A 57,671-nucleotide genomic window follows, 5' to 3' on the forward strand; every position below is an offset into this window, starting at 1 on the left:
CTTCTATAGATTTATATAAAATTTTATTCAAATTAATAGAAAAACCCTGTTTTAAAATTTATCCACAAGTTTGCTAGAAAAACCCTCTGTTTTTTAAACAGGGGGTTTTTCAGCAAACTGAAGCCATCAGGATAATTTTATCCTGATGGCTTTTATGTATGAAAATTTTAATTCTGAAACTCTGTTCGTTTATTGATAATTATGGAGCATAATACACTTATTGCAAGTATTGAAACGATAATAAAAATTGATGTTGCTACAGGTATATGATATTTAAATGAAATTCCAAGTTTTATACCAGTAAATAGAAGTATTACGCCAACTCCGTATTTAACATATTCAAAGCTGCTATGAAGTTTTTCAAGAAGAAAATATAGATTTCTAAGACCTAATATTGCAAAAATGTTAGATATATATATAATAAATGGGTCTGTTGTTATTGCAAAAATTGCTGGAATTGAATCTATTGCGAATATTACATCTGACCCCTCTATTAAAAATAATATTGCGAATAATGGTGTTGCATAGAGTACATTATGTATTCTTACAAAGAATTTTTCATTATGAAGTTCTTCGGTAACAGGTATAAATTTTTTCAGAAGTTTAAGTAGTTTACTATCCTCAAAGGAGACATCTTCCTCTTTATTTGCCAATATTTTAATACCACTTAAAATAAGAAGTATTCCAAATACATATATTATCCATTTGAATTTATTTACAACAGCAACACCTAATAGGACAAATATTAGTCTTAAAAAAATTGCACCTATTATTCCATATTTTAAAACCCTTTTTTGATATTTAGGTTCAATTTTAAAGCTTGAAAAAATTAATAGAAATAGGAAGAGATTGTCTACACTAAGACTAAGCTCAATAATATATCCTCCAAGGAATTGTAAAGCCTTTTCAGATCCCATGTAGTACCATATACCACCATTTACAATAATAGCCATAAAAACTATTAATAAGAATTTTGATAAAACTTTTTTAGTCGTCATTTGCTAACCTCCTTAAGTAAAAAATAAACTCTAAAACTAGTATATGCATGCATATACTAGTTTCAGAGTCTCACAATTTAAGAGCAAAACCGGGATTATCTCCGTGTTGTCGGTTTACCACTGAATTTCAGCCTGCTACTCCCTCTGAGTAAAATTTCTTAAAATCATTCTATAATAGATAGATGATTCATGTCAAGTTCGAATGTGTACAGGGCTGCTATTAGATCATTCATAACACAACGACATATTAAGCTTGAAATGTATTAAGACAAAATTAAAGTTTAAATAATAATAAAAATATTTTTGGGGGGGAAAATAGCAATAAATGATATAAAAATATTTTTGCTTTGGTAATAAATATTAAGATAATATAGCAGTTGTAGGTTTGTAGTAATTTTAATCATATATACGTGAGAGGAGATTATATGAAAAAGATACCAATTAGTGAATTACTAATATTCATTTTAATTGTTTCTCTTATTAGTTGTTTTGGTGAAACTAAAGGTAGAGTTAATAAAATAGATTTAGAGAAAGTTAATAATGCAGAGATAGTAAGAATTACTCCGAATGGTCGGAGTTCGGTAACAACTACCAAGAAAGAATCATTAGAAAGTATAGTTAGATTTATTAATTCACTAGAGCTTAAATCTACTAAAAAAATAATAGATGAACCTAAAGCAGACCATAAGTATGAGATTATAATGTTAGGTAAAGAAAGACATTATATAAATTTTTACGGAAAATTTATTAAGTATAATGGCACCTGGTATGAGATTAAAGAAAACATAGATGTTAAGTTGAATTCCCTAATAAATTCTCTGTGATAAGATATGTAATTCAAATTATAAATTTTCATCTTTTTATTTTTTTTGTTTTCATATGTTAAGAAAATGGTTTATTTTATAAGAAGTTTTTAAATAATAATAATAGTATATTGTATTTGTTTAATTAACGTTCTAAAGAATAATTGCATAGATAGGGAGTGGTATTATCAAACATAAGATGAGCAGTAATAAGATGAGCAATAAAATGAAATTTAAAATTCCTAATAAAGTTATCACACCTTTTAGAGATTTTTTTAAACACGAAGCCGCTAGTGGTATAATACTATTAATTTGTGCCATTGTTGCAATTGGTATTGCAAATTCTAGATTTGCTTTAGCCTACGACAAAATACTCCACCACTATATAACTATTGGATATGGAAGATTATCACTATCAATGTCAGTTCTTCATTGGATTAATGATGGATTAATGGGTATATTTTTCTTTGTTATTGGTATGGAGATAAAGCGAGAACTACTAGTTGGCGAGCTAAAATCTATAAAAAAAACTATACTACCTGTTGCTGCTGCTTTGGGTGGAATGGTTGTCCCGGCTATGATTTATATACTATTCAATTACAAAGAACCAACTATTACTGGCTGGGGTATTCCTATGGCTACTGATATTGCATTTGCTTTAGCAGTACTTTCTTTGGTAGGCAGTAAAAAAGCACCCAAAGGGATTGTGGTTTTCCTTACAGCTCTAGCGATAGTTGATGACTTAGGAGCTATTCTTGTAATTGCTATATTTTATACTAATCAAATTTTTTTCAGTGCCATTTTTATAGCAGTAATAGCTCTAATAATTCTTATACTAGGAAATAGATTTAAAATCAATTATATTCTTTTTTACGCTGTTTTAGGGATTATACTATGGATTAGTGTTTTGAAGTCAGGTATACATGCAACTATTGCCGGAGTATTGCTGGGAATGACAATACCTGCTTCCAAAGATAATGAAACATTTAAAGATTCAATGTTATATAAGCTTGAACATGCTTTAACACCATGGTCTGCTTTTGTTATTATGCCAATATTTGCTCTAGCAAATTCAGGAGTAACTATTGATTTTAAGAACTTTTTAACATTAATAGTAAGTCCTATTAATCTAGGAATTCTTTTAGGGCTTTTTTTAGGAAAGCAGATAGGGATATTTGGAGCATCATATTTATTGATAAGATTTAAAATTGCTAAACTTTCTTCTCGAGTGACAATAAAGCACATATATGCCGCAAGTTTGCTTGGTGGAATTGGATTCACAATGTCATTGTTTATTTCATCATTATCCTTTTCAGACAACACTTTTATATCTATAGCAAAAGTCAGTATAATATCTGCCTCAATCCTATCAGCAGTGTTAGGCAGTTTAATTTTTAAATCTATAAAACCGCAAACACAAAAATAGAAAAGTTTAGTAGTTCTATAGTTGATTTTCTATATGTAAACATAATATGAATTAATGTAGAAATTTTAAGAGAAAGGTACTAGAGCTAATCAATGTAATAATTACTACATAAATGTATGCTTATCCTGTGAAGATTATATATCTAAATAAAAATATCAATCTAAAGGACTCTAGACTCCATTCATATTATTAAAGTATAAAATGTTTGTTTTATTACGTATATATTTATGATATATTAATTATGGTAATAAGCTTTATAATAATTAAATTATGATAAACTTAATGCTAATTTAACATACAAAGAATAATATTATCTTTTTTGTAATTATAAATTGTGGAGGATAAAATGGAGCACAGGGTACAGATACCAACCTATGAGAGAATAGCTATTGATATTGCTAATAGAATATATGATGGTAAATTTAAGGTTGGAGAGAAAATACATGGAAGATCAACTTTAGCAAGTGAATACAATGTATCTCCAGAAACTGTAAGAAGATCAATAAAGATATTAGAAGATGTAGAGATTGTTCAATCAACTAAGGGCAGTGGAATAGTGGTTTTATCTAGGGAAAACGCCTTTAAATATATAAATAGATTTTCTAACTTGGAAAGCATAAAGGATTTAGAGAAGCAGATGGAATCTCTTATTAAAGAAAAGAATAGAATTGATGAAACGTTAGTAGATACTTTAAGGAAAGTTATAGATTATTCGGGAAGGCTAAGAAATATAAATCCATTAGCACCAATTGAGGTAGAAATACCACCTTTTTGTAGTCATATTGGAAAAACAGTATCTGAAGTTAAGTTTTGGCAGAACACAGGGGGAACCGTTATTGGTATAAAGAGAAATAGAGAACTTATAATCTCTCCAGGACCTTATGTACTTATTTTAGAAGGAGATGTGTTTCTTATAATTGGTGATGATAAGACATATGATAGAGTTATTAGTTTTTTAAATGATTAAAAGAAGAGAGAAATCTCTTCTTTTAATCTAATAATCCTTCTTTCTTCAGGAAATCCTTTGAAACTTCAGCTGGAGATTCCTTAAGGCTATCAACTCTGTAGTTTAGCTCTCTCATTTTTTCATCTGTAAGCTTATCTGCAAGTGTATTTATTACATCTTCTAGTTCAGGATGTTTTTTCAATGTATCCTCTCTTATAAGAGGTACAGCATAATATGGTGGAAAGAAACTTTTATCATCCTTTAAGACTTTAAGATTGAATGCTTTTAATAATCCATCAGTAGAAAAAGCATCAATGACATCGCTTTTATTGTTGTTTAAGGCTGTGTATCTTAATCCACCATCAACAGCATTTACTTCCTTAAAGTTCATATTATATGTTTTAGAAAGTCCTATTAATCCATCAGGTCTATTAGGAAACTCTATTGTTGGTCCTAAAGTTAATTCATTGCTTATCTTTGCAAGATCGGAGATGGTGTTTAGATTGTACTTATTAGCAGTGTCTTGTCTTACTGCTAGAGCATAAGTGTTATTAAATCCAAGTGGCTTGAGCCATTTTAAACTGTAATTTTCATTAAATTCTTTTTGTACTATATCATAAACTTTATCAGGATCATTAACAGCATCTTTTTTTAATATATTAACTAATCCAGTACCAGTATATTCAACATACATATCTAACTCCCCAGAATTCAGAGCACTGAAAGCAACCTGAGTTCCGCCAAGATTTAGCTTTCTTTCAACTTTGATATCAGTTTTATTCTCAATAAGATCTGCTAACATATTCCCTAAAATTAGTTATTCACTGAAGTTTTTTGATCCAATAACTATCTTATCATCTCTATTAACTAGAGCATGAATGGATGTTGTACCTATTATTAACAACGCTAAAACTGCTGTTGAAACAATTATTCTTTTAGATTTTTTGTTTAACGTTTTAGACTCTTTTCTTCTATTTGTATAAGATAGTATCTTCTCAAGTTTGCCTACAATTGAATCTATTAATAAAGCTAATATACATGCAGGTATGGCACCAGCTAAAATCATATTATTGTCAACAGTTTGAACTCCTGAGAATACTAGATATCCTAGACCACCTGCTCCTATAAATGCAGCAATTGTCATTAATCCTACAGCGGTTACTGCAGAAATTCTAATTCCAGCCATTATTACTGGAAGTGCTAAAGGTAATTGCACCTTTCTTAAAACTTGGCTTTTAGTAAGACCTATACCTCTTGCAGCTTCTAAAATATCATTATCAATATTAGTTAAGCCTGTATAAGTATTCTTAATTATTGGCAGAAGAGAATATAATACAACCATTATAACAGCAGGTTTACTTCCTATCCCTACAATAGGTATTAAAAATCCAAGTAAAGCTAAGCTTGGTATTGCTTGAACTAAATTAGCAAAACTGATTATTGGTTTTGAAAGTCTTTTTACTCTTGTAATAGCTATTCCCAAAGGGATTCCAATTACTACTGCTATAATAACTGCAACTATGCTCAAGTATAGATGCTGTGTCAATAGATTGAGGATTTGGTCATTTCTATTAATAATAAAGTTTAAAAATTCTTTCATTAGAAGTTCACCTCCAAGTCAATTAATTGGCTGCTTAACACTGAGAGAATACTGCTTCTAGTAATCAACCCAGATAATTGGTTGCTTTTGTTTACTACAGGTACATATCCAATATTATTTCCGTTCATAGTCTTTAGCACAGATAGTAGGTTGTAATCCTCATCAACCGTTACTAAATTATGCTCCATTATATCTTCTATGATGAAATTTCTATCGGTTAATTTTATTGATTTCAAGGTAACTAACCCTAAAAGAGTATTAGATTTATCTGTTATCATCAAACTATCAACCTTATGGTCTTTCATTATTTCTATTGCTTGTAGCACATTTCTCTTAGGTGTTATCATTACAGGGTCTTGAATCATGATATCTTTTGCTTTTAAGAATTCAGGGTTATTCCAAATTCTTTTTTTACCAATGAAGTTTTCAACAAAATCACCAGCAGGATTCTTTAATATTTTTTCAGGTGTATCAAATTGAAGTATATTACCATCTTTTAATAAACAGATTTTATCTCCAAGCTTAATAGCTTCATCCATGTCGTGTGTTACGAAAACAATAGTCTTATTTAGCTCTTTCTGCATTTGGAACAATTCTTCCTGTAGGCTATTTCTTGTAACAGGATCTAGAGCACTAAAGGGTTCATCCATTAAAATTATATCTGAATTTGTTGCAAAAGCTCTCGCAACACCAATTCTCTGTTGCTGCCCTCCACTTAGTTCCGTAGGTAATCTATGCATATATTCCTTAGAATCTAATCCAACAAGGTTTAGCAAATCCTCCGTTCTTTTTGATATTTCATTAGGATTTTCTTCTTTAAGTTTTGGAATAAGCTCTATATTTTCTTTTACTGACATATGAGGGAATAGCCCAGTATGCTGAATAACATACCCAATATTCCTTCTGAGTTCTATAGTATTAACCGTTGAAATATCTGTTCCGTTAACGAAGATTTTACCGGAGTTTGGTTGCACAAGTTTATTTATCATTTTAAGTAATGTTGTTTTACCACAACCACTTGGGCCAATGAAAACTATAAATTCTCCTTTATTAATATTAAGTGAGAAGTCATTGATTATTGTTTTACTTTGGTACTTTTTTTGAATATTTTTAAATTGTATCATTCTAAAACCCCCTTAAATACAACTTGTGTTAAAAAACAACTTGATTATAACAATAAAGTTGTTACTTCGTCAAATTAATGGGTTAGGTGTATATAAGCTAGAAATAAATGGACACTACGATGGTTTTAGCATGATTTCTTCATATACTTAAAAAGTAAATAAACTGTAAGTTATACAGTAAAAAGAGGGTGTTGTAGTTTAGCATCTAACTTATTATTTTATTAATAAATTTAATGAGAAATATTTTTTTGTATGAAAAAATACTTGCTACAAAACATAGCTAAAATGTATAATTCTATTTGTTATAGCGGAACCGACTTCCATAAGGTGGAAGTAATTTAAAATTTAATAGAAAGAGGTGTTGTTTTGAAACAAAGATTAAAACAAGAATGGTTTGCGAATATTCGTGGAGATGTATTATCAGGTATTGTAGTTGCATTAGCACTTATTCCAGAAGCTATCGGTTTTTCTATTATTGCAGGAGTTGATCCAATGATTGGATTGTATGCTTCCTTCTGTATGGCTATTATCATTGCTTTTGTAGGGGGACGCCCAGGAATGATTTCAGCAGCAACTGGGGCAATGGCACTTGTATTAACAGGTTTGGTTAAAGAACATGGTATACAGTATATGTTTGCAGCAACTATATTAACTGGAATTATCCAAGTTTTGTTATCAATCTTGAAGGTAGGGAACTTAGTAAAGTTTATTCCACGTTCTGTTATGATTGGTTTTGTTAACTCTTTGGCTATCTTAATTTTCATGGCACAATTACCTGCTTTTTCTGGTGAATCATGGCCAATGTATGCAATGGTAATTGGTGGACTAGCAATCATTTATCTTTTCCCACGTATTACTAAAGCTATTCCATCACCGTTGGTAGCTATTATTGTAATAAGTTCTATTGCTATTTTTACAGGAAGTGATGTAAAAACAGTAGGAGATATGGGACATATTTCAAGTACTCTTCCAAACTTTTTAATTCCTAATGTTCCATTTAATTTAGAAACATTACTTATTATATTGCCATATTCTGTTTCACTTGCGTTTGTAGGATTAATTGAGTCTTTACTAACAGCTCAAATTGTAGATGACATTACTGAAACAAACAGCAGTAAAAATGTTGAATGTTGTGGACAAGGTATAGGTAATATTCTAGTAGGATTTTTTGGTGGCATGGCTTCATGTGCAATGATCGGACAATCAGTTATTAATGTTAAATCAGGTGGAAGGGGCCGTCTTTCTACTTTTACCGCCGGATCATTTTTAATTGTGTTAATTATTACGTTAGACAAATTAGTAGTTAAAATTCCACTAGCAGCTTTAGTTGCCGTAATGATTATGGTATCAATAGGTACTTTTGATTGGCAATCATTAAGAAAGTTACATAAATCACCAAAGTCTGATTCACTTGTTATGCTAATAACGGTTGCTGTTGTTATTGCTACACATAACCTTGCAGTTGGAGTTTTATTAGGAGTAGTTCTAAGTGCACTATTCTTTGCATCTAAAATTTCTAAAGTAAAAGTAACTTCTGTAGTAAATGAAGCAAATAAAAAGAAAACTTATAAAGTAGAAGGTCAATTGTTTTTTGCTTCAGTAACGGATTTTATCCATGCATTTAATTTTAATGACGAAGTAGAATTAATAGAAGTTGATTTATCAAAAACTCATATTTGGGATGAGTCAGGTGTGGGGGCTATTGATAAAGTTGTCATTAAATATCATCAAAATGGAATAAAAACAAATTTAATTGGTCTAAATGAAGCTAGTACAACTCTAATTGATAGAGTTGCAGTTTTCAATAAACCAGGTGGTCTGCAACAACAAAGTGGCCATTAAAGAAAATTCATTAAAAAAATATTTTACAATGAAAGTTTTATAATCTAACTTTTATAAAATATGAAAATCGCTACGAATTTTTAATAAAATTCGTAGCGATTTCTTTTTCTACCATTTTACAAAGTGAAATCTGCCTAAAATCTAACAGGCTCGATGCCTATTAAATTTTATTAGTAAAACAAACTGTAGCTGTAGTTTATTAACTATATAGGAGGAGATAATTATCTTTCTGACTATAATTTCTTAATTACGTAAATATATAATATAGTACTAAAGAATAAACATAAAAAGTTCAATTTAACAAAATATTTGCAATGTACAACAGTTTTATATTACAATTATGTTGAGGTGATAAAATGGAAAGACAAGATAGCCACTTGTTGAGGGAATTGATTAGATTTTTGGTAAAAAGTTTAGGTGTATTGGAGAAGGGAGAGGCTACATGTTGCGGCACTACTGTTTCTCAATGTCATGCTATAGTGGAAATAGAAAGAGCTAAGGAGATATCTTTGAATAAACTTGCTGAAGTACTATCTTTAGATAAGAGTACAATGAGCAGAACTATAAATAATCTTGTGGAGAGCAATTTAGTATTTAGAGATTTGCATCCAGAAGATAGAAGATACGTAAGTATTAAATTAACAGATAGCGGAAAGAGAGTTTTTAATAATATTGAAAGCAGTATGGATCAGTACTATAAAAGTATTCTAGATTCTATTCCTGAGAATAAAAGAGAACAAGTTCTTGAAAGTTTAGAACTGCTTATAGATGCAGTTAAGAATAATAAATGTTGTTAATAAAAAGGAGTGTATGAAATGGGTAATGGTATTAAAGGACAAATTAAGTCTTACTATGGTGGTATAGCAAAAAAAGTAAACAGTGAAACAAAAGTTTCTTGTGGGTGTGGAACATCTTGTTGTGGTGATATCACAAATGATTCATTGCTTTATAATAAGGAATACATTGATGGGCTTCCAGAGGAAGCTGTGAATGCATCTCTTGGTTGTGCAAACCCAGTAGTCTTAGCAAATCCACAAAAAGGAGAAATAGCTCTAGATTTAGGCAGTGGTGGAGGAATAGATGTATTTATAACCTCAAAGTATGTTGGAGAAACAGGCAGAGTTTATGGTTTAGATATGACTGATGAGATGCTAGAATTAGCAAATGCAAATAAAGAGAAAATGGGTGTGAAAAATGTAGAATTTATAAAAGGATACATTGAGGATATTCCACTTGACGATGAGTCAGTAGACTTAATATTATCTAACTGCGTTATTAATCTTTGTGAGAGTAAGAAAGATGCTCTAAGAGAAGCATTTAGAGTTTTAAAGAATGGTGGAAGATTAGCAATTGCTGATGTAGTAATGCTTAAAGATGTTCCAGAGGAAGTTAAAACTAATGTTGAGATGTGGATTGGATGTATAGCAGGAGCTTTGAGTATTGAAGAATATAAAGATATATTAAATCAAGTTGGATTTAAAGATATACAGATTACCCCTGTTAATATTTATACAAAAGAAATTATTGAAGAGATTGCAAAACAAAAAAACTTAGGAGATATATATAGTAAACTGAACTCTGAATTACTTGATGGCGCTTTTGCTGGTGCTCATGTCAAAGCATATAAATAATAGGAGTAATTTTAGAAATAAGAACAAGAAATAAGAACAAGAAATAAAGATCAAATGAAAGAGTGAGTTGATCTAGAAGAGAAAGACATATTAAATACGGTATGTTTAATAAACATTTGTTAAATGTATGCTAAATTACTGTCTAATCTGTTGTATGTTAATAAGTCTTGTTATATGATTATAAATGAATATAATCATGTAAATACTTTAAAATCATAAATTTTAAATAAATAGTTCAAAATATACTTAATATTTCGGAGGATTATAATTATGAAACCAAAAGTAGCATTTGTTTGTGTACACAATTCATGCAGATCACAGATGGCAGAAGCACTAGGAAAGTTGTTTGCTTCAGACGTTTTTGATTCATATTCAGCTGGAACAGAGACAAAACCACAGATAAATCAAGATGCTGTAAGAATAATAAGAGATTTATATAAGGTTGATATGAATGAAACTCAAAGTTCTAAATTACTTACAGATATCCCAGAAGTTGATATTGTTATAAAAATGGGTTGCAATGTTGTTTGTCCATTTTTACCAGCAAAGCATGTAGAGGATTGGGGATTGGAAGATCCAACTGGTAAAGATGATGAAGAATTTAAAAAGATAGCACTGACGATTGAAGAAAAAATTAAGGATTTATCTAATAGAATCAATAACAAAGAGATTGTTTTATAGAATAGTATTTTGTAAAAATATAAGCAAAAATAAATAATCATAATAAATGAGAAAAGGGCAGTATTTACTGTCCTTTTTGTTTTAAAAAATAAAAGATAAGTAGTTGACAAATATAAGAGTTAGGAATAATATGTATATATACCTATATGAGTATATTCGTATATACGGATATAATATAAGTTTATAAAATTTTTATGAAAGGAAGTGCTGTCAATGGATAAATTGACTAATTTCTTTAAGATACTATCAGATGAAACACGTTTAAGAATTTTGATTCTACTATACCATAAGAAGCTTTGTGTTTGTGAAATGTGTGGAATAACAGGAGAGTCACAGCCTAAAATATCAAAGCATCTTGCTAAACTTAGGGATATGGGACTTGTAAAGGATGAAAGACGTGAACAGTTTATATTTTATTATCTTAATATTGATGACAAGGTTTTTAAAGATATATTAAAAAACATTGTAGATAAATTAGAAAATTATCCAGTTATAAAAAGTGATGTTGAGAAAAGCAAAGATGCAGAAAAGTATCTTGAAACATGTAAAAATTAAATGGCTATACAGTATTAGTAATGGAGGGAGTGATGTTGATGGATAGTTATATTTTTTATGGCGTCACCATTGTATTATTAATAGCATCATTTTTAAAAGATAAGAGAAAGACTACGAAAGCATTAAAGAAAGCATGGAAAGCCTTTGAAAATATTTTGCCTGAATTTCTTGGAGTAATTATTTTGGTGGGAATATTGCTGGCCATACTTAACCCTCAAGTTATCTCTAACATCATAGGAGGAGAATCAGGGTGGGGAGGAGTTGTATTATCAGCTGTAGTTGGAGCAGTTACGCTTATTCCAGGATTTGTAGCATTTCCTACAGCAGCTATGTTACTTCAAAATGGCGCGGGATATATGCAGATTGGAGCCTTTGTTTCTACGTTAATGATGGTGGGTGTAGTATCAGCACCAGTAGAAATTAAATACTTTGGTAAAAAACTTACTGTATTAAGAAACTTACTTGCATTTCTATTTTCTTTTGTAGTTGCATATATTATCGAAATGGTGGTGAGAGGTTAGTATGAATTTTATAAAGAGGTATAAGTTTTTTATTGTTACTATTTGTATATTAGGTATTATCACTATAGTAAATAGAAATCTAGGATTAAAGGCTCTTAGTATTGCAGGATATAGTTTTAAGGAAATGGCACTTGTAATTCCCCCAGTGTTTATTTTATTAGGGCTACTGGATGTATGGGTTCCGAGAGAGTTAATGGTAAAGTATATGGGTGAAGGGTCTGGAATAAAGGGAATACTTCTTTCAATTTTTATAGGGTCAGCGGCGGCAGGCCCTTTATACGGAGCTTTTCCAGTAGCAGCAGTTTTTATGAAAAAAGGTGTAAAGTTTAGTAATATTCTTATATTTATTGGAGCATGGTCTACTACAAAGATTCCAATGTTTTTATTTGAAATATCATCACTAGGCTCACGTTTTGCTATTACGAGATTATTAATTGATATTCCAGGCATTATAATTATTGCATATATTTTATATTATATTGTTTCAAAAGATGAGGTGCGTAAGATATATAATAATGCTGAAAATTTATAGAGGTAAAGAAATCTATTAGGTTAAATATTTTATATGGCAAGTATAAATATATTACTTATAAGTATTTAAAGGAGGTTGGGGAGATGTCAACGACTTGGTATCCGGTATTAAATTATGAAAAATGTAAGGAGTGTGGTGCATGTTTTAATAAGTGTAAACATGGTGTATATGAAATGAAAGGATCAATGCCTGTGGTTGTGTACCCAGAAGGATGTGTTCAAGGATGTCATAGTTGTGGCAATTTATGTCCAACAGGTGCTATAGAATATGTAGGTGATAACAATAATAATAAATGTAGTGGGGGCTCTTGTTGTTGCTAATAAGAATATTCTATTTGGTAACGATATAGAGAGTAAATATATTAGGAGCATTTAGAATGTAGTAATCTTACTATTAAAAATGTACTAAATTAGGTAGGTGATTTTTTATGAACGTAGTGACTCAGGTGTTTAGTTGGTTAAATGATCAATTATTAAAAATGACTTGGCTTTCAGAACTTATACGACTACTTGTAGAAAAAGTGTTTGGATTATCTATTAAAGATAAAGTGGGAGGCAGTTTGCACTTCTTTATCTATGATATAATAAAGATTTTTATACTATTATCAGTACTAATTTTCATTATATCCTATATCCAAAGTTACTTTCCACCAGAAAAGACAAAGAAAATTCTTGGTGGAATTAAAGGGATAAAGGGTAATATACTTGGAGCATTACTTGGTACAGTAACACCATTTTGCAGCTGCTCTAGCATACCTATTTTTATAGGATTTACATCAGCTGGGCTTCCTTTAGGAGTTACTTTTTCATTTTTGATATCATCACCATTAGTAGATTTAGCATCAGTACTAATTTTAATGTCTTTCTTTGGTGCTAAAATTGCTATAGCATATGTAGTTGTTGGTTTGGTTCTAGCAGTGCTAGGAGGAACACTTATCGACAAGTTAAATATGGAGAAATATATTCAAGAGTATGTAATGGATATACAAAATACTGATGTTGAAATAATTGAAATGACTCGTAAAGAAAGAATATCTTATGCAAAGAGTCAGGTTGCAGACATAATCAAAAGAGTATGGCTATATATTTTAATTGGTGTTGGTATAGGAGCTGCAATTCATAATTGGATTCCTCAATCAGTTATAGAAACAGTGATAGGAGGTAACAATCCATTTGCTGTTTTACTGGCAACTGTTGTTGGTATACCAATGTATGCTGATATATTTGGTACTATACCTATAGCAGAAGCTTTATTTGGAAAGGGAGTAGGAGTTGGTACGGTACTATCGTTTATGATGGCTGTCACTGCACTTTCTCTTCCATCTATGATTATGCTTAGTAAAGTTGTAAAACCTAAGCTTTTAGCGATATTTGTATCAATAGTATCAATAGGTATAATTATCATTGGTTATTTGTTTAATGCATTTTCATATATTTTTATATAATTAAAGGAGAGATTTAGTATGGTAATTAAAGTTTTAGGTTCAGGATGTGCAAATTGCAAGAAATTAGAAGAGAATACAAGAAAGGCTGTGGAAGCATTAGGTATTGATGCTACTATTGAAAAAGTAACTGATTTTAAAGACATAATGGCATATGGAGTAATGAAAACCCCTGCCCTTGTGGTAGATGGCAAGGTTAAGATAATGGGAAGAGTACCATCGCCAGATGAAATTAAAAAGTATCTATAAGATTAAACTAAAGCCCTTACTTCAAAGGGCTTTAGTTTAGTGGTGTATATCGTAATATTTAAATAAATAAATATATAAGGAGTAATAATATGAATAAAGAAAAAAGAAATTTAATGATAATGGTATTAAGTGTACTTGCGTTCTTCGCAAATGGTGATAACTATGCAGTTGCTCCGCTTCTTATTAATATCTCTAAAGACTTAAATATTAGTATAGGAAGTGCTGCATTATCTGTAACGGCATATATGCTTGCTTTTGGACTATTTACAATCATTTTTGGACCTTTAGGTGATAGATATGGTAAAACAAGAGTTATAAACATTGCAGCCTTTGGAACGGCAATATTTAGTATGTTAGGAGCAGTATCATTTAATTTACAATCTCTGATTGTATTTCGTGCCATAAATGGTGCTTTCGCAGCAGGTATTTTTCCAGTTACTATGGCACTGGTAGGAGAAAGTTTTGAATCTAGTAACAGACAAAAGGCGATTGGAAAAGTAATGGGTGTGATGTTTTTAGGTGGAGCATCTGCTACTGCTATTGGAGGAGCACTTGCATACTTCGGTTCTTGGAGAATAGTATATTTCATTTATGGATTAGCAGAATTAATTATAGCTTTCGTTATGTTAAAAGTATTACCAAGCAGCTCAAGCGTTATTGATACTCTTAATTTTACAAAGGTTTATAAGGCAGCATTTTCAAATAAGAATTTGGTTAAAATAGTAGCAACTATTTTTCTAATGGGCTTTAGTGTTTTTGGAAGTTTTACTTATTCAGGAAAATTAGTTGAAAGTAGAACAGGATATTCAGTATTGGTTGTTGGATTAATATTAACGGTATATGGAATAGCAACTGTTATAGGTGGACGTAAGGCTCCTGTATTGAGAGAAAAGTTAAAGAATAAATTCTTACTTTTTGCAGGAATTATTGGAAGTTTTAGTCTATTTATAATTGCATATATGAATAATTTTATTTATATTACAATTGGATTGTTTGGATTTGGTTTATCCTTCGTATTCTTACAATCTACATTAGTAACAACAGCTCAAGAGACTATGCCAAAACTTAGAGGAACAGCAATGTCTCTTGCATCTTTTAACATGTTCGTTGGAGGTGGTATAGGAACCTTTGTGAATGGTAAAATCATAAATATTACAAGTATTGGTCAAATTTTTGCAATTGCAGGAGTAATAATGCTTATTGTTGGAATTATTGCAACGAAGGTTGTCTTTAAACAGAAAGATAGTGGTGAAAGTTTCCAAGCATAATAAGTGTGTTATGGGCGGATGTTTAGTATTGTACTTGTTTTTATATAATTATATTAAGATTAATTTCAGCAGATGAAAAATGCACAATAAAAGTGTAATAAAATAATCTTGCTGATCAGCAAACCATTAATAAAGCATTAGGAATATAATTTAAAAGATTTAATTTAATGAGAATAAAGGTAGTTCAAATACCATGCAGTAGCTACAGTGTAAGATTGTACTATTGCATGGTATTTTTGTTGGTGGTGATAGCATGTTTTATTTTATTGTAAACTTATACAAAATTGGTAGTTAAATCTGCATTGTGCTATATTAATGTATAATAATGTTTCAAAGAGGGGGATATATTATGGAGAAAAGGAAATCTATGTATTTGGCCTTTGTAACGGGCACTCCTATAGGGTTTTTAGGTGGATTAATTGGATTAGGCGGTGCTGAGTTTAGATTACCTATTTTAGTAGGTACATTTAAGTATTCAGTTCATAAAGCTGTTGCACTTAACTTGGCTGTTAGTTCGGTAACTATAATATCTTCGATAATCTTTAGATTACCTAATACTAATATAAAGAATATATTGCCTTTATGGTCGTTAATACTAACATTCATAATTGGCTCGATGACAGGAGCATATTTAGGTGGAGATTTTTCTAAAAAGATTACAGAAAAATCATTAAAAAGAGGAATGCTTATTATATTAATTTTTATTGGAATATTACTGGTTGTAGAAGGATTGCACCCTCTTGTTTCAAGTGGAATCAAATACCATTTTTCATTACTATCTTTAATTCTTTCTATATTTTTAGGCAGTATAATAGGTCTTGTTAGCAGTTTATTAGGGGTTGCTGGCGGAGAATTAACTATACCAGCTCTTATGCTTGTTTTTGGTATTGATATTAAGATTGCTGGAACAGTAAGTCTTTTAATTAATATACCAGCTTTAATAATTGGAATATATAAACATGCTTCAAATGGATTATATGCTTCAAAACAGGATATTACTCATTTAGTTTTTCCTATGGGAATAGGCTCTATTATTGGTGCTTTTTTAGGTACATACCTTATTGCTTATATATCTAGTAGTATTATTAAGATATTGCTTGGCTTTATTCTAATAATTTCTGTAATAAAACTATTCTTAAAGATAAAATAACATATTAAATATCAGCCATAATATAATGAAGATGATAATATTTAAAATCATGTATAGTTATATAAAAGATATATATTGAGAGATAAAAAATATGTCCTATAAGGAAAAAAATTTGTTCACGGGCGTTCGAGCATAGATGTAATGTTTACTATGAAAATTTAGATTTTGCAGTAAAGAAAAAATCTTTTTAATCGGGAAGGCTATAAAATAATACAAATAAGTTGAGGTGGAAGGGTAAAACTATACCTAACCGCCTTATTTTTTAAAATGTTCACACTAATATATTATTTGCATAATATAGGATTATATAGACAACAATATATATTGGCGTTAATTTAATGTTAAAAAATATAGGTTGTATTGACAATGTGAAAATGAAAGTTTATATTATATATAGATGATTATCTATATAAGAGGTGATTAAGTGAACTTAAATTATGATAAAAATGCAAAAGTTATTAAGGCACTTTCAGATGCCAGTAGATTAAAGATAATTGATATTTTATCTTGTGGAGAAAAGTGTGCCTGTGATGTTTTAGAACATTTTGATTTCACCCAACCCACACTTTCACATCATATGAAGGTATTAATAGATTGTGGAATAGTGAATTGCAGAAAAGAAGGTTTATGGAGTTACTATTCCTTGAATAGCTCTAATTGTAATAAATTAATTTTATTTATTATGAATCTTGTAACAGATACTGATGACTGTATTTGTAAAGAAAAATCTAAATGTCAATGTAAATAAAAAAGGAGGCTAAATAAATCAATAAAGGATAGATAGGATAATTGTTTATAACACAATAAAATAATGGAGGAGGATTTTAAAATGTCAGAAAATAAAGAAGTTAAAGGGAAAGGATTAGGGATATTTGAAAGATACTTAACGCTGTGGGTTGCAGCATGTATTATTGTAGGGATATTAATAGGTCAAGTATTGCCTGCAATTCCAAGTACCTTAAGTAAATTTGAATATTACAATGTTTCTATTCCAGTAGCTATACTTATATGGCTAATGATTTATCCAATGATGTTAAAAATTGATTTTACAAGTATAGTTAATGCTACAAAAAAGCCGAAGGGACTTATTGTTACATGTACAACAAATTGGCTTATTAAGCCATTTACAATGTATGCAATAGCAGCATTCTTTTTCTTCGTAGTGTTTAAAGGGTTTATTGCACCAGATTTAGCAAAGGAATATGTAGCAGGGGCAGTACTTCTTGGAGCGGCACCATGTACAGCAATGGTATTTGTATGGAGTTATTTAACTAAAGGAGATTCTGCATATACACTAGTTCAAGTTGCAGTTAATGACTTAATAATATTAGTAGCCTTTGCACCGATTGTAGCATTCTTATTAGGTGTTGGGGATGTTTCAATTCCAATGAATACATTAATATTGTCAACAGTATTATTCGTTGTTATTCCACTTACATTAGGATATTCAACTAGAACATTAGTTATTAAGAATAAGGGAATAGAGTATTTTGAAAATACCTTTCTCAAGAAGTTTGATAATATAACTATAATAGGATTGCTTTTAACCTTGGTAATTATATTTTCTTTCCAAGGAGATACTATATTAAACAATCCATTGCATATACTTTTAATTGCAATTCCATTGACACTACAAACCTTCTTAATATTTGGAGTTGCATACGGATGGGCTAAGCTTTGGAAATTACCACATAACATTGCAGCACCAGCTGGAATGATTGGTGCAAGTAACTTTTTCGAACTTTCAGTGGCAGTTGCTATATCATTGTTTGGATTGCAGTCAGGAGCAGCATTAGCAACAGTTGTTGGCGTATTAGTTGAAGTACCAGTTATGCTTACACTTGTTAAAATTGCTAATAAAACTAAAGGTTGGTTTGAAAAAAATTAAAATTATTAAATAACCTATTTCTTTTGGTAGAATTGAATTACACCATATATAAATAATAGGATAAAATAGTTATTAAGTAAAAGTATAAACCCAAAGAATCTTGAACCCCCTTTACATTTAGGGGGTTCAAAATTCATAATTATGTATATAAGCTATCTATAACTATTTATAATAGAATTTGATTATTTATAATTTATGGTATATAATAACATAAGTTATAGTATAAAAAGGAAAATTTTAGAGGGGTATTTTTCACCTGAATAAGGACAAAATATAAGAAATTTTAATTAATTTATACAATAGTAAATGACAGTTATGAAAGAAGATGAATGAATATAAATTGCTCCAATTATTAAACCAAGGACATTATATTTATTCAAGTTTTTTCATATACAGTAAACAATAAAAATTACTTTGTATTATTCTGTAATGAAAATGTATTGTAGCTACTAAAAGGTTGTTTCATTATAGAATAGATACTGTTAAAGAAAAAAATGCGTTGAGATATATTAATATTAAATGAAATTTATTATTGGTACAGTAACACTAAATTAAATTTTACTCTTTTGCAACATTGAATAATTATTCTCAATTTCTGTAAAAATAAAATTGGTAAATCAGGGTATATGTAGACCCTAATAATTATTAATGAACTGCATAGAGAAAAATATTTCTAGAGAAGTTTTTTGTTTTAGTGATACTATTCATCGGGTTTTAGTAGAAAGTATTCATATTTAATAAGATGTGTGGATAAAAGAAATTATATAAAATTTTAAAAGTAACAATAACTATTGTTCCTTGCTATAAAGGGACTTATTTCGTGATGTTGTTAATGAAATAAACTTAAGAATTTATTAGAAAAAAACGTAAATTGTAATAAAAGTTAATGATAAAGAAACTTTAAGTAACGGAAGTTTCTTTGTCAGATAGGAGATTAAATGATCACAAAAAATAAAAACAAAGTAAAAGTTATACCTTTAGGTGGGTTGGGAGAAATAGGGAAAAATATTACAGCTATAGAATATGATAATGAAATAATTGTCATTGACTGTGGTTTAGCTTTTCCTGATGCGGAAATGTATGGTGTTGATTTGGTTATACCGGATATAACATATTTATTGAATAATAGTGAGAAGGTAAAAGGCTTTGTGTTAACTCATGGACATGAAGATCATATAGGTGCTCTTCCATATGTGTTGAATCGACTAAATATACCGGTTTATGGCACAAGGTTGACCTTAGGCTTAGTAAAAAGTAAGCTAGAAGAACATAATATGCTTTCTGACTGTACTCTTCATGAAGTTAAAATAGGAGAAGAGATTAAAACTGAAAACTTTAGAGTAGAATTTATAAGAACCTGTCATAGTATTGCAGATGCTTGCGCACTAGCTATATATACTCCAGAAGGTGTTATAGTTCATACAGGAGATTTTAAAATAGACTATACTCCTATAGATGGAGAAGTGGTAAATATTCAACGTTTTGCAAAACTAGGAAGTCAAAGAGTATTACTATTAATGGCAGATAGTACTAATGTTGAACGTCCAGGGTATACAGTTTCAGAGACTGTTATAGGAGAAAATTTAACAAATATTTTTGGAAATGCAAAGGGTAGAGTAATCGTGGCTTCCTTCGCATCAAATATTCATAGAATTCAACAGATTATTAACTCATCTTTGTACTATGGTAGAAAAGTTGCTTTTAGTGGAAGAAGTATGGAGAAAATCTCTAGTATAGCTATGGAGCTAGGTTATATGCATTTACCTAAAGAACATCTTATAACTGTAGATGATATTAATAAATATCCTTGTGATAAAATAACTATTATTACAACAGGAAGTCAAGGGGAACCAATGGCTGCTCTTTCAAGAATTGCGTCTTCAACCCATAAAAAAATTTCAATTCAAAATGGAGATTTGGTAATTATTTCTGCATCACCTATTCCTGGAAATGAAAAGTTTATATCAAAACTTATAGATGAACTTTTTAAGAAGGGTGCAGAGGTAATTTATGATGCTATAGAAGAAGTACATGTTTCAGGGCATGCTTGTCAAGAAGAACTTAAATTAATGCATACTTTGCTTAAACCTAAGTTTTTTATGCCAGTTCATGGTGAATATAGGCATCTTAGACAACATGGGTTGCTAGCTGAAAGTCTTGGAATGGATTCTAAAAATATATTTGTATTAGAAACTGGTCAGTCACTAGAGTTAAGTCGAAATAGAGCTAGAAAGTCAGCAATAGTTCATTCAGGGGCGGTTATGGTAGATGGTATTGGCATTGGTGATGTAGGCAGTATAGTAATTCGAGATAGAAAACATCTATCGCAGGATGGAGTATTAACAGTCGTAGTAACAATCGATAAACAATCATTTAGTATACTTTCAGGACCTGACATTATTACAAGAGGGTTTATTTATATGAGAGAGTCTGGGGATTTAATAAGAGAAGCAACAGAAGTAGTAAAATTAGAGTTAGATAAATGTATGGAAAGAAAAGTTAAAGATTGGTTTACAATAAAATCTAACATAAAAGATTCATTAGGACAATTCTTATATAATAAAACAAGAAGAAAACCTATTATTTTACCAATAATTATGGAGATATAAAATTTATTATAAAGACTATATCTTAGAGATTATAGCTTTGCTATATGGTACTGAGGTTCAATGTGAAATTGAATAGCATGAAAATTAGCCAGTTGAGGTGTTTTAAAGCACCTTTACTGGCTTTGTTTTACATTAAGCTTTATTTTATATCAGTATTTTTTAGATGAGAGTAATATTTTTCAGACCATTCTTCTATTGTTCTAAGAGCTTTAGTAAAATCTATGCCCATAGGGGTTAAAGAGTACTCAACTCTAGGGGGGATTTCAGGATATACTATTTTTGTTATTAGTTCGGCATCCTCTAACTCTTTTAAATTATCAGTTAGGACTTTCTGACTTACACTACATAAAAGTCTCTGAAGCTCTAGAAATCTTTTGGATCCATTATATAAGTTGCATAAAATAAGAGATTTCCATTTTCCTCTTACGAAGTCCATGCCAAAATCTAATAGACACAGATAGTTTTTACCTTTGTGTGTTATCATAGTATCACCTACCTTAGTAATTTATCTACCATTGTATATGTTAAATAATTCTAAAAACACTATTTAACTATTTAATTTTTTAAATAAATTTCAAAATTAAAACCAGCATACTCTATCATTTCAATGATAACGTATATTTTATCACATGTTTTTATAAAAATACATTACTTACATTAAAGTAACTTAACTTACAAAAAAGTGCGTACTGTTTATTAGAAAATAAATGTTATATAGTTTACTTATAGCTGTAACGAAAAAAATTAAGAGAGGAGACATGAAAGTAAAGAAAATTTTTGATAAAACTAAGATATTAAATATAGAGCTTAAAAATAGATTTTTCTAAAAAACCTAAATGTGGTTCATGTAATAGATAATACGCTAGGTAAGAGATGTATACTTAATATTAGATAAAATTAAGTATAAGGTTATTATATATAGAAGGATTTGGAAAAATATTTAAGTAGAGGTAATATTAATGGAGATAATAAATAAAAGAAGAAGTATAAGAGCATATAAAGATATACAAGTAGAAAAAGAAAAGATTGAAAAACTTTTAAGAGCTGCCATGCAAGCACCATCAGCATTCAATCAGCAAGCATGGGAGTTTATAGTTGTCGAAGATAAGGAAACATTAAAGAAGATTTCAGAGATGAGTCCTTATTCAAAGCCAGTTGAAAACTCTCCTTTAACATTTATTGTTTTAGGAAATAGAGATAATATGAAGGTACCTGAATGTTGGCAACAAGATTTAGGAGCAGCTACTGAAAACTTATTGCTTGAAGCAGTAGAACTTGGATTAGGAGGAGTATGGATGGCTATTGCTCCAATAGAGGAAAGAATGAATTATATCAAGGATATGTTCAATTTACCAGAAAATATAGTTCCTTATTCAGTAATTCCGGTAGGATATCCAGTAGATAAACCTAATTTTATAGATAGATATGATAGTAATAAAGTTCATCATGAAAAGTGGTAATGATAAATGATAGGAGAAACTCAGCCAGAAATTAATTTATATAAAATTCTTTAACATTATATCTAGCAAATGTATGTTGAATTAAAGTCATACTAAAGTGATAGAGAAATAATTTTGAAAAGTATATTTATAAGTGGAGGAAAAATAAATGAAAGTTGTAGCTTTTAATGGAAGTCCAAATAAAGAAGGAAATACTTATCATGCAATAAAAATAGTTACAAGTGAACTTGAAAAAGAAGGAATAGAAGTAGAAGTAGTTCATGTAGGTGACAAGTCAATTAGAGGATGTATTGCTTGTGGTCAATGCGCCAAGAATAAAAATGAAAGATGTGTAATTCCAAATGATGAGGTTAATGAATGGATTCAAAAAATGAAAGAAGCAGATGGAATAATTTTAGGATCTCCTGTGCATTATTCATCAATTGGTGCTACTATGAAAGCTTTTTTAGATAGAGCTTTTTATGTTACAAGTGTTAATGATGGAATGCTAAGACATAAGGTTGGTGCATCAGTTGTTGCAGTAAGACGTTCAGGTGGAGTTTCAACTTTTGATCAATTAAATAACTATATAAATTATTCTGAAATGCTAATACCAACTTCAAATTATTGGAATGTAATTCATGGTACACGTCCTGGTGAAGCTTTACAAGATGAAGAGGGTATGCAAATAATGAGAGTTCTTGGAAAAAATATGGCATGGCTCATAAAATTAGTTGAAAACGGAAAAGGAACGGTTAAAGAACCAGAAAGAGAAAATAAATTGTTTATGAATTTTATTCGTTAAACTTACTTTTATAGTTTTTTATATAAGAAAACTGACTTGTTTGAAGAATGCTATTGGTGGTTTTATTATAGATTAGTTAGAGCCAATATTTTGAGGTTTAAGCCTGATATGAAAATATATCAGGTATTTTTTTTAACACAAAATTAGTGCTCAAAGCATGTAGAATGTGTGAATAAATAAAGAGCAGTGAATTGTTTTGAATTAATTCTTTAGCAGGAAGTAGATTCCTGTTTTTATGCAATGTTTTAAAGAAGACCCTCAATAAATAATATTTGCGTATTTGTATTCAGATTTACTGTGTATCCAAAAGAAACAACTACATCTATAACCACGCCTTGATGAAAGCTTTCGCTTGTATAAGAATTCCTTTTTTACTTAAGAGTACATATATAGTAAACCAATGTTAACTACCTTGGTGGCAGTGAATAATTTGTGAATGGAAATTATTCTGCTAATTGTAAGAAAGAGCATTAACCTTAATGGGGAAGTGCTCTTTCTGATTATTAAGTTTATGTTAATTACTTTAAAAATCAAAAGATGGAGGGATACAAAACTTTACAAGTAACAACTTAGATGATAAAATAAAGTTGTTTGTAGAAAGATTTATACAATAAAATAACTTGAGAGGGGTATAATATGATTAGAGAAGCAGAATTAAAAAATATTAATAGAATTAATTGGGAGCAAAAATATCCAGACTGGAAAGATTGGAAATGGCAAGTAAGACATACTGTAAGAGATATAGAAACTATTGAGGAATTATTAGACATTAAAATAGATAATCAACACAAGAAACATATTAAGAGAACTATAGAGAAGTTTCCTATGGCTATAACTCCTTACTATTTATCCTTAATAGATATTAACAATTATAAAAATGATCCTATTTTTAAACAGGCAGTAGCAAGTGAAAAAGAATTAATAATAAGCAAATGTGACATGGTAGATCCTTTAGCTGAAGATGAAGATAGTCCAGTAGAAGGGATTACTCATAGATATCCAGATAGGGTTTTATTCCATGTAAGTAATGTATGTGCTATGTATTGTAGACATTGTACTAGGAAAAGAAAAGTAGGAGATAAGGATCATATTCCAAATAAAGAGATTATAGAAAAAGGTATTGAATATATAAGAAATAATTCTCAGGTAAGGGATGTATTATTGTCTGGAGGAGACCCGTTGTTATTATCAGACGAATACTTAGATTGGATTTTAACAGAAGTTAGTAATATATCACATGTTGAGGTTATAAGAATAGGAACAAGAGTGCCTGTAGTTCTACCTTATAGAATTACCGATAGATTAGTTAATGTTCTAAAAAAACATCATCCACTATGGATAAATACACATTTCAATCATCCAAAAGAAATTACAGCTTCATCAAGAGAGGCACTGAGAAAGTTAGCTGATGTAGGTATACCTCTTGGAAATCAATCTGTACTATTGGCCGGAGTTAACGATTGTGTCCATATAATGAAAAAGTTAGTCCAAAAATTAGTGCAAAATAGAGTAAGACCATATTATATATATCAATGTGATTTGTCAGAAGGACTGTCACATTTTAGAACATCAGTTGGTAAAGGTATTGAGATTATGGAGTCGCTTAGAGGGCATACCAGTGGTTTTGCAATTCCAACCTTTGTTGTTGATGCACCGGGAGGTGGCGGAAAAATTCCTGTAATGCCTAATTACTTAGTATCTTGGTCTAATGATAAAACTATACTAAGAAATTATGAAGGAGTAATAACAACCTATAAAGAACCAGATAGCTATAAAGCTACTTCATGTGATTTAAACTGTGATGAGTGTAAGTTAACATTAAACTTGGATGATGATAAAGAAATAAAAGCTTTAGGTGTTCAAAAGTTACTTTCAGATTATGATGAAACTATTTCATTTACTCCAAAGAATAATGAAAGAATAGCGAGAAGAGATAATGGATAACGTAACAAAAAAAATAAGTAAATCAATAATTCAGCACGATAAAGAAAATAACAGAATATATTTAATGAAAATGCATGAAGATGATAGCTATGGTATTATCGATATTTTAGAAGAAGTAGCTAAAGAAAAAAAATACACTAAAATAATTGGCAAAATACCTTTGGGAGCAAAAGTATTTTTTTTAGAACAAGGATACTCTATAGAGGCTGCAATTCCTGAATTTTATAAAGGTAAAGAAGATGGCGTTTTTGTAGTTAAATATTTTTCTAAAGATAGAAAAGAAGAAAAATATAAAGAAATTATTAATGATGTTTTAAGTGAGTCTATTAAAAAAAGTAATGAAAAAAAACAATGTACTTTATCAAAACAATTTATATTCAGAAAAGCAGGGGAAAATGATGCAGAGGCAATTGCAGAATTTTATAAAAAGATTTTTCAAACATATCCTTTTCCAATATATAATGCTAAATATATTTTAACAACTATGAAGGATAATGTTGTATACTTTACTATTTGGAAGGAAGATAAACTTATAGCTATATCTTCTTCAGAGATGGATAAAGAAAATTTAAATGTTGAAATGACAGACTTTGGTACATTACCTGAATATAGAAGAAAAGGTTTGGCAGTTTATTTGCTAGGAAAGATGGAAGAGGAAATGATAGCTAGAGGAATTAAAACAGCGTATACCATAGCTAGGGCTGTATCATATGGAATGAATACTACATTTTCTAAGAAGGGATATACATTTGCAGGAACCTTAATTAATAATACTAATATTTCGGGGAGAATAGAGAGTATGAATGTGTGGTATAAAAAACTTTAATGAATGAGTAAGTATATTAAGCCTAAATTTAACACATTAGGTTAATTCTTCAGTAGTAGAATATGTGTATATAATTTATATAAAAGAAAGTGTGTTGAAGAGTAATAGAGAAAACTATGATAATATATTTTTAAAATTATGAAAACATACGATATTATCCAAAGTAACAACTTGAAGGGGATGTGTGAGTTGTATATATGGGTATATGGATGGAGGGATAAAAATGAATAAGAGAAAAAAGAAGATTACAATATTAATTATGTTAGGAATGCTAAGCTTAATATTTACTGCTTGTGGAGAAAGTAAGAAGTCTAATTACCAAAAAATTTTAAATAAAAAAGAAATGACATTTGCAATGACAGCAGCATATCCTCCCTTCAATTTTAAAGATGAAAATGGAAATTTAGCAGGTTTTGATATTGACATTGCCAATGCCATTGCTGAGAAAATGGGAGTGAAAGCAAATCCAATAACTACAGAGTGGAATGGATTAATTCCTGGCTTAAAGGGAAATCGGTTTGATATGGTTATCGGAAGTATGGCAATTACTGAAGACCGATTAAAAGAAGTAGATTTTAGTAATCCATATTATTATGATGGAGCGCAATTTTTTTCTAAAAAAAATTCCGGATTTAAAAGTATTCAAGATATAAAAGATGGGAAAGTTGGAGTTGTAACAGGGACAACATTCCATAATAGTTTACAAAAAATGGATAATATTAAAGAGATATTACAATTTGAAAGTGATGTAGACAATATGAAAGCTTTAGAACAAGGAAGATCTGATGGATTGGTTACGGGAAAGTGGGTTGGTGTGTTTGGAGCGAAAAAGTTTGGTATTAATATTGAGCCTGTAGGGGGATTCATTTATAAGGAAACTATTGGAATTGCAATGAAAAAGGGGGAAAAAGATTTAGTAGAAGCAGTAAACAAAGCTTTAAAAGAGATTATTGAAGATGGTACTTATGAAGAGATAAGTGAAAAGTGGTTTAATACAAATCTCTTAAAAACCAATTAAATTAATGTAAAGGGAGAAGATTATTTCTCCCTTAGGCTAATTCTATAGAAATTTTTCACTAAAAGTGCTTAATTAGCTGGAACTAGCGAGTTTCTGGGAGGGAAGAGTATGGAAGTGGTTAATAGTATGTTCCAAGAAATAATAGAGTTTTTTGTAACGGTGATTAGATATACGCCTAAGTTTATACCTGGTGTAATTATGACTTTGAAGTTATCTGTTTTATCAATATTAATAGGCACTATATTCGGTCTAATAGGAACTTTACTTAAGTTTTCTCAACGTAAAATTTTGATGAAGATTATTGATGCTTATATAACGGTAGTTAGAGGAACTCCTCTGCTTTTGCAATTAATATTTATATTTTATGGGTTGCCGCAGATTGGAATAACATTTAGTGCATTTGTTTCCGCTGCTTTAGGGTTAGCTTTTCATAGTGGAGCATATATTATTGAAATCTTTAGAGGAGCTGTAGAATCTATTGACAATGGACAAAGAGAAGCATCAAGAGCGTTAGGGATGACAAAATGGCAATCCATGAGAAGGGTGATTTTGCCCCAAGCCTTTAAAAGATCTATTCCAGCATTGGGGAATCAGTTTATTATTGCTATTAAAGATTCTTCATTAGCAAGTGTGATTACAATGACGGAGCTGTTAATGCTTTCTAAACAGTTTGTGGCTGCTACATATAATGTATTTCCTATATTTTTTATAGCAGGATGTTATTACTTAATCATTACTGCTGTACTTTCTAAAGCATTGCAGTTGCTTGAGTATAAATTGAAAGTTAATGAAAGGGAGATGAAAGATGTTAAGAGTGAAAAAATTGTACAAGTACTTTGGAGAGTTAGAAGTACTAAAGGGAATTGATTTAACAGTAAGAAAAGGAGAAGTAGTTTGTCTTATAGGAGCCAGTGGTTCTGGAAAGAGCACATTACTTCGCTGTATTAATTTTCTAGAAAGAAAAAATGATGGACAAATTTGGATAGGTGGAAGGGAGATAACAGATTCAGAAAAGGAAATCAATGCAATGAGGCAAAAGGTAGGAATGGTATTTCAAAGATTTAATCTTTTTCCTCATATGACTGCTTTGGAAAATGTAATGGAAGGACCTGTGACCATAAAAAAGCAAAGTAAAGAAGATGTAAGGGAAAAGGCTCTGCAGCTATTAGATAAGGTAGGATTAATAGATAAAGCTACTCAGTATCCAGCTATGCTGTCAGGAGGACAACAGCAAAGGGTAGCCATTGCTAGAACGTTAGCAATGGAGCCTGAAGTTGTACTATTTGATGAACCTACATCTGCTTTAGACCCAGAATTGGTAGGGGAAGTTTTAAAAGTGATGAAGAAGTTAGCTAATGAAGGAATGACAATGGTAGTAGTTACCCATGAGATGGGTTTTGCTAAGGAAGTAGCCGATAAGGTGATTTTTTTACATGAGGGAAAGATTGCGGAGGAAGGGACTGCTGAACAAATATTTGAAAATCCAAAACATGAGCGGCTTAAAAACTTTTTGGAACAAATATATTAGCAATATAAGTTGAAAATAAAATAGATTTGTAAAATTTGTTTACAGTTATACTATTTAATAAACAAAATAAATCAGCAGTCAGTAACTTCATAATGTTACTGACTGCTGATTATAGACTACTGCATACCAGCCATTCTTCTACATTCGTCTGCGCAAGTACGACATTCTTGTGCACATTTTTGGCAATGGTCATCTTTGAACATTGTGCATTCTTGAGCACACTTATCACAAATAGAAGCACAAAGGTTACAATGGTCTTTTGCAAATTGAGCATCCATTGACATAAGAGCTGATGACATTTCACACATCCTAGCACATTCAACAAGAATGGATATGCAATTCTTTCTAGCAGTTACATCGGGTTCATTTAAACATGCTTTGAAGCATTCGTAACATGCCTGAGCACATCTGTTACACTCATCAATACATGTTTGATATTTACTTATGGTCATAGTTGCTATACTCATTTTAAACACTGCTTTTAATTAGATTTATCCCACAAAATCTATTATGTGAAAAAAGAATTATTTATATGCAGATGAAGTTAGTAAATCTAATCTATAAAAGCATCATTCAATGTTATAGAATGCTTAAGTATATGAAGTTATAAATATATATTTATAACTTCATATACTAATTAAGATTCACTATTAGTTCAAGATAAGTTCTATTTAATATTATTCTCTATATTGTGGTTCCTCTGATTTTACAAAATCAAGCCTACTTTGGAGTGTCTGTGCTATATTTTCAGTTGTTTGTGCTAGTTGTTTAAAAGTTTGTTTAGCTTGTTGATCGTTTGTATCTGTTGAAAATGTTTTTAATTCGGTAGCTAATCCTTGAGCACTTGTTAAAGCTTTTTCAAGTTTATTTACTGTAGTCATATTGGGTTCCTCCTTCAAATATGCAACTTTATAACGTTAGTATATGTATATTATAAAAACTTAATTATTTATAAATAAAACTTAACTATATACATAATGTGGAGAATTATTGACTAAAATATTCTAAAGAGGTTAGTTAATATGTAAATACAACTTAGTTTAAAAGAAAGAATGTTTTTGGAAGATGGAAAACTTCAAGAAGAAGTGTGCATTCAAAAATATAAAAATTATGCTCAAATGACTTATTATCTACAGAAAAATATGTTTCAGGTGCTTATGATATTGACATTTTTGAATCTGCTAATCCTATAGTTAGGCAGATTATGAAACATATTCAACAAGATGAACAAAGGCATGGGCAAGAACTTTTTAATTACATGAATAGTTATGGAATGTATAATGTAAAATAAAATTTTATGTAAAAAGATAAGTTCAATAAAAAATATTGAACTTATCTTTTTATAAAATTAATATAAAGGTGATTTTATGAATATATATGCTATTTTCTTTCAAGGAGAAAAGTTAAGTATACTTGAATTGTTTATTAGAACATCTATTTTATACTTTATGTTATTTGGTTCAGCTAAGGTAATGGGATTTCGTCAGCCTGGTATATTAACTTCATACAACTTTTTGATGGCCGCAGGCATTAGTCACATTGCAGCTTCCCGTATGGTCAACCCTAAAGCAAGATTAGTAGACGCAATAGCTATAATTATAGTATACACTTTAATTAATTTGTTTATTTCATACTTATATTTTAAAGTTCCATCTGTAGTTTCTCAAAAACCCATCATACTAGTTAAAAATGGAAAAGTGATAAAGAATAATCTTTCAAAAGCAAAACTAACAATTGATAACTTGATTTCAATATTAAGACAAAAAGATGCATCTAATCTTGAAAAAGTAGAGTATTTAATCGCTGAATCTACAGGGGATTTTAGTGTCGCTGTAAATAATAATAGTCTTCCTATAACTAAGCTAGATATGGCAATGACCTCTCCACAAGATATTTTATCTCAAATTCTTATTTATAAAGGAAAAGTAGATGAAAAAATTCTTAAAAAGAATAGACTCAGTTATGATTGGCTTGAGAAGGAGCTTAAATCTAATAATATTGATAATATAAATGATATTTATTTAGGAATTTTAACTTCGGATAAAAAATTATATATAAGTCCATAGGAGGCAGTTTATGCTGGGAGTTTTTGGTGTTATTAAAAACATTTCGCTATTAGGTTTTATCATAAGAACTTTTATAGTAGGTATAATAGCTTTTTTAGTAGGAAGGTATATATTAAAAAGAACTCTAAATCAACTTACTGCGTATGATTTTGTATTGGTATGGATACTTGGAGCACTTACAGTTGCGCCATTGCTAGATGGAGAGATATCCTTTACATACATAATTGTTCCATTATTAACTTTATTTTTTTGGCATTATATATTTAGTTTGATATCTTTAAAAAATAGAAAGTTATCTTTATTTTTTAATGGTAAGCCTATAATTTTAATAGATGATGGGAAGATAATAAGAAAGAATTTGAAAAAACATTTTATAAATGTTGATTTGCTTATGAGTGAATTAAGACTTAAGAATATTTTTGATATTTCAGAGGTTAAATATGTAATTCTAGAAACTAATGGTCATTTTAGTATAGTAAAAAAGGAACCTAATAGACCAGTTACTCCAACGGATTTCAATTTATTTGCTAAGCCGGTGAATTTACCTTTAGTTATCATCAATGATGGTAAATTATTTGAAGAAAGTTTAGTTAAATCAGGAGTTGATAAAGACTGGCTTATGAATAATCTTGCTATGTACAATATAGATGATATAAAAAATATTTATCTTGCTACTATAGATAGCTCAAAGAAGCTATATGTTGCTAAAAAAGATTAACAAGATCTAAATAATAATAGAGTTTAGTCATAATTAATCCTTCTTTCTTCAGGAAGTCCTTTGAAACTTTAGCTGGAGATTCCTTAAGGATATCAACTCTAAAGTAAATAAACTGTAATTATAAATGTTCCAGTTGTTAGTAGAGATACAAATAGAATCAATTACAATAAGTAGTAGTTTAATGTAAATAATAAGGGCAATAAATCAGAATAGGAAAGAATATCTTAGTTTTAAAAGTTTACACTAATCGAAGGTATATATTACATTTATTGAATATGGATTTATTTATAATTATAATATAGAAGGACTTAAAATACTTATCTGTAACGATATGGAGATGATTAAAATTGAATAAAGTTAATAAACACAATACCTACAATACCATATATCATTGGCAGAGTTTTAGGCTAAAGCTTATTATAGAAGGTATTATTGTAGGCGCATTAACAGGATTACTAATTGTATCCTACAGAATTACTCTTGAAGAGGCAGATCAGTTGCGTCAAAAGATTTCTTTAGCACAATTACAAAATTATAAGCTTATACCTATATGGTTTATTATTTTAATTCTAGGTGCCTATATAGTTGGGCTTATGGTAAAGAAAGAACCAATGATAAAAGGTAGTGGAATCCCGCAGATAGAAGGGGTATTGCAAAGAAGGCTTAGTATGAACTGGTTATCAGTGATTATTTTAAAGTTTATTGGTGGAACAATAGCTTTAGGAGCAGGATTATCTTTAGGAAGGGAAGGTCCTTCTATACAATTAGGTGGGGCTGTTGGACAAGGTTTTAGTAAAGTACTTAAGAGAATTAAGATAGAAGAAAAATATCTTATTACCAGTGGAGCAAGTGCTGGATTAGCTGCTGCATTTAATGCACCTTTTGCTGGAGTAATGTTTGCCTTAGAGGAGGTTCATAAGCATTTTTCTCCATTAGTATTACTTTCTGCTATGGCTGCATCCTTAACATCAGATTTTATCTCAAAACATTTTTTTGGATTAAAACCAGTATTAAATATTCAGCATATATCCTCTCTACCATTAAATAGTTATGGATATATAATACTATTAGGAATTATTGTAGGAGTTTTTGGAGTTATATATAATAGTACACTATTAAGAACTCTAAATATTTATGATAAAAAGATGGGTATACCAGTTCAATATAAACTTATGATTCCTTTTGTAATGGCAGGAGTGCTATTATTTATATTACCACAAGTACTAGGTGGAGGACATGCACTTATAGACTTATTGATTGAAGGAAGTTTTACAATGAAAATGCTAATTATTATTTTGATTGTAAAGTTTACCTTTTCGATGATAAGCTTTGGTTCAGGGGCACCCGGAGGTATATTCTTCCCATTATTAGTTATAGGAGCATTAACTGGAGCTATTTATGGAAATGTTTTAGTGCATTTTTTTAGCTTTAGTCCTGAATTTATAAATAATTTTATTATATTAGCTATGGCAGGATATTTTACATCTATTGTAAGAGCACCTATTACAGGTATTATATTGATTACAGAAATGACAGGTTCTTTTACTCACTTACTTTCTTTAAGTATTGTATCCATTACTGCCTATATAGTTGCTGATTTACTAAAATCAGAGCCTATATATGAAGCGCTATTAAAAAGACAATTAAGAAAAGATAAATGTGAATTAACGGGAAGCAGTAAAAATAAGATAATACTAGAAATACCAGTTTTTTTGGGTTCTGAAATGGATGGCAAAATGATTAAGGATCTAAGTTTGTCAACGGATTGTTTACTTGTTGGAATTAGAAGAGGGGAAGATGAGATAATTCCTAAAGGAAATACTTTCATTTATTCAGGAGATTATCTGATTGTTCTTGTAGATGAAAATAAGGCAGCTACTATAAATAAAGAACTGCTGAAATTAGGAGGAACTTCTAGGAGTATATAAAGTTATATTAGAATTTTAAAAAGAAATTTTATTTAGTAGCTGGTGGAGAATTTGTTACTTTTTAATAACTTACATGAATAAAACCGTACGTTTAGGAAGTACGGTTTTTTTATATAAAAATATATTAATAATACATATAGTTCCAATTATGAAATAAGAAGGATATTCAATTTGATATAATGAAAGGTAAATGGTATAATATCTAAGTAATTAAATATCTAAAATAATCGCTGAGTCCATTTTGGAGCGGGAGAACCAACTTTTGGGGTGAGTCTAAGAATAACTTCTTAGAAGGGTTAAGCTCTTTTGACCCGAATCCGTCAGCTAATCTCGTAAGCGTTAAGGAGTGATGCGGTATGTTGTATTATATGTATTCCTTTCCATAACTTATTTTCCACTTTTCTTAAAGTAGTAAAAAGTAAGTTTGAGGAGGCTATATAATATGATAAAAGTATGTATTTCAGGATTGGGAAGAACAGGAATTGAAGTAGCAAAGGTATTACTACAAGAAAAAGATGTTAAAATAGTGTCTGCTTTATGCAGTCCTACAAGTAAAAAAGTTAATATGGATTTAGGCGATATTATAGGAACAAAACAACTAGGAGTGAAGGTTGGATCTTCTGACAATATCGAGAGTATCGTTTTTGAAACATCACCGGATGTAGTTGTTGATTTTTCTACACCAGAGGTTGTTGTAAGAAATGCTAAAATTCTTTCCAAAATGAAGGTAAATATGGTAGTGGGAACTACTGGATTAAAAGAAGAGAATATAGAAACTTTATATGGGTTAACTAAAAAACATAGTAATGCTATTGTTTATGCACCTAATATAACACTAGGAGTCAATGTTTTATTATTGTTAACCAATATAGCATCAAATATATTAAATGACTATGATTTTCACATTACTGAAGTTCACCATAAACTAAAAAAAGATGCACCATCAGGCACTGCAATAAAAATTTCCAGGGAAATAGAAGAGGGAGTAACTTTATCAGGGAATAGTAAACCAGAAATACCTATAGATGCAGTAAGAGCAGGTGGCGTAGTTGGTGTTCATAAGGTTATGATTGCAGGAGAGTATGATAGATTAGAAATAACCCATGAATCATTTTCAAGAAAAGTATTTGCTATCGGTGCATTAAAAGCTGTTAGGTTTATAAATAAAAAAGTTGGGTTCTATGAAATGGGAGATGTACTTGAATTAAGTAAAGTATTAAGTGGTTATTTAGATGAAAGAGAAGTTATATAAGTATAGTTAAACGCACTTGTTTATACTCAATGGAGCTAAGGGAAAAATAATAGTGCACTTTTTTTATTTTTATAGGAAATTATGAAATTTACAACCTTGAATAAATTTATTTAGAGTCCCCGCTAGGGGATTTTTTTATTGGATAGGAAAAAGTATAGATTTTAGGACTAGAAGAGACAAGGCGTGGCCTTGTCTCTTTGTTGCTGATTAAGTTAAAATTTCTTTTTAATATTATGCTATGTTATAGTTTTACTTATCCCAAGCTTTTATAGAAAAGGTATAGATAAATATCTCATGATGAAGACTAAACCTATTGATTTAGGGTAAACTTAATTAGGAAATTGGGTCAGAAATTTCTGATTCTTTTATTTGCTGCAATTTCATAAAGTAAAATTTGCTCAAATTTAATAGGCTTGATGCCTATTAAATTTTATTTGTTTTATACACCTTATTTTCATACAATCGTAACCTTTATAAGTAGTTATTGTATAATATATATTACATAATATATATTATTATAAGCAATACAAATGAGGTGAGCTTTTATGAGAAAATTAGCATTGTTTTCATATAATTATGGTAATGAAAAGATGAAGCAACTTGAGGAATTAGGTTATGAAATAATAATTAAAAAAGAGAGAGGGTTACGTTATACAGAAGAATTTAAGGATGTAGAAGTTTTGGTAACATATGACCCTTTTAATACATTGGATATTTCAAAAATGAAAAACTTAAAATGGATTCAGTTGTTAAGCATTGGGTTCGATCAAGTACCAAAGGATATAGTAAAAAATAATAATATTAAGGTCACTAACAATAAAAATGGTTATGTAATACCAATAGCAGAATGGATAGTTGGTAAGATTTTAGAGATATATAAAAACTCCTATAAGTTCAATGAAAATAAAAGGAGAAAAATATGGAGAATGGATTTTAGTTTAATGGAGCTATATGGTAAGACTGTAGGCATAGTGGGTACAGGAGCTATAGCAGTGGAAACAGCTAAGAGGTTAAGAGCATTCGACACTTGTGTATTAGGTGTAAATAGAGATGGAAGAGCCGTTGAATATTTTAATAAAACTTATAATAGTGATAACTTAAATGAAATGTTAAGAAGTTGCGACATCATTATTTCGCTTGTTCCCAGTACACCTGAAACCTATCATCTATTTGATGAAAGTAAATTCAATTCCATGAAAGAGGGGGCTGTATTCATCAACGCATCAAGAGGAGATGTAGTAGATGAAGAGAAATTGATTGAAAGTCTGAAAAGTAATAGAATTAAGGCCGCTGCTCTAGATGTTTTTGAAAAAGAGCCTTTGGATAAAGAAAGTGAATTATGGGATTTAGAAAATCTAATAATTAGTCCTCATAATTCATGGGTCTCTGAAAGTCGAGATGTAAGAATATATAATACCATATACGAAAATCTGCAAAGATATCTTAAAGGTGAAGAGCTTATAAATTTAGTGGATATAGAAAAAGGCTATTAAAGCATGCCTCAAGTACACTGGGAGGTGATAGGTATGAAGAAGAATTTTTTAGCAGATCGATTCACTAGAGAGGATTTAGTACCTTTAGAGGTTATAGAAGATTTAGCTAATCAGTATGAGGATTTAATCAATCTAAGTTTTGGTGATTCTGATATAACTACAAATAAGAATATAATTAAAGCAGCTTTCAAGGATGCAAAAAAAGGGCATACTCATTATACAAAAAGCTTAGGAGACAGGGAGTTGCACCAAGAAATAAGCAACTACTATAAAGAAGAGTACGATTATTCTGTAGACATCTCTGAGATGATAGTTGTAGTAGGGGCTTGCCATGGAATGTTTTTAGCATTAAGTGCTGTTATAAGTCCAGGAGATGAGGTTATTATTCATGAGCCCTACTTTACACCTTATAAATCTCAAGTTGAACTTGTAAGGGGAAAGGCTGTGGTTATTCCTACCTACGAAGAAGATAATTTTGAAATTAGTATAGATGCTTTGGAAAAAAGTATAACAACAAAGACGAAAGCAATAATAATAAACAGTCCTTGTAATCCAACAGGACATAATTTTTCAATAGAATCTATACTGTCAATTGCAGCACTAGCTAAAAAATATAATTTGCTAATTCTTTCTGATGAAGTATATTCCTCATTTTGTTTTAAAGAAAAATTTATCCCTATAACAACAATAGAAGATATGAAAGAAAGAACTATTACGATAAATAGTTTTTCTAAAAATTTTGCTATGACTGGATGGAGAGTAGGCTATGTATTAGCTCCAAAGTATATTATCCAATGCATGAATAGAATTAATGAAGGAGTTTGTTACACTGCTCCGTCTATATCACAAAGGGCTGCACTACATGCCTTGAGACTTAGAAAAAGTGCAGAAGCGGAAATAATAAAGGAATTTAAAAAACGTATGAGCTATTCCTATGAAAGGCTAAAAAATATTCCTGGAATTTCTGTTAGGGAGCCTGAAGGCACAATTTATTTATTCCCTAGCATAAAAGGTACAGGTTTAACTTCAGAAGAATTTTGTAAAAGACTAGCAAATGAGGCTCATGTGCTAGTTATGCCAGGAAATATGTTTGGGCACAGTGGAGAAGGCTACATTAGAATTGCCTGCACAGTAGAACAAAAGAAATTAAAGGTTGCCTTTGATAGAATAGAAAAGTTTATATACAGCAATATAAAAGCCCCTTTTATATAGTTCAAATGGAGGTTATGTTTATGAAAAAAACTTATGTAAAAAATGCTACAGGTATATTAAAGAAAGTGCTTCTTTGTCCTCCAGATAATTTTAAGCTTCAACCCATCAATGTTATTGCACAAAGATGGCTTTCAGAAGGAAAAATGGCAGATAAAGAAGCTTGTTTAAGGGAGCACGCTGAATTAGTCCAAGCTTATGAAGAAAACGGAGTAGAGGTTGTATTGATTAAACCTGCAGAAGGTTTAACAAACCAGGTTTTTGCAAGAGACTTTGGTGCGTGTATTGCAGAGGGATATATATTAGGAAACTTTAAAGAAGCCATAAGGAAGGCGGAGAGTGAAGTCTATGCAAAAAAGCTAGAAGAGCTAGGAATTCCATGTGTTGCTAAGTGTACAGAAGGGTATTTTGAAGGAGGAGATTTCTGGTTTTTAGATGATTGCACATTAGTGTTAGGTAATATTGCAAGAACAGATAGAAAAGGTTCAGATTGTATAAAAAAACAAGTAAATGAATTAGGTTATGGACTTATGACAGTGGAATGTGATAAGGAATATTTGCATTTAGATATGTGCTTTAATATAGTAGCTGAAAAGACAGCTGTAATATGCAGTGAAGCATTACCTTATTACTTTATAAAAATCCTTGAAAAGAGAGGATTTACGTTAATAGATGTACCAAGGGAATTGGTATTTAAGCATGCCTGTAATCTTCAAGGTTTAGGTGGAGAAAAAGTAATTTCAATAAAAAATAATAAGGATGTAAATGAGAGGCTGAAAACTTTAGGACTAGAGGTCATAGCTGTGGATTTAGTTGAAATATTAAAGAATGGCGGGGGACCTCACTGCATGACATTCCCCTTAGAAAGAGTTTAGGAGGGAGGCATCCATGAAAAAATATTATGACGAAGTTGAACAGCTAACTCTAGAGTTAGTTAAAATAAAAAGCATAAATAATAGTGAGGGTGAAAGAGAAATAGCTGAAAAAATATATGAATATATAAGTTCAATGGATTATTTTAAAACAAATAAAGATTTAGTTTGGTCTGTTCCTCTTAAAAACGATCCCTACGGAAGAATAAATGTTTTTGCATTAATAAAGGGTAAAAAAGGTATTTCAAAAAAGACTATTATTATTCATGGACATATGGATACTGTAGGAGTAGAGGATTTTGGAGAATTAGCACCTTATGCTTTTAATCCTTTAGAACTTCAAGAAAAGTTAAAGGAATTGAAGCTAGATGAAGAGGTAAGAAGAGATTTAGCCAGTGGAGATTGGATGTTTGGGCGGGGCGTTACAGATATGAAGAGTGGAGTAGCCGCACATTTAGCGGCACTTAAAGAGTTATCTACTATGGCAGAGGAATTAGAAGGAAATATCTTGTTTACCTCCAACCCAGTTGAGGAAAATCAACACACAGGTATTATAGAAGCCTTAGAGGTATTAACGGATCTAAAAAGTTCACAAGGTCTAGAGTATGCATTAACTATAAATAATGATTTTACGTCACCTTTATATGAGGGGGACAATAATAAATATGTATATGTAGGTGCAGCTGGGAAATTACTTCCTTGCTTCTTTATTTTTGGAAAAGAAACTCATGTTGGGCAGTGCTTCGAGGGCTTAGATCCTAATTTAATTGCTTCAGAGTTGTTTAAGTTGATTGATTTTAATACTGAACTTTGTGATGAATATGAAGGAGAATACACTGTACCTCCTACATCCCTTAAGCTTAAGGATTTAAAACTTTCTTATAATGTACAAACTCCTTGTGCAGCTTATATGTATTTTAATTATTTTGTTCATAATATTTCTGTAAAAGAAGTTGTGGAAATATTAAAACAAAAAGGCGAAGAAGCCTTTAATAATGCTATAAATTATTTAAATAGTGAATATGAAAAGTATTGTTATAAAGTAAAAAAACACTTTACAAAACTTCCATGGAAATCTAAAGTAATAACTTTTGATCAGCTTTATAATGAAGTGAAGATAAAGCTTGGAGATAAATTAGATGAAGAAATAAATACAATAACTAAAGAACTTAAAACAAAAGGAAATGATGCTAGAGAACTATGCTTAAAAATTGTTGAAAGAGTAAAGCAGCTTAGTGAGGATAAAGATCCTGTTATTATACTTTTCTTTTCTCCTCCATACTGCCCACACAACACTTTAAAGTCTAATAACATTGAAGAAGATATGCTATTAAAGTCGCTTGAAGCTGTTTTGAAGGATTTTGCAGCATTAGAAAATATGAAAGACTTTAAGATACTAAGATTTTTCCCAAGTTTATCTGACAGCAGTTATTTAAAGGTAGATGATGACTATGAATCCATAGATACGCTAGTTAACAACTTTCCTAACTGGGAAAAGATATATAACATCCCTATAAAAGAAATTAAGAATCTGAATATACCAGCTGTGAATTTTGGAACCTATGGGAAGGATGCTCACAAATGGATAGAACGTGTATACAAGCCATATACCTTTGAAACACTACCAAGGCTTACAGTATATACTATAAAGAGATTTCTGGAAAATTCCTTAGAGGAGTGAAAATTATGAGTAATCTATATGAAAGATGCAGTAAGGTTATGCCGCCTGCTGCAAATAGAGCTACAAAATTAGGTGTTACAAGTGGGAAGGGCTCTTATTTGTATACGGAAGAGGGGAAGAAGGTTTTAGATTTTGCTAGTGGTGTGGCGGTATGCAATGTAGGACATAATAATGATCTAGTAAACAAGGCAGCAATTGAGCAAATCAATAAATTAGTTCATGGTTGTCACAATGTAGTATATTATGAAAGTTATGTGGAGCTTGCTGAAAAGCTAGTAGAGATAACTGGAAATGATACTATGGTTTACTTTAGTAATAGTGGAGCAGAAGCAAATGAAGGAGCAATAAAATTAGCTAAATATGTAACGGGAAGACCAGCCCTCATAGCATTTAAAGGCTCCTTCCACGGAAGAACTATTGCTACTACTTCTATAACTAGCTCAATCTCTGCATATAGAAAAAATTACGAGGGCTTACTTCCAAGTGTATACTTTGCAGAGTATCCTAATTCCTTTAGAGGACGTTTTAAAGAAAAAGATGGAGGGTATAAGGGCTGTATTGATGAATTAGAAGATATGTTCAAAAAAATAATAGATCCTTTTAGTGTTGCAGCTATGATTCTTGAGTCAGTTCAAGGAGAAGGTGGATACATTGTACCACCAGTAGAGTTTATGCAAGAAATAAGAAACATTTGTGATAGATACGGAATTCTTTTAATACTTGATGAAATACAAACAGGGTTTGGACGAACAGGTAAGATGTTTGCTTATGAACATTTTGGTATTAAGCCAGATATAATTTCCTGTGCAAAGGCCATTGCATCAGGTTTTCCACTAAGTGCTGTCATTGCTAAGAAAGAAATAATGGAAAAATGGCAAGCTGGAGCACATGGAGTCACTTTTGGAGGTAATCCTGTTTCTTGTGCAGCAGCTCTAGCAACAATAGATATTTTAGAAAAAGGTGCCATTAAGAATGCAGAGGAAATGGGAAGTTACTTTAAGGAAAGATTATTAAAATTACAAGAAAAATATGACGCTATCGGTGAGGTTAGAGGATTAGGCTTAATGCTTGCAATAGAATTAGTAGACAAAAACTTTGAGCCTAATAGTAAGTTAGTAAAAAGCGTAATTGAGAATTGTTTAGATAAAGGTCTGCTGTTGCTATCCTGCGGAACAGACAAAAATGTAATAAGATTTATTCCTCCTACTACTGTTAGTAAGTATGAGATAGATGAAGCACTAGCGATTTTAGATGAAGCATTCAAAGCTTGTGTATAGCTTCCTTAGTATATTACAAGATTGGTTTATTAATACATCTATATTTTTATTATTATTCAGCAACGGGTGAAGGTGTAACAGCGTAGTAATGCTTGTACTCCGCAATGGACATGCGTTACCTATGCTAGTACACCTGAACTTGTTGCTGATTTTGTTTAAAAGCATCTTGGGTTTGGGGATATGGGTTCAGCTTCTTAGGTTTAATAAAATCTGTAGAGAGAATCAGACATGCTTTTTTATTGCTTCTAAACCTGCCGTTGCTACTGAATAATTTGTATTTTCTTTTTGAAGGTTCTGAAGGTTCCACGAGGACAAATTATTTAGGATCTTTTTTAAAAGATGATATCTCACTAAGTATTCATCCTTATTTATCACTATTAAAATATTAGAGTGATTTAAATATAAAAAAGGTACAGTAGACACTGTACCTAGTTACAAGCAAATAAAAAATCCACACTTTAGTAAAAGTGTGGATAACTATGGTGCCGAAGGCGGGAGTCGAACCCGCACGAGTGTTAGCTCGGCGGATTTTGAGTCCGCTGCGTCTGCCAATTCCACCACTCCGGCAAGTAACAAATTAATTTTAACATATCTTTCAAATTAATTCAATAGATTCTTATATAGTTTTTTAAAAAGAGCAATTTTTACATAGATGTATAACTATATAGTGTGAAAAAAATGTAAACTTTAGTAAATAAAACGCGTATATGGTTAAATTTTTAAAAAATTTGCATTTTTTTTAAGAAATATATTGTTACAATGGATTACTTTTGCTAGAATATACATAGGTTAGATAATTTCTAACCCAGAGGGAACAAAAATGACCCAGTAGCAATAAACTATAGTTCTTCTAATTTATTCAATATTAGATAGCTATAATTATAAATATTAGGGAGGAGACAAACAATTATGATGTATTCAAGAGAAGTTGAAGAAATGTGTATAGTTGCTAAAGGCCCAAATCATGGACCAGCTGCAATTCCTGTAGAAGGAAAATGGGTACAAGCTAAAGAAGTTAAGGACATATCAGGTTTAACTCACGGAGTAGGTTGGTGTGCACCACAACAAGGAGCTTGTAAGCTTACACTTAATGTTAAAGATGGACTTATAGAAGAGGCTTTAGTTGAAACAATAGGTTGTTCAGGAATGACTCACTCAGCTGCTATGGCTTCAGAAATATTACCAGGAAAAACTATATTAGAAGCTTTAAACACAGACTTAGTTTGTGATGCTATAAATACTGCAATGAGAGAACTATTCCTTCAAATCGTTTACGGAAGAACACAAACTGCTTTCTCAGAAGGCGGACTTCCAATAGGAGCAGGTCTTGAGGATTTAGGAAAGGGTTTAAGAAGCCAAGTTGGTACTATGTACGGAACTATAGCTAAGGGATCAAGATACTTAGAAATGGCTGAAGGATATATAACTAAGACTGCATTAGATGCTGATGATCAAATCATTGGATACAAATTCGTTCACCTTGGAAAGATGATGGAAATGGTAGCTAAGGGAATGGATGCTAATGAAGCATTAGAAAAAGCAACAGGACAATACGGAAGATTCGACGAAGCTGTAAAAGTTATAGACCCAAGACACGAATAATTTTGAAGGAGGAAATTTAAAATGGCATTATTTGAAAGTTATGAAAGAAGAATAGATAAGATTACACCAGTTCTTGAAAAATACGGAATGAAGTCATTAGAAGAAGCTAAGGAACTTTGTGCTTCATATGGAGTAGATCCATATACTATAACAAAGGAAACTCAACCAATAGCATTCGAAAATGCTGCTTGGGCATACGTTTTAGGTGCTGCTATAGCTATAAAGAAGGGTTGCGCTAAGGCTGCTGAAGCTGCTGAAGCAATCGGAGAAGGATTACAAGCTTTCTGTATTCCTGGATCAGTTGCAGAGGACAGAAAAGTTGGATTAGGACACGGAAACTTAGGTGGAATGCTTTTAAGAGAAGAAACTAAGTGTTTCGCATTCTTAGCAGGACATGAATCATTTGCTGCTGCTGAAGGTGCTATAAAGATAGCAGAAAAAGCTAACAAGGTTAGAAAAGAGCCATTAAGAGTAATACTTAACGGTCTTGGAAAAGATGCTGCTATGATAATATCAAGAATCAACGGATTCACATATGTTCAAACTAAGTTTGACTACTACACTGGAAAGCTTGAAATAGTTAAAGAAACAGCTTACTCAAACGGAGCAAGAGCAAAGGTTAAGTGCTACGGTTCTGATGACGTTAGAGAAGGTGTTGCTATAATGCACCATGAGGGAGTTGACGTATCAATCACTGGTAACTCAACTAACCCAACAAGATTCCAACATCCAGTTGCTGGTACTTATAAGAAAGAAATGATTGATCTAGGTAAGAAGTACTTCTCAGTTGCATCAGGTGGTGGTACTGGTAGAACACTTCACCCAGATAACATGGCTGCAGGTCCAGCTTCATACGGTATGACTGATACAATGGGAAGAATGCACTCAGATGCTCAATTCGCAGGATCATCATCAGTTCCAGCTCACGTTGAAATGATGGGATTCTTAGGAATGGGTAACAACCCAATGGTTGGTGCTACAGTTGCAGTAGCAGTTGCTATAGAAGAAGCAATGAGCAAGTAATTCTTGTCATAACCATTAATTATATTGTCTCAATAAAAAGGTCCTCATCTGTCACAAAGGTGGCAGGTGGGGACCTTTTTATTTGTTGCTATTTTATTGATTTAAATCTGACTAAAGCTGAACAGGCATCGAGCCTATCCAGCTTTAGTTTTTATATTCAACATCGTTATTTTAGTACATATTGAATTATTTTGTTATGTTCCAGAAGAATTAGTTCTAGGATCCATAAACAAAGGTATGCTAATTGGATTGAAAGTAAGAGATGAAAATACAACTACCAATAAGATAATAAATATTATCGCAATTACTGTGCAGTATATAGGACGTGGATAACTTAGAATAACTCTATAGCATATATATTCAGCTAAAATTATTGATACATAGAAGGTTAATATATCTACCAAAAGATAATGATGCCCTATTATACCGGTATAAGTATAAAAAATAGTAGTTATTAATAATGGAATGAGAAATAAAGATAAAGCCTTTCCTATAAAGAAGTTATTTGATTTATGCTTAATGAAAGGATATTCAATGATTGCAAATAAAAAGGTAGGCCAAAAACCAATTTTTAAATGTTCCCACACACTTTCATTTACTGCCGCAAATATTGCTAATGGCTTGTAAAACCCAGACCACTCATAAGCAAAGTGAAGAATACATCCAAGCGTTGTGGAAAAAATAACTCCGATTAACTGCCAATAGAATATTTTTTTACTCATTAAATCACCTCCTAAATAACATATGAGAGAAATATACTCATAATGCTTTTGGATTACGAAATAATTAATAATAGTATAATAAAATCTATGAAACAGTTGAGGTTGTTTTCCTCAACTGTTATGATAATAAATAACTTAACTTGAAATCAAAGCTAGTCCATCATTGCCATAGAGATATTGTAAATCACTCCTTGTTATATCCATTAAACTTCTATCAATTATGACACAACCTGAAATTTTATCTTTTTTATCAATACGACCATCTCCATCTTTGTCAAACCCCACAGCTTTTGCAAAGTTATTGTACTCACCAATGTCAACCAAAATACATCCAGAAGATATTGACCACGTGTCGCTTGGATTAACAGAAAAATATTCAATTCCACTTTCGTCGGGGTAGGGTCCCTTGTGAATGTTAATTGCATCTGATCGGCTCAGATACCATTTAGTTATGTCAAATCTCACTACATTGTTATCTTCTCCAACAACATGAAGTGCTGCATAGGCATTCTTACCCTGACCATGAGTAGCATATACCATTTTATATACTCCCGGCCTCAGAGTAGGAACATCTCTGCCTGCATTACATGCATTTCCCTTAGGCTGATCAGGGAGTGTAGTAGTATTGATGTATACACCTTTTATAGCACCACTTTGAATTGCTACCACCATTGCCCCGTAACGGTAACCTTGATAACTTATATCATCTAGAATTGAAGGTGTATCATCATAAAGGGAAACTGTTGGTATTTGTGATGAACCTGCTCCTTCAAAGAAAAATACTAAGGGATTATTCAAATTACTTTGAATTAATGGGTTATTGCTATAAGAATTAATTTTGTACAATGCTAGTCTTTGGTTTGATGTTAACAAAGGGTGGGTGTTAATATAGTCAGTTATGGTTTGTTCTAATAATATATCATAAGTTTGCATTGTAGATACCACCTTATAGTAATTAGATTATCTATAACTTAAGTAGTATAGTATATTATATAAACTGTATAGTGTTACTAAAGATAAACAACCTTATAATTGAAGTTATTTATTTTTATCATGAATCAGTTCACAATTGGTATATTAGTACAGTCTATTGGCTCAGCTTTGCTCCATGTAACAAGTTTAATAGATATAATAAAGAAACTAAGGCTTGAAACATTATCTTGATTCCTAATTACATATAAATATACTTGTAGAAAATTTTGGAGGTGTATATTGTAAATCGTTATTGTGTTACAATTTTATTTGAATAATAACACAGGAGGTAAAGAGTATGGAGGACAACTTTTATACTAAAAAAGAAGAGATAGTAAATGCCATAACACATGGGATAGGAGCTTGTTTGGCAATAGCTGCACTAGTAATATTGATAGTATTTGCAGTATTAAAAGGAACAATATGGCATATAGTGAGTTTTTCTATATATGGAGCAATGTTAGTGATTCTTTATATGGGATCAACACTATACCATAGCTTAACAAATAAAAAGGCTAAAAAATTGTTTAGAAAATTTGACCATATGTCTATATTTCTACTAATTGCAGGAACATACACTCCTTATTGTTTGACAGTACTTAGGGGATATCTTGGATGGACTATATTTGGAATAGTATGGGGCTGTACAATACTTGGAGTGTCCCTAAAAGCATTTTATATAGGAAAAAAAGAGATCCTTTCAACATTACTATATATAGTAATGGGGTGGCTAATAATTATAGCTATAAAACAATTATATTTACTTATGACATTTAGTGGGTTTATATTCTTAGTACTTGGAGGAGTATCATATACCCTTGGAACATATTTTTTTATAAAAGATAGAATGAGTTATAATCATGGTATATGGCATTTATTTGTAATGGCTGGAAGTATATTTCACTTCTTTTCAGTGATAAGCTTACTGTATGTAAGATAATATTTATAAATAAAACATATATAAATAGCAAGGGACAACTTACAAGTAGCCCCTTGCTTTGAATGTTTAATTATGTCATTTTATTTAATTTAGGCTAATTTATTTGTTATCATTTCACCAAGTGAAGACTAATTCAAATTTAATAGGCTCGATGCCTGCTTAGTTTTATTCTTCTAGTGATCTAGAAATATACTTATATATTTTTATTGTTTATAATTAAAAATGGCTTCTATTCTTGCGGTAATATTAATCTGGCCAGGAAGAATAGGGGTAGTTGGTGCAGCAAGCTTCATCATTGAAACCTCTTCAAAAGCAGATGAATAGCTTTCTTCTGTAATTTTAGAAGGGGTTTTATCTACATCCACTCCTAGAGAATTGCCTATCTCAACTGCTTTTTGTACAGCATTTTTTATAGCTAGATTTAAAGCTTGATTATAGTATATAGAAGTGTCTTCTACAGTAAAGATTATGTTATCTACACGGTTGACTCCACTAGATGTGGCGCGATCAATAACCTCACCTACTTTGGTTATATTTTTTATGGTTACAGATAAAGTGTTTGTAACTTTATATCCTCTAAATATTTGTTTTCCATCAACATAATCGTATTGAGGTTCAATATTATAAGAGGCTGTACGGATTTGTTTATTAGGAATACCCATTTGATGTAATTCGTTTATAACAGCAGTGGATTTTATTGCATTTTCTTCTTGAGCTACTTTTAAGTTAATGTTTTCTGTGATAACACTTAAATTAACAACTGCCACATTGGGTTCTACTTTTACCGTTCCTACTCCGTTAATTTTCATATTACCTTTTTTGGTAGTATATAAATCTGGATTGAAAAACATGTAATTCATCATAGAATTCATACCCTTTCTTTATTATAAGGCCTTTGCTATTATATATATATAAATAGCTTAAAAAAGTTGCCAAAGGAGAACTTAAACGAATGAATATTCAAATTTTTGGAATTAAGAAATGTTTTGATACAAAAAAGGCTGAACTTTATTTTAAGGAGAGAAAAATTAAATATCAATTTATTGATTTAACTAAGATTGGTCTAAGTAAAGGAGAGCTACAGAGTATTAAAACAGCAGTGGGATTAATGAACTTAATAAATAAAGAATCTAAGGAGTATGAAAGGCTAAATATTCAACATATTATTAGTAATAATATTAAGGAAGAGATATTATTAAATAATCCAAGGCTATATAAAACGCCTATAGTACGTAATGGAAGAAATGCAACAGTAGGATATGAACCAAGTATTTGGAAGACTTGGCAGTAGTATAAAACATGAAAAAAACTAAAATAAATGCCACATTAAATTTTTGCACTTTAATAAAGTTAATATGAATATAAAAGACTGTAAGATTAAAAAACTTTATGTGGCATTTATATATAAGTAGGATAGAATTATGTAATTATAACTATTTAATTCCTTTTATCTTACCTTTTAATGCTTTTATACGGCCATTTACATAGTTAGTAAGTTCCATTTTATTGTCTTTTATATTTGCTGGAGCATTAGAAACTATATTAATAATGTCTAATTTATTTCCTTTTATATCTTTTGCGACTTCAAAAGCTAAACATCTATTCTTTACACTCCAATAAGTATTGTTAAATTCCACTACTTGTCTTTTGTTATAGTATCCTTTTTCAATACCAAATTGAAATAAATCAGCGGCTGCTTCTAATTCTTCTAAGTCTTCAGCTTCTAAGGTCTCATTAATAAGAGTTTGAAATGTTTTCATTTATAACACCCCTTTTTAGTGAGATTAGTAATATTTTAAACTTATACTGTGTTTTATATACTGGACTATATTGGCCTATATACCAAGTAAAAAAGATATTTTATTGTTATATGAAGATGGTTTATAGATTTATTTGTTGTGATTTTACAAAGTAAAATCTGTCTAAAATCACATAGATTCTATACTTATCTACCTTACATAAAAACACAATCTTAATGCCAATATTTTCCATAAGAGTACAAGCAATTTAATAGTACAAACAGTACATTTATACCTTTTTTATTCACATTTGTCAATATGTATTTGTTTTTATTTGCTATGTTGCTAAAGATAAACCACTTCAATCTTTAAACAATTCATCAACATAGCCTCGACATGCAATGCTTTTTCATGAATTATAAGTTCAGTTATGAAGTTGTGTATCTATAAGAATAAATAACTTTAATTCTTAATGAATTCATGAAAATAGCCTCCGCACTCAAGGCTTTTTCTAAAATTTTTTATTCTATATGAAATTATATATCCTAAATTATGAATTCAGTTATGAGGTTATTTATCCATAGTTTATGTTAATGGTTTAATAATAAATGAGGGTGTTCTTGGGAACATTATTAATTAAAATATAACTTGAAAATTAATATGTATATAACTCTAAAAGGAGATAAAATAAATGGTTACCAAAGAATATTTGCTAGATACTAATATAGTTATAAGGGTATGGAACAAATATCCTAATTTATTTGATAATATAGAGAAGAGTGAGGGGATTGATTTTAAAATTTCTCAGGATATAGCTGAAGAGCTATCTAGAAAAGAATTTCGTGAGTATAATGGAGTTGCTATATTAACAGACAAGTTTATAAAGTTGCTTGGGCATATAATTAATAATAGTATTTATAGTCTTGAAGAAGATTACAAAACTAATGAGTATATCAAATATAAAAACAATAATAATATTTATTTAGTAAATGGTGATAAAATATCCGTGAATGACTATAATCTTATACATATATGCGAAATTTATAAACAATATATTTTAGTTACTGAGGATAAAAAATTGTTTAAAAGTGCAAAACTCTTATTAAATCCTTCTCAAGTTTTAACCTTTAACCAATTTATAGATGATTTAAAGAATTTAGAGATTTTATATAAATAAATTCTTAACTTTATTAAATATAGTATTTTTAAAATAATTTGGAAAAGGGGAATGTAGATGATTATAGGGATTAGTTTACTTTTAAAGTTAATTTTACTTACAGCAGTTATTCATTTAATAGATACCTTATCATACTCTGTTAGATTAAACTCAGTAAAAAGCGGAAATTTTGCATTATCACTTTCATTGTTTAATTTAATAGTTTTAATTTCAAGAACAGCTAATATGCTGCAAGGTCCGTTAATTGGAACGATGATTGATAACAGTATTCACAATAATTACAATCCAATCAATGAAGTAAGAGACGTTATTTTATCAACAACAATAGGTACATTACTGGGTGTTTTATTTATACCTACATTTTTAAAGTTATTTTCAAAAGCAGCTTTAAAATTTGAAGAAACAGGATCTATACCTAATTTAGTTATTCAATCTTTAAGCTTGGCTAATATAAAGGGTATAGCAAGAAATACTGTTAAACCATCTAAGTCTATGATTAAAAATCTTAGATATAAAAATATACCTAAACGGTTATTGTTATTAAATACAGTAATTACTGGTATATATACAATTGGTGTTTTATCAGCTTACTATGCTTCTATATATGTTCCAGATAAAAGATTAGCTGTATCGGCTTCTTCTGGTATGATTAATGGAATTGCAAGTATATTGTTAACAATATTTGTTGATCCTAAGGCTGCGATAATAACAGATGAAGCATATAGAGGGAAAAGAGAATATGGTGATGTAAAAGTCCTAGTTGTTATGCTTATAGGGACAAAGTTAATAGGAACATTATTAGGTCAATTATTACTAGTGCCATCAGCAAAATTTATAGCATTTTTTTATAGTTAAAAATGTTTATGAATTTGAAAATAGTTGAAAACTATTCAAGCGATTATAGATACATCTTTGTTTATTAATATAGTTAGCAAAGTAATAGTTGCCACAGAAGATGATGCTAGAGTAGTTTTAAGATGGTAGACAAGTTGTATATAAAATGTATCTCTAGTTAGCTGGCTTTTGTATAATATATTATTAATCCTATCACTTCAGTGTATTAGGTCTTAAGTAAGTGTTAATAATATAACTAAATATTTCCTAAATATTATTTATTCAAAACTATTTAGTATCTATACTATAGCATTTACACAAATTTGAGGTGATTGTGATGAGAATACCAAACCATATTGGAATTATTCCAGATGGGAACAGAAGATGGGCAGTGGGTAAAGGACTTTCTAAAGAAAAAGGATATGAAATAGGATTAGATCCAGGGTTAGTTCTTTTTAAACTATGTCAGCAGGTCGGTATTAAAGAGATAACATACTATGGATTTACTACAGATAATACAAAAAGACCAACTGAACAAAGAAAAGCTTTTACTGATGCCTGTATTAATGCAGTAAAGATGCTTTCAAAAGAAGATGCATCTTTGCTTGTAGTTGGGAATAAAGATTCTCCTATGTTCCCCAAAGAATTACTTCCCTTTACTAGTAGAAAAGCTTTTGGTAATGGAAGAATGAGAGTTAATTTTCTAGTGAATTACGGTTGGGAATGGGATCTAAACCACTTGAAGGTAGGGGATCCTACAAAAAAAAATATTATAAATTATATTAAATCTTATGATGTATCAAGAGTAGATTTAATTATACGTTGGGGAGGAAGGAGAAGGTTAAGTGGTTTTCTGCCAGTTCAATCAATCTATGCAGATTTTTATGTAGTAGACGATTATTGGCCAGATTTTGAACCAGAGCACTTTTTTCAAGCATTGAGATGGTATAATGAGCAGGATATTACTCTTGGAGGCTAATAATTGTCTTATGAGATTAAAATAATAAGTAGTTTTATATAAGCTCAACATAGTTTTCTTCCAAACAGTCCACTATAAAAGTCATTTCACCTCATTTAGAGGATGAAGTGGCTTTTTTATATGCTGTCATTTAATACTTTTCCTAAAATTCTTAATTCAATATTAACTTGTATATCTAGTTTTAGACAATTATTATTAAATTATGATAGAATAATATCTAAAATACATATGGAGGGTGTTAATTATGCCGATATTAAGATTAAGAGCAATAGAACCTAAAAAGATTTGTACTATAAGTACGGAGTTAATAGATGAGTTACAACAGCTAATAAAGTGTCCAAGAGAATCTTTCACTTTAGAAGTAGTACAGTCATTATTTATAAAGGATGGAGAATTTGTTGATGGAAATCCTTTGGTTGAGATTTCCTGGTTTGATAGAGGTCAAGAAATTCAAGATAAGACAGCACTAATAGTTACAAAGTATGTTAATTCTATGGGTTATAAGGATGTAGATGTAATTTTTAAAGCACTAGATAAAAATAAATATTATGAAAATGGTAAGCACTTTTAATATAATATAGGTGATAGAGCATAGTTGGTAAAATATTTAGGGGTATTAAATAAACTAATACCCCGATTGCTTTCCTATTATAATTACTTTAAATATTGCTTTTATAAATTGTCTTTTGATAAATAGTTTTTGGGGGAAGATAAATGCATAATAGAGTTGATAATATAATAAAAAAGTTTGTAAACAGATATTCTATATCCTACAATATTCAAACAAAGTGGAAACAACCACTTGTAGCGTATGCAAATGCAAGGGATAACATGTTTCTTGATCTTAAAGAAATTATTAGTCCATCCCACGCATTACCCCAAGATTTTTTACCGGATGCGGAAACAGTAATCACTTATTTTATACCTTTTGATGATGCTATAGTTAAAAGTAATATTGAAGGTAGGGAGTGTTCAAAATTATGGGCAGTTGCTTACATAGAAACTAACCAGCTAATATCAGACTTGAATATTTTTGTTAAGGACGAATTAAAGGAGTTAGGATATGATGCAACCAATATTCCTGCAACACATAATTTTGATAAGAAAAAGCTGATAAGTGACTGGTCTCATAGACATGTAGCGGTTATCGCTGGTCTGGGGAAGTTTGGGCTTAATAATATGTTAATTACAGATAAAGGATGTTGTGGTAGGGTAGGTAGTATAGTGACAAATTTGAAGATAGAGCCTACAGAAAGAAATAATATAGAATATTGTTTATACAAACATCAGAATATTTGTAAAAAGTGTGTAGATAGGTGCGTAAATGATGCTTTAAAAATTGATTATTTTAATAGAAATAGGTGTTATGAAATGTGCTTATATAATGACAAGAAGCATCCTGATATTGGGTTGTCAGATGTTTGTGGGAAGTGCTTAGTTGGTGTTCCTTGTTCACTGGGGAACCCTACAAAAGGTAGGTAACTAATTATCGGAATAATTAATTAAAGGGTATCTCTTTTTTAGAGGTACCCTTTGTTGCTCTTTATAGTATATTTACATTTAAGGCCTTATAGTAAACCGCTGATTTGTTAAATCTTCTTAATATTTAATCTATGCTTCTAAATCGTGCTCAAACTTAGTTTAATATAGATGCACAATTTATTATGCAAAATAATATGATAAAACGAGAATAGTAATAGTTTTTTATCTTTATTAGCTAAATAACTTACCATGATTTTAGTGGGATTGAGAATAATCTATTATTAGTACAAGCTTTGATTAATATTTGTAGCTAAATTATTTTATTAATATTGGGATGTGGTTTTTAGTGTCAGAACTAAATCAAGATACAACACCATTATTTGATGCCGTAAAAAAATATGTAGATGATATGGTAGTTCAATTTCATGTACCTGGTCACAAACAAGGTAAGGGTATAGAAGAACTAAAAGATTATGTAGGCGACAAGGTACTTCGTATGGATGCCAATGCAATGAAAGAGCTAGATTATCTTAATAACCCAACTGGAGCTATATTAGAGTCAGAAAAACTTTTTGCAGATGCATTTAATGCGGATAAAGCTTATTTTTTAGTAAATGGTACCACATCTGGAGTCCAAGCAATGATTATGAGTTCATGTAATCCTGGAGATGAAGTTATAATTCCTAGAAATGCACATAAATCAGCAATTGGAGGAATTATATTAAGCGGTGCAATACCTGTATATGTACAGCCAGAAATATCATCGAGATTAGCTATTCCGATGGGAGTAACTGTTGATAATATAAAAAAGGTAATAGAGGAACATCCACATGCAAAGGCGGTTTTTATAATTAACCCAACTTATTATGGTGCAGCCTCTGATATAAAATCAATAGTTGAAATTGCTCATAAGAAAGGTATGGCTGTGATTGTAGATGAAGCACATGGTGCACATATGGGCTTTAATAAGGACTTTCCAATTACAGCTATGGAGGCTGGAGCAGATATGAGCGCTGCAAGCATTCATAAAACGGCTGGCTCCATGACACAAAGTTCTATATTATTGCTAAAGAGTACAATAATATCTAGTGACAGAGTTGGACAAATATTAAATCTGCTTTACACGTCAAGTGCATCATATGTATTAATGTGTTCTTTAGATATAGCACGTAAACAGCTTGCAACAAAGGGATGTGCAATGCTTGATAGGGCCTTAGAATTGGCAAGATGGACAAGAAATGAAATAAATAAAATTAATGGGTTATATGCTTTTGGTAAGGAGCTTATTGGAACACCTGGTTGCTATGACTTTGATGAAACAAAGATTGGAGTTAATTTAAAAGATATAGGACTTACAGGCTATTACGTTGAATCTGTTCTTAGAAAAGATTATAATATACAAATTGAATTATCGGATCTGTACAATATCCTTGGTATAATAAGCATAGGAGATACAAAAAAGAGTGTACAAATTATTGTAGATGCTCTAGCTAATATAGCTTCAAAAGCAAATAATAAGGATGCCTTAGGAACTATAATAATACCTAATAATCCTAAAGTTGTAGTTTCACCAAGAAATGCATTCTATAGTCCTAAAAAAGTGGTGAAGCTTGAAGATGCAGTGGGAGAGATTTCGGGGGAAATGATAATGGCATATCCACCGGGTATACCTATTGTATGCCCTGGTGAACAGCTATCAAAAGATATAATTAAATATATTACAATCTTAAAAAATCAAAACTGCCAGATTCAAGGATCTTCAGATCCTTATACAAATTATATAAAAGTTTTAGATATTAAATAAATTTATAAAAAAGCTTATGTATATATAGATAAATGACTTCATGACTGAATTGATTTACTGCCATTTCATGAAGTGAAATCTGACTCAAGCTAAGTAGGTTCGATTCCTGCTTAGCTTTATTAAGGAGTGAGGCTGGTTATCTTTAGTACATAAGCTTTCTTGTATTATATTTTTTCAGAGCTTTTTGGATAATTATATATATATATTACAAATAATATTTTCGTAATATAAATTCTAAAAGAGATATATGAGATAAATAAATAGACCATCCCTTTATAAAAAAATTTAAAATATGAGGGATGGTTTTATTTTATTCCATTTACAAAGTGAAGTTTGGGTAAAAATGAGCAGGCTTGATAACTGATCATTTTTACTAGTGTAAATTTTAAATGCTAGAATTTTTACTAAGAAGGAGGTGAGCTTTAATGAAGGTTTGGTATTTATATATCTTCCTTCGTTAAAAATAAGTTATGTTGTTACCAGTAAAGTTAGGATTTAGAATGCCAGCAGAGTGGGAAAAACGATTAAGAACATTTATGGAGTGGCCTATAAGGGAAGAGATATGGTCTCATGGATTAGAAAATGCTAAAAAAGGATACTCACAGGTTGCAAAGGTTATTGCAGAATTTGAAGAAGTGATTATGATTGCGCGGGCGGACATGGTTGAAGAAGCAAAAAGAATGTGTGGTGAAAAGGTAAAAGTTGTACCAATGGAACATGATGATTCATGGATAAGGGATAACGGTCCTACTTTTATTATTAATAGCAAAGGTGAACTTGCAGGAGTTAATTGGAAATTTAATGCTTGGGGAGAAAAGTATACACCGTATGATAAGGATGATAAGGTAGCTGAAAAAGTACTAGAGCTTTATGAAATACCTAGATTTGATGCTCCAATTGTTCTTGAAGGAGGTTCAATACACGTAGATGGGGAAGGTACTCTTATTACTACAGAAGAATGTCTTTTGAATAGAAAAAGGAATCCTCACTTAACTAGGGGGCATATTGAGGAAGTTCTTACAGAATATTTAGCTGTAGAAAAAGTTATATGGCTTAAGAAAGGACTATATGGAGATGAAACAGATGGTCATGTTGATAATGTTGCATGTTTTGCAAAACCAGGCACTATAGTAATTCAGGTATGTAGGAATAGAGAAGATCCTAACTACATGATAACTATAGAAAACCTAAAACTCTTAGAAAATGCAAGAGATGCAAAAGACAGAATGTTTGAGATTATACAAATTGAACAACCACCTGCAAGGTATCTAAATGGTGAGAGACTTACATTAAGTTATATAAATTACTATCCTGTTGAGGGAGGAATCATCTTACCGGTGTTTGGTGGAGATGCAGAACATACAGATAAGGAAGCAATTAAAATATTACAAGATATTTATCCTTATAGAAAAATAGTACCCGTTGATGGGATGCCAATTATTAAGGGGGGAGGAAATGTGCACTGCATTACTCAACAGATGCCTTACGGAAGTCCTGCAAAACTTTAGTTATATAGGTAAGTAAACATAACCCATCTCTAAGTTGAATTTCTTAATTAATAAAAAGTAAATAGAGTACGTAATAAATTATCTTTAATCACTATAGATAATTTATTACCTAACAATAAAATAACAATATAATCGCTAATAAAAATATTTATGAATGAAAATTGTGATTGATTGTTAAAATATATCTTGTAGCAGTTTTTATGAAAAGAGGTGTTTATATGACTGTCAGTTCTAAAGTAAAAGGTACCCTTGCAAGCCTAAAGGGCACTCAGGGGATATTAAGGATATATTCTATACAAGAGCCAGTTATAGAGGCTAGATCTGTATATAAAGAAGCATTAAAGGTTACAGATAGAATTATTAACGATTTAGAAGAGAGAATAAAAACTCTAGAATTTGAGGAACCACAATATAAAGGTAATTAAGCGAGGTAAAACAATGAACAACTTGCTAATAATAGTATTGAGATCTATTTTTTTGTTTTTTTTAACTTTAGTTTTAACAAGAGTTATGGGGAAAAGAAGTTTATCTAATATGTTACCTTTTAATTTTATTTGTTATTTAGTTGTTGCTATCATAGCCTCTTTAATCTCATTAAATATTATTACTAATTTATTTTTTGGATTAATAGCACTAGCTATTTGGGGACTGTTTCCCATTGCATTAGATTATTTAAGTATGAAAAGTAAGTGGATACATGATGTAGTTACTGGAAAACAGTGGGTTTTGATGAAGAATGGTAAGGTTATGGAAGAAAATTTGAGCGAAGTAAGACTTACAGGAGAAGAACTTTTAAGAGAATTACGTTCAAAAAATGTTTTTAATTTAGCAGATGTAGAATTCGCTATAATGGAGTCAACGGGAGAAATAAATATATGCCTAAAATCAGATAAAAAACCAGTTACAGCTCATGATTTAGGGACAAAAGTTTCACCAAAAGTTGAGCCTCAAACAATAATATTAGATGGAAATATACTTAATGAAGGTCTTACAAATATGGGATTAAATCAAGAATGGCTTAAAACACAACTGGAGAATGCTGGAGTAGCACTAGAGAATGTCTTCATTGCTCAAGTAGATTCTTCAGGTGAGATATATATAGATCTTTTTGATGATAATATACAAGTTCCACAGCCAAAGGTCAAAGAGTTACTTTATGCTAATATAGAAAAAGTTCAATCCGATCTTATGTCTTTTGCATTAGAAACACAAAGTGAAAATGCTAAATCCATGTACTTATATCATGCTAAAAAATTAGAAGAAGTAATGAAAAAATTAAAACCTTATTTACTAAGATAGAAGGTGATTTAATGTCAGATAAAAAAAAGAAGAAATTAACTCCAACTCAACAGCAGTATCAAGAGTTCGCCCAGACTATAGAACCTAAAAGACCTGTTTTGAAAAACTGTATAAAGGCTTTTTGGGTAGGGGGAACAATATGTACTATAGGTCAAGGATTACAATGGGCATTTATTAATTACTTCAATTTTGATGAAAAGACAGCTGGAAACCCAACATCGGCAGTATTAATTATGATTTCAGTTTTACTAACGGGGTTAGGTCTTTATG

At 30.5% G+C, this 57,671-nt stretch carries 58 protein-coding genes, 1 tRNA gene, 1 pseudogene and 1 riboswitch (1 of these 61 running past the window's edge); of the genes and pseudogenes, 49 read left to right on the forward strand and 11 right to left on the reverse strand.

All coding sequences use genetic code 11. The features are described 5' to 3' along the window. Nucleotides 1–167: 167 nt before the first annotated feature. Nucleotides 168–998: a TerC/Alx family metal homeostasis membrane protein gene (locus CPJCM30710_RS01075; protein WP_212902320.1), complete on the reverse strand. Its 831-nt coding sequence runs from the start codon at nucleotides 996–998 to the stop codon at nucleotides 168–170. Nucleotides 999–1,423: 425 nt separating this feature from the next. On the opposite strand from CPJCM30710_RS01075, the gene CPJCM30710_RS01080 reads away from it, so the two are divergent. The 3 genes from CPJCM30710_RS01080 (at nucleotide 1,424) to CPJCM30710_RS01090 (ending at nucleotide 4,194) form a co-directional block, all read left to right on the forward strand. Then, nucleotides 1,424–1,822 carry a hypothetical protein gene (locus CPJCM30710_RS01080; protein WP_212902321.1) on the forward strand — a complete coding sequence of 133 codons (399 nt, stop codon included), beginning with the start codon at nucleotides 1,424–1,426 and terminating at the stop codon, nucleotides 1,820–1,822. Between the two features lie 205 nt (nucleotides 1,823–2,027). Further along, the gene (gene nhaA, locus CPJCM30710_RS01085; protein WP_212902322.1) at nucleotides 2,028–3,227 is read left to right on the forward strand and encodes a Na+/H+ antiporter NhaA; all 1,200 of its coding nucleotides are present in this window, start codon (nucleotides 2,028–2,030) and stop codon (nucleotides 3,225–3,227) included. Between the two features lie 346 nt (nucleotides 3,228–3,573). Then, nucleotides 3,574–4,194, forward strand: coding sequence for a TrkA C-terminal domain-containing protein (locus tag CPJCM30710_RS01090; RefSeq protein ID WP_212902323.1), 621 nt, complete (start codon nucleotides 3,574–3,576; stop codon nucleotides 4,192–4,194). A 22-nt stretch (nucleotides 4,195–4,216) separates the two neighbouring features. Here CPJCM30710_RS01090 and CPJCM30710_RS01095 read toward each other — a convergent pair. Together CPJCM30710_RS01095 and CPJCM30710_RS01100 are read right to left on the reverse strand one after the other, a co-directional pair. Then, a pseudogene (locus CPJCM30710_RS01095) lies at nucleotides 4,217–5,773 on the reverse strand (ABC transporter permease/substrate-binding protein). After that, nucleotides 5,773–6,897: an ABC transporter ATP-binding protein gene (locus tag CPJCM30710_RS01100; RefSeq protein WP_212902324.1), complete on the reverse strand. Its 1,125-nt coding sequence runs from the start codon at nucleotides 6,895–6,897 to the stop codon at nucleotides 5,773–5,775. The pseudogene CPJCM30710_RS01095 and the gene CPJCM30710_RS01100 overlap by 1 nt, the downstream one beginning before the upstream one ends. Before the next feature lie 366 nt (nucleotides 6,898–7,263). On the opposite strand from CPJCM30710_RS01100, the gene CPJCM30710_RS01105 reads away from it, so the two are divergent. The 15 genes from CPJCM30710_RS01105 to CPJCM30710_RS01175 all read left to right on the forward strand — a co-directional run bounded on the left by CPJCM30710_RS01105 (nucleotide 7,264) and on the right by CPJCM30710_RS01175 (nucleotide 21,264). Further along, a complete protein-coding gene (locus CPJCM30710_RS01105; protein ID WP_212902325.1) occupies nucleotides 7,264–8,739 on the forward strand; it encodes a SulP family inorganic anion transporter in 1,476 nt (491 codons plus the stop codon). A gap of 356 nt (nucleotides 8,740–9,095) precedes the next feature. Further along, nucleotides 9,096–9,536 (forward strand): MarR family winged helix-turn-helix transcriptional regulator, encoded by a 441-nt coding sequence (locus CPJCM30710_RS01110; RefSeq protein ID WP_212902326.1) that lies wholly within the window; start codon nucleotides 9,096–9,098, stop codon nucleotides 9,534–9,536. Between the two features lie 18 nt (nucleotides 9,537–9,554). Further along, entirely contained in the window at nucleotides 9,555–10,370 is an 816-nt protein-coding gene (arsM, locus tag CPJCM30710_RS01115) for an arsenite methyltransferase (RefSeq protein WP_212902327.1), read from the forward strand. 270 nt (nucleotides 10,371–10,640) lie between these two features. After that, on the forward strand, nucleotides 10,641–11,051 hold the full coding sequence (locus CPJCM30710_RS01120; protein WP_212902328.1) for an arsenate reductase ArsC: 411 nt from the start codon (nucleotides 10,641–10,643) through the stop codon (nucleotides 11,049–11,051). Nucleotides 11,052–11,264: 213 nt separating this feature from the next. Then, nucleotides 11,265–11,606 carry an ArsR/SmtB family transcription factor gene (locus CPJCM30710_RS01125; RefSeq protein ID WP_212902329.1) on the forward strand — a complete coding sequence of 114 codons (342 nt, stop codon included), beginning with the start codon at nucleotides 11,265–11,267 and terminating at the stop codon, nucleotides 11,604–11,606. Nucleotides 11,607–11,644: 38 nt separating this feature from the next. Next, nucleotides 11,645–12,127: a permease gene (locus CPJCM30710_RS01130; protein ID WP_212902330.1), complete on the forward strand. Its 483-nt coding sequence runs from the start codon at nucleotides 11,645–11,647 to the stop codon at nucleotides 12,125–12,127. A 1-nt stretch (nucleotide 12,128) separates the two neighbouring features. Continuing rightward, nucleotides 12,129–12,659, forward strand: coding sequence for a permease (locus CPJCM30710_RS01135; protein WP_212902331.1), 531 nt, complete (start codon nucleotides 12,129–12,131; stop codon nucleotides 12,657–12,659). An 83-nt stretch (nucleotides 12,660–12,742) separates the two neighbouring features. Continuing rightward, on the forward strand, nucleotides 12,743–12,979 hold the full coding sequence (locus CPJCM30710_RS01140; RefSeq protein ID WP_212902332.1) for a 4Fe-4S dicluster domain-containing protein: 237 nt from the start codon (nucleotides 12,743–12,745) through the stop codon (nucleotides 12,977–12,979). A gap of 107 nt (nucleotides 12,980–13,086) precedes the next feature. Continuing rightward, complete coding sequence (locus CPJCM30710_RS01145; RefSeq protein ID WP_212902333.1) at nucleotides 13,087–14,103, forward strand: permease; 1,017 nt, start codon at nucleotides 13,087–13,089, stop codon at nucleotides 14,101–14,103. An 18-nt stretch (nucleotides 14,104–14,121) separates the two neighbouring features. Beyond that, nucleotides 14,122–14,349, forward strand: coding sequence for a thioredoxin family protein (locus CPJCM30710_RS01150; RefSeq protein ID WP_212902334.1), 228 nt, complete (start codon nucleotides 14,122–14,124; stop codon nucleotides 14,347–14,349). An 89-nt stretch (nucleotides 14,350–14,438) separates the two neighbouring features. Then, the gene (locus CPJCM30710_RS01155; RefSeq protein ID WP_212902335.1) at nucleotides 14,439–15,617 is read left to right on the forward strand and encodes an MFS transporter; all 1,179 of its coding nucleotides are present in this window, start codon (nucleotides 14,439–14,441) and stop codon (nucleotides 15,615–15,617) included. 349 nt (nucleotides 15,618–15,966) lie between these two features. Beyond that, on the forward strand, nucleotides 15,967–16,767 hold the full coding sequence (locus CPJCM30710_RS01160; RefSeq protein WP_212902336.1) for a sulfite exporter TauE/SafE family protein: 801 nt from the start codon (nucleotides 15,967–15,969) through the stop codon (nucleotides 16,765–16,767). 424 nt (nucleotides 16,768–17,191) lie between these two features. After that, nucleotides 17,192–17,515, forward strand: a complete 324-nt coding sequence (locus CPJCM30710_RS01165; RefSeq protein ID WP_212902337.1) for an ArsR/SmtB family transcription factor — start codon at nucleotides 17,192–17,194, stop codon at nucleotides 17,513–17,515. Between the two features lie 81 nt (nucleotides 17,516–17,596). After that, nucleotides 17,597–18,655 carry an ACR3 family arsenite efflux transporter gene (gene arsB / locus CPJCM30710_RS01170; RefSeq protein WP_212902338.1) on the forward strand — a complete coding sequence of 353 codons (1,059 nt, stop codon included), beginning with the start codon at nucleotides 17,597–17,599 and terminating at the stop codon, nucleotides 18,653–18,655. A 938-nt stretch (nucleotides 18,656–19,593) separates the two neighbouring features. Further along, complete coding sequence (locus tag CPJCM30710_RS01175; RefSeq protein ID WP_212902339.1) at nucleotides 19,594–21,264, forward strand: ribonuclease J; 1,671 nt, start codon at nucleotides 19,594–19,596, stop codon at nucleotides 21,262–21,264. 139 nt (nucleotides 21,265–21,403) lie between these two features. On the opposite strand, the gene CPJCM30710_RS01180 is transcribed toward CPJCM30710_RS01175, so the two are convergent. Then, a complete protein-coding gene (locus CPJCM30710_RS01180; RefSeq protein ID WP_212902340.1) occupies nucleotides 21,404–21,748 on the reverse strand; it encodes a winged helix-turn-helix transcriptional regulator in 345 nt (114 codons plus the stop codon). A 475-nt stretch (nucleotides 21,749–22,223) separates the two neighbouring features. On the opposite strand from CPJCM30710_RS01180, the gene CPJCM30710_RS01185 reads away from it, so the two are divergent. The 7 genes from CPJCM30710_RS01185 (at nucleotide 22,224) to CPJCM30710_RS01215 (ending at nucleotide 28,824) form a co-directional block, all read left to right on the forward strand. Next, nucleotides 22,224–22,724 (forward strand): nitroreductase family protein, encoded by a 501-nt coding sequence (locus CPJCM30710_RS01185; RefSeq protein ID WP_212902341.1) that lies wholly within the window; start codon nucleotides 22,224–22,226, stop codon nucleotides 22,722–22,724. A gap of 148 nt (nucleotides 22,725–22,872) precedes the next feature. Further along, nucleotides 22,873–23,508: a flavodoxin family protein gene (locus CPJCM30710_RS01190; protein ID WP_212902342.1), complete on the forward strand. Its 636-nt coding sequence runs from the start codon at nucleotides 22,873–22,875 to the stop codon at nucleotides 23,506–23,508. 636 nt (nucleotides 23,509–24,144) lie between these two features. Further along, a complete protein-coding gene (gene kamA / locus CPJCM30710_RS01195) occupies nucleotides 24,145–25,452 on the forward strand; it encodes a lysine 2,3-aminomutase (RefSeq protein WP_212902343.1) in 1,308 nt (435 codons plus the stop codon). After that, on the forward strand, nucleotides 25,445–26,278 hold the full coding sequence (ablB, locus tag CPJCM30710_RS01200) for a putative beta-lysine N-acetyltransferase (protein ID WP_212902344.1): 834 nt from the start codon (nucleotides 25,445–25,447) through the stop codon (nucleotides 26,276–26,278). Before kamA ends, ablB begins: the two co-directional genes overlap by 8 nt. A gap of 223 nt (nucleotides 26,279–26,501) precedes the next feature. Continuing rightward, nucleotides 26,502–27,296 carry an ABC transporter substrate-binding protein gene (locus CPJCM30710_RS01205; protein WP_212902345.1) on the forward strand — a complete coding sequence of 265 codons (795 nt, stop codon included), beginning with the start codon at nucleotides 26,502–26,504 and terminating at the stop codon, nucleotides 27,294–27,296. A 108-nt stretch (nucleotides 27,297–27,404) separates the two neighbouring features. Beyond that, entirely contained in the window at nucleotides 27,405–28,163 is a 759-nt protein-coding gene (locus tag CPJCM30710_RS01210) for an amino acid ABC transporter permease (protein ID WP_212902346.1), read from the forward strand. Next, a complete protein-coding gene (locus tag CPJCM30710_RS01215) occupies nucleotides 28,102–28,824 on the forward strand; it encodes an amino acid ABC transporter ATP-binding protein (protein ID WP_212902347.1) in 723 nt (240 codons plus the stop codon). Before CPJCM30710_RS01210 ends, CPJCM30710_RS01215 begins: the two co-directional genes overlap by 62 nt. Nucleotides 28,825–28,940: 116 nt before the next feature. On the opposite strand, the gene CPJCM30710_RS01220 is transcribed toward CPJCM30710_RS01215, so the two are convergent. Continuing rightward, nucleotides 28,941–29,291, reverse strand: coding sequence for a four-helix bundle copper-binding protein (locus CPJCM30710_RS01220; RefSeq protein ID WP_212902348.1), 351 nt, complete (start codon nucleotides 29,289–29,291; stop codon nucleotides 28,941–28,943). A gap of 210 nt (nucleotides 29,292–29,501) precedes the next feature. Next, a complete protein-coding gene (locus CPJCM30710_RS01225) occupies nucleotides 29,502–29,705 on the reverse strand; it encodes a DUF1657 domain-containing protein (protein WP_212902349.1) in 204 nt (67 codons plus the stop codon). Nucleotides 29,706–29,992: 287 nt separating this feature from the next. On the opposite strand from CPJCM30710_RS01225, the gene CPJCM30710_RS18190 reads away from it, so the two are divergent. The 10 genes from CPJCM30710_RS18190 (at nucleotide 29,993) to CPJCM30710_RS01275 (ending at nucleotide 41,320) form a co-directional block, all read left to right on the forward strand. Next, the gene (locus CPJCM30710_RS18190; RefSeq protein ID WP_407644967.1) at nucleotides 29,993–30,115 is read left to right on the forward strand and encodes a spore coat protein; all 123 of its coding nucleotides are present in this window, start codon (nucleotides 29,993–29,995) and stop codon (nucleotides 30,113–30,115) included. A gap of 76 nt (nucleotides 30,116–30,191) precedes the next feature. Further along, nucleotides 30,192–30,890, forward strand: coding sequence for a YetF domain-containing protein (locus CPJCM30710_RS01235; RefSeq protein ID WP_212902350.1), 699 nt, complete (start codon nucleotides 30,192–30,194; stop codon nucleotides 30,888–30,890). A 10-nt stretch (nucleotides 30,891–30,900) separates the two neighbouring features. Continuing rightward, entirely contained in the window at nucleotides 30,901–31,608 is a 708-nt protein-coding gene (locus tag CPJCM30710_RS01240) for a YetF domain-containing protein (protein WP_212902351.1), read from the forward strand. Nucleotides 31,609–31,955: 347 nt separating this feature from the next. Then, nucleotides 31,956–33,536, forward strand: coding sequence for a H(+)/Cl(-) exchange transporter ClcA (gene clcA, locus CPJCM30710_RS01245; protein ID WP_212902352.1), 1,581 nt, complete (start codon nucleotides 31,956–31,958; stop codon nucleotides 33,534–33,536). Nucleotides 33,537–33,754: 218 nt separating this feature from the next. After that, nucleotides 33,755–33,890: riboswitch (cyclic di-AMP (ydaO/yuaA leader) on the forward strand. A gap of 88 nt (nucleotides 33,891–33,978) precedes the next feature. Continuing rightward, nucleotides 33,979–34,788, forward strand: coding sequence for a 4-hydroxy-tetrahydrodipicolinate reductase (gene dapB, locus CPJCM30710_RS01250; protein ID WP_212902353.1), 810 nt, complete (start codon nucleotides 33,979–33,981; stop codon nucleotides 34,786–34,788). A 545-nt stretch (nucleotides 34,789–35,333) separates the two neighbouring features. After that, entirely contained in the window at nucleotides 35,334–36,281 is a 948-nt protein-coding gene (locus CPJCM30710_RS01255; RefSeq protein WP_212902354.1) for a phosphoglycerate dehydrogenase, read from the forward strand. 33 nt (nucleotides 36,282–36,314) lie between these two features. Continuing rightward, nucleotides 36,315–37,493: a pyridoxal phosphate-dependent aminotransferase gene (locus CPJCM30710_RS01260; protein WP_212902355.1), complete on the forward strand. Its 1,179-nt coding sequence runs from the start codon at nucleotides 36,315–36,317 to the stop codon at nucleotides 37,491–37,493. 20 nt (nucleotides 37,494–37,513) lie between these two features. Further along, nucleotides 37,514–38,365 carry a dimethylarginine dimethylaminohydrolase family protein gene (locus tag CPJCM30710_RS01265; protein WP_212902356.1) on the forward strand — a complete coding sequence of 284 codons (852 nt, stop codon included), beginning with the start codon at nucleotides 37,514–37,516 and terminating at the stop codon, nucleotides 38,363–38,365. Between the two features lie 13 nt (nucleotides 38,366–38,378). Next, on the forward strand, nucleotides 38,379–40,043 hold the full coding sequence (locus CPJCM30710_RS01270) for a M20/M25/M40 family metallo-hydrolase (protein ID WP_212902357.1): 1,665 nt from the start codon (nucleotides 38,379–38,381) through the stop codon (nucleotides 40,041–40,043). Nucleotides 40,044–40,048: 5 nt separating this feature from the next. Then, nucleotides 40,049–41,320, forward strand: a complete 1,272-nt coding sequence (locus tag CPJCM30710_RS01275; protein WP_212902358.1) for an aspartate aminotransferase family protein — start codon at nucleotides 40,049–40,051, stop codon at nucleotides 41,318–41,320. Nucleotides 41,321–41,800: 480 nt separating this feature from the next. Here the strand turns inward: CPJCM30710_RS01275 and CPJCM30710_RS01280 are convergent. Further along, a tRNA-Leu gene (locus tag CPJCM30710_RS01280) sits at nucleotides 41,801–41,887 on the reverse strand. Nucleotides 41,888–42,229: 342 nt separating this feature from the next. On the opposite strand from CPJCM30710_RS01280, the gene CPJCM30710_RS01285 reads away from it, so the two are divergent. Both CPJCM30710_RS01285 and CPJCM30710_RS01290 read left to right on the forward strand, forming a co-directional pair. After that, nucleotides 42,230–42,922 carry an iron-sulfur cluster assembly scaffold protein gene (locus CPJCM30710_RS01285; RefSeq protein WP_212902359.1) on the forward strand — a complete coding sequence of 231 codons (693 nt, stop codon included), beginning with the start codon at nucleotides 42,230–42,232 and terminating at the stop codon, nucleotides 42,920–42,922. Between the two features lie 21 nt (nucleotides 42,923–42,943). Beyond that, complete coding sequence (locus tag CPJCM30710_RS01290) at nucleotides 42,944–43,945, forward strand: GGGtGRT protein (protein WP_212902360.1); 1,002 nt, start codon at nucleotides 42,944–42,946, stop codon at nucleotides 43,943–43,945. 194 nt (nucleotides 43,946–44,139) lie between these two features. Here the strand turns inward: CPJCM30710_RS01290 and CPJCM30710_RS01295 are convergent, their stop codons facing one another. Next, nucleotides 44,140–44,667: a DUF6512 family protein gene (locus CPJCM30710_RS01295; RefSeq protein ID WP_212902361.1), complete on the reverse strand. Its 528-nt coding sequence runs from the start codon at nucleotides 44,665–44,667 to the stop codon at nucleotides 44,140–44,142. Between the two features lie 135 nt (nucleotides 44,668–44,802). Further along, a complete protein-coding gene (locus tag CPJCM30710_RS01300; protein ID WP_212902362.1) occupies nucleotides 44,803–45,600 on the reverse strand; it encodes a hypothetical protein in 798 nt (265 codons plus the stop codon). Between the two features lie 337 nt (nucleotides 45,601–45,937). Here CPJCM30710_RS01300 and trhA point away from each other — a divergent pair, with 337 nt between their 5' ends. Next, nucleotides 45,938–46,579, forward strand: a complete 642-nt coding sequence (gene trhA, locus CPJCM30710_RS01305) for a PAQR family membrane homeostasis protein TrhA (protein WP_212902363.1) — start codon at nucleotides 45,938–45,940, stop codon at nucleotides 46,577–46,579. 203 nt (nucleotides 46,580–46,782) lie between these two features. Here trhA and CPJCM30710_RS01310 read toward each other — a convergent pair whose 3' ends face one another. Beyond that, on the reverse strand, nucleotides 46,783–47,442 hold the full coding sequence (locus CPJCM30710_RS01310; RefSeq protein ID WP_212902364.1) for an SIMPL domain-containing protein: 660 nt from the start codon (nucleotides 47,440–47,442) through the stop codon (nucleotides 46,783–46,785). A gap of 89 nt (nucleotides 47,443–47,531) precedes the next feature. Between CPJCM30710_RS01310 and CPJCM30710_RS01315 the strand changes: the two genes are divergently transcribed. Further along, a complete protein-coding gene (locus CPJCM30710_RS01315) occupies nucleotides 47,532–47,870 on the forward strand; it encodes an arsenate reductase family protein (protein WP_212902365.1) in 339 nt (112 codons plus the stop codon). A gap of 142 nt (nucleotides 47,871–48,012) precedes the next feature. On the opposite strand, the gene CPJCM30710_RS01320 is transcribed toward CPJCM30710_RS01315, so the two are convergent. Then, nucleotides 48,013–48,339, reverse strand: coding sequence for a hypothetical protein (locus CPJCM30710_RS01320; protein ID WP_212902366.1), 327 nt, complete (start codon nucleotides 48,337–48,339; stop codon nucleotides 48,013–48,015). 670 nt (nucleotides 48,340–49,009) lie between these two features. Here CPJCM30710_RS01320 and CPJCM30710_RS01325 point away from each other — a divergent pair. The 10 genes from CPJCM30710_RS01325 to spoVAC all read left to right on the forward strand — a co-directional run. Then, entirely contained in the window at nucleotides 49,010–49,495 is a 486-nt protein-coding gene (locus tag CPJCM30710_RS01325) for a PIN domain-containing protein (protein WP_212902367.1), read from the forward strand. Nucleotides 49,496–49,552: 57 nt separating this feature from the next. Next, nucleotides 49,553–50,350 (forward strand): lipid II flippase Amj family protein, encoded by a 798-nt coding sequence (locus CPJCM30710_RS01330; protein WP_212902368.1) that lies wholly within the window; start codon nucleotides 49,553–49,555, stop codon nucleotides 50,348–50,350. Nucleotides 50,351–50,666: 316 nt separating this feature from the next. After that, the gene (locus CPJCM30710_RS01335; protein WP_212902369.1) at nucleotides 50,667–51,308 is read left to right on the forward strand and encodes an undecaprenyl diphosphate synthase family protein; all 642 of its coding nucleotides are present in this window, start codon (nucleotides 50,667–50,669) and stop codon (nucleotides 51,306–51,308) included. 244 nt (nucleotides 51,309–51,552) lie between these two features. After that, nucleotides 51,553–51,879: a DUF1904 domain-containing protein gene (locus CPJCM30710_RS01340; RefSeq protein ID WP_212902370.1), complete on the forward strand. Its 327-nt coding sequence runs from the start codon at nucleotides 51,553–51,555 to the stop codon at nucleotides 51,877–51,879. A gap of 143 nt (nucleotides 51,880–52,022) precedes the next feature. Further along, nucleotides 52,023–52,790: an epoxyqueuosine reductase gene (locus CPJCM30710_RS01345; protein WP_212902371.1), complete on the forward strand. Its 768-nt coding sequence runs from the start codon at nucleotides 52,023–52,025 to the stop codon at nucleotides 52,788–52,790. Nucleotides 52,791–53,124: 334 nt separating this feature from the next. Continuing rightward, nucleotides 53,125–54,594: an aminotransferase class I/II-fold pyridoxal phosphate-dependent enzyme gene (locus CPJCM30710_RS01350; RefSeq protein ID WP_212902372.1), complete on the forward strand. Its 1,470-nt coding sequence runs from the start codon at nucleotides 53,125–53,127 to the stop codon at nucleotides 54,592–54,594. A 473-nt stretch (nucleotides 54,595–55,067) separates the two neighbouring features. After that, nucleotides 55,068–56,102 carry an agmatine deiminase gene (gene aguA / locus CPJCM30710_RS01355; RefSeq protein WP_407644968.1) on the forward strand — a complete coding sequence of 345 codons (1,035 nt, stop codon included), beginning with the start codon at nucleotides 55,068–55,070 and terminating at the stop codon, nucleotides 56,100–56,102. Between the two features lie 218 nt (nucleotides 56,103–56,320). Then, nucleotides 56,321–56,527: a DUF1657 domain-containing protein gene (locus CPJCM30710_RS01360; protein WP_212902374.1), complete on the forward strand. Its 207-nt coding sequence runs from the start codon at nucleotides 56,321–56,323 to the stop codon at nucleotides 56,525–56,527. A 13-nt stretch (nucleotides 56,528–56,540) separates the two neighbouring features. Next, the gene (locus CPJCM30710_RS01365) at nucleotides 56,541–57,401 is read left to right on the forward strand and encodes a DUF421 domain-containing protein (RefSeq protein WP_212902375.1); all 861 of its coding nucleotides are present in this window, start codon (nucleotides 56,541–56,543) and stop codon (nucleotides 57,399–57,401) included. 11 nt (nucleotides 57,402–57,412) lie between these two features. Continuing rightward, a protein-coding gene (gene spoVAC, locus CPJCM30710_RS01370) for a stage V sporulation protein AC (RefSeq protein WP_212902376.1) crosses the window boundary here: on the forward strand, nucleotides 57,413–57,671 show its 5' portion. The gene runs 221 nt beyond the window's last position; only the first 259 of its 480 coding nucleotides appear in the window; its start codon is at nucleotides 57,413–57,415; its stop codon lies beyond the right edge, outside the window.

The organism is Clostridium polyendosporum, from assembly GCF_018332455.1.
Classification (GTDB): Bacteria; Bacillota; Clostridia; order Clostridiales; family Clostridiaceae; genus Clostridium_AY; species Clostridium_AY polyendosporum.

Coding starts and splice junctions, on each gene's coding strand:
- CPJCM30710_RS01075 (WP_212902320.1), bottom strand. CDS start 998: ATGACGACTAAAAAAGTTTTATCAAAATTCTTATTAATAGTTTTTATG.
- CPJCM30710_RS01080 (WP_212902321.1), top strand. CDS start 1,424: ATGAAAAAGATACCAATTAGTGAATTACTAATATTCATTTTAATTGTT.
- nhaA (WP_212902322.1), top strand. CDS start 2,028: ATGAAATTTAAAATTCCTAATAAAGTTATCACACCTTTTAGAGATTTT.
- CPJCM30710_RS01090 (WP_212902323.1), top strand. CDS start 3,574: ATGGAGCACAGGGTACAGATACCAACCTATGAGAGAATAGCTATTGAT.
- CPJCM30710_RS01100 (WP_212902324.1), bottom strand. CDS start 6,897: ATGATACAATTTAAAAATATTCAAAAAAAGTACCAAAGTAAAACAATA.
- CPJCM30710_RS01110 (WP_212902326.1), top strand. CDS start 9,096: ATGGAAAGACAAGATAGCCACTTGTTGAGGGAATTGATTAGATTTTTG.
- arsM (WP_212902327.1), top strand. CDS start 9,555: ATGGGTAATGGTATTAAAGGACAAATTAAGTCTTACTATGGTGGTATA.
- CPJCM30710_RS01120 (WP_212902328.1), top strand. CDS start 10,641: ATGAAACCAAAAGTAGCATTTGTTTGTGTACACAATTCATGCAGATCA.
- CPJCM30710_RS01125 (WP_212902329.1), top strand. CDS start 11,265: ATGGATAAATTGACTAATTTCTTTAAGATACTATCAGATGAAACACGT.
- CPJCM30710_RS01130 (WP_212902330.1), top strand. CDS start 11,645: ATGGATAGTTATATTTTTTATGGCGTCACCATTGTATTATTAATAGCA.
- CPJCM30710_RS01135 (WP_212902331.1), top strand. CDS start 12,129: ATGAATTTTATAAAGAGGTATAAGTTTTTTATTGTTACTATTTGTATA.
- CPJCM30710_RS01140 (WP_212902332.1), top strand. CDS start 12,743: ATGTCAACGACTTGGTATCCGGTATTAAATTATGAAAAATGTAAGGAG.
- CPJCM30710_RS01145 (WP_212902333.1), top strand. CDS start 13,087: ATGAACGTAGTGACTCAGGTGTTTAGTTGGTTAAATGATCAATTATTA.
- CPJCM30710_RS01150 (WP_212902334.1), top strand. CDS start 14,122: ATGGTAATTAAAGTTTTAGGTTCAGGATGTGCAAATTGCAAGAAATTA.
- CPJCM30710_RS01155 (WP_212902335.1), top strand. CDS start 14,439: ATGAATAAAGAAAAAAGAAATTTAATGATAATGGTATTAAGTGTACTT.
- CPJCM30710_RS01160 (WP_212902336.1), top strand. CDS start 15,967: ATGGAGAAAAGGAAATCTATGTATTTGGCCTTTGTAACGGGCACTCCT.
- arsB (WP_212902338.1), top strand. CDS start 17,597: ATGTCAGAAAATAAAGAAGTTAAAGGGAAAGGATTAGGGATATTTGAA.
- CPJCM30710_RS01175 (WP_212902339.1), top strand. CDS start 19,594: ATGATCACAAAAAATAAAAACAAAGTAAAAGTTATACCTTTAGGTGGG.
- CPJCM30710_RS01180 (WP_212902340.1), bottom strand. CDS start 21,748: ATGATAACACACAAAGGTAAAAACTATCTGTGTCTATTAGATTTTGGC.
- CPJCM30710_RS01185 (WP_212902341.1), top strand. CDS start 22,224: ATGGAGATAATAAATAAAAGAAGAAGTATAAGAGCATATAAAGATATA.
- CPJCM30710_RS01190 (WP_212902342.1), top strand. CDS start 22,873: ATGAAAGTTGTAGCTTTTAATGGAAGTCCAAATAAAGAAGGAAATACT.
- kamA (WP_212902343.1), top strand. CDS start 24,145: ATGATTAGAGAAGCAGAATTAAAAAATATTAATAGAATTAATTGGGAG.
- ablB (WP_212902344.1), top strand. CDS start 25,445: ATGGATAACGTAACAAAAAAAATAAGTAAATCAATAATTCAGCACGAT.
- CPJCM30710_RS01205 (WP_212902345.1), top strand. CDS start 26,502: ATGAATAAGAGAAAAAAGAAGATTACAATATTAATTATGTTAGGAATG.
- CPJCM30710_RS01210 (WP_212902346.1), top strand. CDS start 27,405: ATGGAAGTGGTTAATAGTATGTTCCAAGAAATAATAGAGTTTTTTGTA.
- CPJCM30710_RS01215 (WP_212902347.1), top strand. CDS start 28,102: ATGTTAAGAGTGAAAAAATTGTACAAGTACTTTGGAGAGTTAGAAGTA.
- CPJCM30710_RS01220 (WP_212902348.1), bottom strand. CDS start 29,291: ATGAGTATAGCAACTATGACCATAAGTAAATATCAAACATGTATTGAT.
- CPJCM30710_RS01225 (WP_212902349.1), bottom strand. CDS start 29,705: ATGACTACAGTAAATAAACTTGAAAAAGCTTTAACAAGTGCTCAAGGA.
- CPJCM30710_RS01235 (WP_212902350.1), top strand. CDS start 30,192: ATGAATATATATGCTATTTTCTTTCAAGGAGAAAAGTTAAGTATACTT.
- CPJCM30710_RS01240 (WP_212902351.1), top strand. CDS start 30,901: ATGCTGGGAGTTTTTGGTGTTATTAAAAACATTTCGCTATTAGGTTTT.
- dapB (WP_212902353.1), top strand. CDS start 33,979: ATGATAAAAGTATGTATTTCAGGATTGGGAAGAACAGGAATTGAAGTA.
- CPJCM30710_RS01255 (WP_212902354.1), top strand. CDS start 35,334: ATGAGAAAATTAGCATTGTTTTCATATAATTATGGTAATGAAAAGATG.
- CPJCM30710_RS01260 (WP_212902355.1), top strand. CDS start 36,315: ATGAAGAAGAATTTTTTAGCAGATCGATTCACTAGAGAGGATTTAGTA.
- CPJCM30710_RS01265 (WP_212902356.1), top strand. CDS start 37,514: ATGAAAAAAACTTATGTAAAAAATGCTACAGGTATATTAAAGAAAGTG.
- CPJCM30710_RS01270 (WP_212902357.1), top strand. CDS start 38,379: ATGAAAAAATATTATGACGAAGTTGAACAGCTAACTCTAGAGTTAGTT.
- CPJCM30710_RS01275 (WP_212902358.1), top strand. CDS start 40,049: ATGAGTAATCTATATGAAAGATGCAGTAAGGTTATGCCGCCTGCTGCA.
- CPJCM30710_RS01285 (WP_212902359.1), top strand. CDS start 42,230: ATGATGTATTCAAGAGAAGTTGAAGAAATGTGTATAGTTGCTAAAGGC.
- CPJCM30710_RS01290 (WP_212902360.1), top strand. CDS start 42,944: ATGGCATTATTTGAAAGTTATGAAAGAAGAATAGATAAGATTACACCA.
- CPJCM30710_RS01295 (WP_212902361.1), bottom strand. CDS start 44,667: ATGAGTAAAAAAATATTCTATTGGCAGTTAATCGGAGTTATTTTTTCC.
- CPJCM30710_RS01300 (WP_212902362.1), bottom strand. CDS start 45,600: ATGCAAACTTATGATATATTATTAGAACAAACCATAACTGACTATATT.
- trhA (WP_212902363.1), top strand. CDS start 45,938: ATGGAGGACAACTTTTATACTAAAAAAGAAGAGATAGTAAATGCCATA.
- CPJCM30710_RS01310 (WP_212902364.1), bottom strand. CDS start 47,442: ATGATGAATTACATGTTTTTCAATCCAGATTTATATACTACCAAAAAA.
- CPJCM30710_RS01315 (WP_212902365.1), top strand. CDS start 47,532: ATGAATATTCAAATTTTTGGAATTAAGAAATGTTTTGATACAAAAAAG.
- CPJCM30710_RS01320 (WP_212902366.1), bottom strand. CDS start 48,339: ATGAAAACATTTCAAACTCTTATTAATGAGACCTTAGAAGCTGAAGAC.
- CPJCM30710_RS01325 (WP_212902367.1), top strand. CDS start 49,010: ATGGTTACCAAAGAATATTTGCTAGATACTAATATAGTTATAAGGGTA.
- CPJCM30710_RS01330 (WP_212902368.1), top strand. CDS start 49,553: ATGATTATAGGGATTAGTTTACTTTTAAAGTTAATTTTACTTACAGCA.
- CPJCM30710_RS01335 (WP_212902369.1), top strand. CDS start 50,667: ATGAGAATACCAAACCATATTGGAATTATTCCAGATGGGAACAGAAGA.
- CPJCM30710_RS01340 (WP_212902370.1), top strand. CDS start 51,553: ATGCCGATATTAAGATTAAGAGCAATAGAACCTAAAAAGATTTGTACT.
- CPJCM30710_RS01345 (WP_212902371.1), top strand. CDS start 52,023: ATGCATAATAGAGTTGATAATATAATAAAAAAGTTTGTAAACAGATAT.
- CPJCM30710_RS01350 (WP_212902372.1), top strand. CDS start 53,125: ATGTGGTTTTTAGTGTCAGAACTAAATCAAGATACAACACCATTATTT.
- CPJCM30710_RS01360 (WP_212902374.1), top strand. CDS start 56,321: ATGACTGTCAGTTCTAAAGTAAAAGGTACCCTTGCAAGCCTAAAGGGC.
- CPJCM30710_RS01365 (WP_212902375.1), top strand. CDS start 56,541: ATGAACAACTTGCTAATAATAGTATTGAGATCTATTTTTTTGTTTTTT.